The sequence below is a fragment of the Rufibacter soli genome, from assembly GCF_054781795.1.
The window spans coordinates 1,775,324-1,832,994 of record NZ_BAAGTS010000002.1; the positions used below are offsets into that span (position 1 = coordinate 1,775,324).

51 protein-coding genes and 1 tRNA gene are annotated in these 57,671 nt (G+C 49.7%); 25 read left to right on the forward strand and 27 right to left on the reverse strand.

What is annotated here, in order from left to right:
- Window positions 1-84: 84 nt before the first annotated feature.
- The 3 genes from ACYVJQ_RS09310 to ACYVJQ_RS09320 all read right to left on the reverse strand — a co-directional run bounded on the left by ACYVJQ_RS09310 (window position 85) and on the right by ACYVJQ_RS09320 (window position 3,435).
- Entirely contained in the window at window positions 85-444 is a 360-nt protein-coding gene (locus tag ACYVJQ_RS09310; RefSeq protein WP_460892800.1) for a CoA-binding protein, read from the reverse strand.
- A gap of 71 nt (window positions 445-515) precedes the next feature.
- On the reverse strand, window positions 516-2,096 hold the full coding sequence (locus tag ACYVJQ_RS09315; protein ID WP_460892801.1) for an NAD(P)/FAD-dependent oxidoreductase: 1,581 nt from the start codon (window positions 2,094-2,096) through the stop codon (window positions 516-518).
- 370 nt (window positions 2,097-2,466) lie between these two features.
- A complete protein-coding gene (locus tag ACYVJQ_RS09320; RefSeq protein ID WP_460892802.1) occupies window positions 2,467-3,435 on the reverse strand; it encodes a tryptophan 2,3-dioxygenase family protein in 969 nt (322 codons plus the stop codon).
- 221 nt (window positions 3,436-3,656) lie between these two features.
- Between ACYVJQ_RS09320 and sdaAB the strand changes: the two genes are divergently transcribed.
- The 4 genes from sdaAB to ACYVJQ_RS09340 are packed head-to-tail and all read left to right on the forward strand — an operon-like array spanning window position 3,657 to window position 8,204.
- Window positions 3,657-4,337: an L-serine ammonia-lyase, iron-sulfur-dependent subunit beta gene (sdaAB, locus tag ACYVJQ_RS09325; RefSeq protein WP_460892803.1), complete on the forward strand. Its 681-nt coding sequence runs from the start codon at window positions 3,657-3,659 to the stop codon at window positions 4,335-4,337.
- On the forward strand, window positions 4,338-5,804 hold the full coding sequence (locus ACYVJQ_RS09330) for a TolC family protein (RefSeq protein WP_460892804.1): 1,467 nt from the start codon (window positions 4,338-4,340) through the stop codon (window positions 5,802-5,804).
- A gap of 6 nt (window positions 5,805-5,810) precedes the next feature.
- Window positions 5,811-7,202 (forward strand): efflux RND transporter periplasmic adaptor subunit, encoded by a 1,392-nt coding sequence (locus tag ACYVJQ_RS09335; protein WP_460892805.1) that lies wholly within the window; start codon window positions 5,811-5,813, stop codon window positions 7,200-7,202.
- 3 nt (window positions 7,203-7,205) lie between these two features.
- Window positions 7,206-8,204 carry an NAD(P)H-dependent glycerol-3-phosphate dehydrogenase gene (locus tag ACYVJQ_RS09340; protein ID WP_460892806.1) on the forward strand — a complete coding sequence of 333 codons (999 nt, stop codon included), beginning with the start codon at window positions 7,206-7,208 and terminating at the stop codon, window positions 8,202-8,204.
- Between the two features lie 153 nt (window positions 8,205-8,357).
- On the opposite strand, the gene ACYVJQ_RS09345 is transcribed toward ACYVJQ_RS09340, so the two are convergent.
- Genes ACYVJQ_RS09345 through pdxH form a run of 3 tightly spaced genes read right to left on the reverse strand, consistent with a single transcriptional unit; the run spans window position 8,358 to window position 10,891 of the window.
- A complete protein-coding gene (locus tag ACYVJQ_RS09345; protein WP_460892807.1) occupies window positions 8,358-8,930 on the reverse strand; it encodes a Maf family nucleotide pyrophosphatase in 573 nt (190 codons plus the stop codon).
- Window positions 8,917-10,194 carry a DUF1015 domain-containing protein gene (locus ACYVJQ_RS09350; protein ID WP_460892808.1) on the reverse strand — a complete coding sequence of 426 codons (1,278 nt, stop codon included), beginning with the start codon at window positions 10,192-10,194 and terminating at the stop codon, window positions 8,917-8,919. The genes ACYVJQ_RS09345 and ACYVJQ_RS09350 overlap by 14 nt, the downstream gene beginning before the upstream one ends.
- Window positions 10,195-10,237: 43 nt before the next feature.
- Window positions 10,238-10,891 (reverse strand): pyridoxamine 5'-phosphate oxidase, encoded by a 654-nt coding sequence (gene pdxH / locus ACYVJQ_RS09355; protein WP_460892809.1) that lies wholly within the window; start codon window positions 10,889-10,891, stop codon window positions 10,238-10,240.
- Window positions 10,892-11,108: 217 nt separating this feature from the next.
- Here pdxH and ACYVJQ_RS09360 point away from each other — a divergent pair, with 217 nt between their 5' ends.
- From ACYVJQ_RS09360 to ACYVJQ_RS09375, 4 genes are all read left to right on the forward strand, one after another.
- On the forward strand, window positions 11,109-11,663 hold the full coding sequence (locus ACYVJQ_RS09360) for a YqgE/AlgH family protein (RefSeq protein ID WP_460892810.1): 555 nt from the start codon (window positions 11,109-11,111) through the stop codon (window positions 11,661-11,663).
- Between the two features lie 25 nt (window positions 11,664-11,688).
- Entirely contained in the window at window positions 11,689-13,938 is a 2,250-nt protein-coding gene (locus tag ACYVJQ_RS09365; protein ID WP_460892811.1) for a DUF349 domain-containing protein, read from the forward strand.
- 129 nt (window positions 13,939-14,067) lie between these two features.
- A tRNA-Thr gene (locus tag ACYVJQ_RS09370) sits at window positions 14,068-14,140 on the forward strand.
- A gap of 253 nt (window positions 14,141-14,393) precedes the next feature.
- On the forward strand, window positions 14,394-15,944 hold the full coding sequence (locus tag ACYVJQ_RS09375) for a family 43 glycosylhydrolase (RefSeq protein ID WP_460892812.1): 1,551 nt from the start codon (window positions 14,394-14,396) through the stop codon (window positions 15,942-15,944).
- A gap of 363 nt (window positions 15,945-16,307) precedes the next feature.
- Here the strand turns inward: ACYVJQ_RS09375 and ACYVJQ_RS09380 are convergent, their stop codons facing one another.
- The 16 genes from ACYVJQ_RS09380 to ACYVJQ_RS09455 all read right to left on the reverse strand — a co-directional run bounded on the left by ACYVJQ_RS09380 (window position 16,308) and on the right by ACYVJQ_RS09455 (window position 30,703).
- On the reverse strand, window positions 16,308-17,258 hold the full coding sequence (locus tag ACYVJQ_RS09380; protein WP_460892813.1) for a sterol desaturase family protein: 951 nt from the start codon (window positions 17,256-17,258) through the stop codon (window positions 16,308-16,310).
- Window positions 17,259-17,465: 207 nt separating this feature from the next.
- Complete coding sequence (locus tag ACYVJQ_RS09385; protein WP_460892814.1) at window positions 17,466-17,906, reverse strand: rhodanese-like domain-containing protein; 441 nt, start codon at window positions 17,904-17,906, stop codon at window positions 17,466-17,468.
- Window positions 17,907-17,980: 74 nt separating this feature from the next.
- On the reverse strand, window positions 17,981-18,613 hold the full coding sequence (locus tag ACYVJQ_RS09390; RefSeq protein ID WP_460892815.1) for a TlpA family protein disulfide reductase: 633 nt from the start codon (window positions 18,611-18,613) through the stop codon (window positions 17,981-17,983).
- 942 nt (window positions 18,614-19,555) lie between these two features.
- Window positions 19,556-19,969 (reverse strand): DUF6691 family protein, encoded by a 414-nt coding sequence (locus tag ACYVJQ_RS09395; protein WP_460892816.1) that lies wholly within the window; start codon window positions 19,967-19,969, stop codon window positions 19,556-19,558.
- Window positions 19,970-20,014: 45 nt separating this feature from the next.
- Window positions 20,015-20,572, reverse strand: coding sequence for a YeeE/YedE family protein (locus ACYVJQ_RS09400; RefSeq protein WP_460892817.1), 558 nt, complete (start codon window positions 20,570-20,572; stop codon window positions 20,015-20,017).
- Window positions 20,573-20,694: 122 nt separating this feature from the next.
- Window positions 20,695-21,189, reverse strand: a complete 495-nt coding sequence (locus ACYVJQ_RS09405; RefSeq protein ID WP_460892818.1) for a rhodanese-like domain-containing protein — start codon at window positions 21,187-21,189, stop codon at window positions 20,695-20,697.
- Window positions 21,168-22,580, reverse strand: a complete 1,413-nt coding sequence (locus tag ACYVJQ_RS09410; protein ID WP_460892819.1) for an MBL fold metallo-hydrolase — start codon at window positions 22,578-22,580, stop codon at window positions 21,168-21,170. The genes ACYVJQ_RS09405 and ACYVJQ_RS09410 overlap by 22 nt, the downstream gene beginning before the upstream one ends.
- A gap of 98 nt (window positions 22,581-22,678) precedes the next feature.
- Window positions 22,679-23,476 (reverse strand): sulfite exporter TauE/SafE family protein, encoded by a 798-nt coding sequence (locus tag ACYVJQ_RS09415; RefSeq protein ID WP_460892820.1) that lies wholly within the window; start codon window positions 23,474-23,476, stop codon window positions 22,679-22,681.
- A 291-nt stretch (window positions 23,477-23,767) separates the two neighbouring features.
- A complete protein-coding gene (locus ACYVJQ_RS09420) occupies window positions 23,768-24,415 on the reverse strand; it encodes a Crp/Fnr family transcriptional regulator (RefSeq protein WP_460892821.1) in 648 nt (215 codons plus the stop codon).
- A 92-nt stretch (window positions 24,416-24,507) separates the two neighbouring features.
- Window positions 24,508-24,975 (reverse strand): hypothetical protein, encoded by a 468-nt coding sequence (locus ACYVJQ_RS09425; RefSeq protein ID WP_460892822.1) that lies wholly within the window; start codon window positions 24,973-24,975, stop codon window positions 24,508-24,510.
- Window positions 24,976-25,090: 115 nt separating this feature from the next.
- On the reverse strand, window positions 25,091-26,428 hold the full coding sequence (locus tag ACYVJQ_RS09430; protein ID WP_460892823.1) for an MBL fold metallo-hydrolase: 1,338 nt from the start codon (window positions 26,426-26,428) through the stop codon (window positions 25,091-25,093).
- Window positions 26,429-26,739: 311 nt separating this feature from the next.
- The gene (locus ACYVJQ_RS09435) at window positions 26,740-27,582 is read right to left on the reverse strand and encodes a universal stress protein (RefSeq protein WP_460892824.1); all 843 of its coding nucleotides are present in this window, start codon (window positions 27,580-27,582) and stop codon (window positions 26,740-26,742) included.
- 416 nt (window positions 27,583-27,998) lie between these two features.
- Window positions 27,999-28,226 carry a hypothetical protein gene (locus ACYVJQ_RS09440; RefSeq protein WP_460892825.1) on the reverse strand — a complete coding sequence of 76 codons (228 nt, stop codon included), beginning with the start codon at window positions 28,224-28,226 and terminating at the stop codon, window positions 27,999-28,001.
- 369 nt (window positions 28,227-28,595) lie between these two features.
- Window positions 28,596-28,958 (reverse strand): hypothetical protein, encoded by a 363-nt coding sequence (locus tag ACYVJQ_RS09445; protein ID WP_460892826.1) that lies wholly within the window; start codon window positions 28,956-28,958, stop codon window positions 28,596-28,598.
- A gap of 193 nt (window positions 28,959-29,151) precedes the next feature.
- Window positions 29,152-29,766: a class I SAM-dependent methyltransferase gene (locus ACYVJQ_RS09450; protein WP_460892827.1), complete on the reverse strand. Its 615-nt coding sequence runs from the start codon at window positions 29,764-29,766 to the stop codon at window positions 29,152-29,154.
- Window positions 29,767-29,833: 67 nt separating this feature from the next.
- The gene (locus ACYVJQ_RS09455; protein WP_460892828.1) at window positions 29,834-30,703 is read right to left on the reverse strand and encodes a DNA/RNA non-specific endonuclease; all 870 of its coding nucleotides are present in this window, start codon (window positions 30,701-30,703) and stop codon (window positions 29,834-29,836) included.
- Window positions 30,704-31,080: 377 nt separating this feature from the next.
- Here ACYVJQ_RS09455 and ACYVJQ_RS09460 point away from each other — a divergent pair, with 377 nt between their 5' ends.
- From ACYVJQ_RS09460 to ACYVJQ_RS09475, 4 genes are all read left to right on the forward strand, one after another.
- Entirely contained in the window at window positions 31,081-32,439 is a 1,359-nt protein-coding gene (locus ACYVJQ_RS09460) for a hypothetical protein (RefSeq protein ID WP_460892829.1), read from the forward strand.
- 2 nt (window positions 32,440-32,441) lie between these two features.
- The gene (locus tag ACYVJQ_RS09465) at window positions 32,442-32,855 is read left to right on the forward strand and encodes a hypothetical protein (protein WP_460892830.1); all 414 of its coding nucleotides are present in this window, start codon (window positions 32,442-32,444) and stop codon (window positions 32,853-32,855) included.
- Between the two features lie 3 nt (window positions 32,856-32,858).
- Complete coding sequence (locus ACYVJQ_RS09470; RefSeq protein WP_460892831.1) at window positions 32,859-34,310, forward strand: hypothetical protein; 1,452 nt, start codon at window positions 32,859-32,861, stop codon at window positions 34,308-34,310.
- 160 nt (window positions 34,311-34,470) lie between these two features.
- On the forward strand, window positions 34,471-37,926 hold the full coding sequence (locus ACYVJQ_RS09475) for a hypothetical protein (protein WP_460892832.1): 3,456 nt from the start codon (window positions 34,471-34,473) through the stop codon (window positions 37,924-37,926).
- A gap of 231 nt (window positions 37,927-38,157) precedes the next feature.
- Here the strand turns inward: ACYVJQ_RS09475 and ACYVJQ_RS09480 are convergent, their stop codons facing one another.
- Window positions 38,158-38,478 carry a hypothetical protein gene (locus ACYVJQ_RS09480; protein WP_460892833.1) on the reverse strand — a complete coding sequence of 107 codons (321 nt, stop codon included), beginning with the start codon at window positions 38,476-38,478 and terminating at the stop codon, window positions 38,158-38,160.
- A 141-nt stretch (window positions 38,479-38,619) separates the two neighbouring features.
- On the opposite strand from ACYVJQ_RS09480, the gene ACYVJQ_RS09485 reads away from it, so the two are divergent.
- The 3 genes from ACYVJQ_RS09485 (at window position 38,620) to ACYVJQ_RS09495 (ending at window position 41,700) form a co-directional block, all read left to right on the forward strand.
- Window positions 38,620-39,087, forward strand: coding sequence for a hypothetical protein (locus ACYVJQ_RS09485; protein WP_460892834.1), 468 nt, complete (start codon window positions 38,620-38,622; stop codon window positions 39,085-39,087).
- Window positions 39,088-39,294: 207 nt separating this feature from the next.
- Window positions 39,295-41,025 (forward strand): BAR domain-containing protein, encoded by a 1,731-nt coding sequence (locus tag ACYVJQ_RS09490; RefSeq protein WP_460892835.1) that lies wholly within the window; start codon window positions 39,295-39,297, stop codon window positions 41,023-41,025.
- A gap of 12 nt (window positions 41,026-41,037) precedes the next feature.
- The gene (locus tag ACYVJQ_RS09495) at window positions 41,038-41,700 is read left to right on the forward strand and encodes a hypothetical protein (protein ID WP_460892836.1); all 663 of its coding nucleotides are present in this window, start codon (window positions 41,038-41,040) and stop codon (window positions 41,698-41,700) included.
- 208 nt (window positions 41,701-41,908) lie between these two features.
- Here ACYVJQ_RS09495 and ACYVJQ_RS09500 read toward each other — a convergent pair whose 3' ends face one another.
- Entirely contained in the window at window positions 41,909-43,081 is a 1,173-nt protein-coding gene (locus tag ACYVJQ_RS09500; RefSeq protein WP_460892837.1) for a BamA/TamA family outer membrane protein, read from the reverse strand.
- Between the two features lie 310 nt (window positions 43,082-43,391).
- Between ACYVJQ_RS09500 and ACYVJQ_RS09505 the strand changes: the two genes are divergently transcribed.
- The 4 genes from ACYVJQ_RS09505 to ACYVJQ_RS09520 all read left to right on the forward strand — a co-directional run bounded on the left by ACYVJQ_RS09505 (window position 43,392) and on the right by ACYVJQ_RS09520 (window position 48,397).
- On the forward strand, window positions 43,392-44,150 hold the full coding sequence (locus ACYVJQ_RS09505) for a DUF547 domain-containing protein (protein ID WP_460892838.1): 759 nt from the start codon (window positions 43,392-43,394) through the stop codon (window positions 44,148-44,150).
- A gap of 99 nt (window positions 44,151-44,249) precedes the next feature.
- Window positions 44,250-44,963, forward strand: a complete 714-nt coding sequence (locus ACYVJQ_RS09510) for an HD domain-containing protein (RefSeq protein ID WP_460892839.1) — start codon at window positions 44,250-44,252, stop codon at window positions 44,961-44,963.
- An 11-nt stretch (window positions 44,964-44,974) separates the two neighbouring features.
- Entirely contained in the window at window positions 44,975-46,642 is a 1,668-nt protein-coding gene (locus ACYVJQ_RS09515) for a M14 family metallopeptidase (RefSeq protein WP_460892840.1), read from the forward strand.
- Window positions 46,643-46,651: 9 nt separating this feature from the next.
- Window positions 46,652-48,397, forward strand: coding sequence for a M14 family metallopeptidase (locus tag ACYVJQ_RS09520; protein ID WP_460892841.1), 1,746 nt, complete (start codon window positions 46,652-46,654; stop codon window positions 48,395-48,397).
- Between the two features lie 197 nt (window positions 48,398-48,594).
- Here the strand turns inward: ACYVJQ_RS09520 and ACYVJQ_RS09525 are convergent, their stop codons facing one another.
- Window positions 48,595-49,365 carry a hypothetical protein gene (locus ACYVJQ_RS09525; protein ID WP_460892842.1) on the reverse strand — a complete coding sequence of 257 codons (771 nt, stop codon included), beginning with the start codon at window positions 49,363-49,365 and terminating at the stop codon, window positions 48,595-48,597.
- Window positions 49,366-49,494: 129 nt separating this feature from the next.
- Here ACYVJQ_RS09525 and ACYVJQ_RS09530 point away from each other — a divergent pair, with 129 nt between their 5' ends.
- From ACYVJQ_RS09530 to ACYVJQ_RS09550, 5 genes are all read left to right on the forward strand, one after another.
- Window positions 49,495-49,752 (forward strand): hypothetical protein, encoded by a 258-nt coding sequence (locus ACYVJQ_RS09530; RefSeq protein WP_460892843.1) that lies wholly within the window; start codon window positions 49,495-49,497, stop codon window positions 49,750-49,752.
- 70 nt (window positions 49,753-49,822) lie between these two features.
- Complete coding sequence (gene gyrA / locus ACYVJQ_RS09535) at window positions 49,823-52,390, forward strand: DNA gyrase subunit A (protein WP_460892844.1); 2,568 nt, start codon at window positions 49,823-49,825, stop codon at window positions 52,388-52,390.
- Between the two features lie 63 nt (window positions 52,391-52,453).
- The gene (locus ACYVJQ_RS09540; RefSeq protein ID WP_460892845.1) at window positions 52,454-53,611 is read left to right on the forward strand and encodes a tetratricopeptide repeat protein; all 1,158 of its coding nucleotides are present in this window, start codon (window positions 52,454-52,456) and stop codon (window positions 53,609-53,611) included.
- A 197-nt stretch (window positions 53,612-53,808) separates the two neighbouring features.
- Window positions 53,809-54,198, forward strand: coding sequence for a methylglyoxal synthase (locus tag ACYVJQ_RS09545; RefSeq protein WP_460892846.1), 390 nt, complete (start codon window positions 53,809-53,811; stop codon window positions 54,196-54,198).
- Between the two features lie 86 nt (window positions 54,199-54,284).
- Window positions 54,285-54,830 (forward strand): DUF4136 domain-containing protein, encoded by a 546-nt coding sequence (locus ACYVJQ_RS09550; RefSeq protein WP_460892847.1) that lies wholly within the window; start codon window positions 54,285-54,287, stop codon window positions 54,828-54,830.
- 124 nt (window positions 54,831-54,954) lie between these two features.
- Here ACYVJQ_RS09550 and ACYVJQ_RS09555 read toward each other — a convergent pair whose 3' ends face one another.
- On the reverse strand, window positions 54,955-56,079 hold the full coding sequence (locus tag ACYVJQ_RS09555; protein WP_460892848.1) for a VIT1/CCC1 transporter family protein: 1,125 nt from the start codon (window positions 56,077-56,079) through the stop codon (window positions 54,955-54,957).
- A 163-nt stretch (window positions 56,080-56,242) separates the two neighbouring features.
- Here ACYVJQ_RS09555 and ACYVJQ_RS09560 point away from each other — a divergent pair, with 163 nt between their 5' ends.
- The gene (locus ACYVJQ_RS09560) at window positions 56,243-57,097 is read left to right on the forward strand and encodes a cyanophycinase (RefSeq protein ID WP_460892849.1); all 855 of its coding nucleotides are present in this window, start codon (window positions 56,243-56,245) and stop codon (window positions 57,095-57,097) included.
- 203 nt (window positions 57,098-57,300) lie between these two features.
- Here ACYVJQ_RS09560 and ACYVJQ_RS09565 read toward each other — a convergent pair whose 3' ends face one another.
- Window positions 57,301-57,651: a hypothetical protein gene (locus ACYVJQ_RS09565; RefSeq protein ID WP_460892850.1), complete on the reverse strand. Its 351-nt coding sequence runs from the start codon at window positions 57,649-57,651 to the stop codon at window positions 57,301-57,303.
- Between the last annotated feature and the right edge of the window lie 20 nt (window positions 57,652-57,671).

Genomic DNA, 57,671 nt, shown 5'->3' on the forward strand with positions numbered 1-57,671 from the left:
GCCGTTTTTATAAAAACGGCCCCAAAACGCCCTCTGCTTTTTTATGGTCTGCCCGGTGTTTGTAAATCCTGGCCAGACCTTATTTTAATAATTACCAATTGACAGCATCACCAGGGTGCAGGCATGTAAGGTCTCAATATTGTTTTCCTTGGCTTTATTTTCCAGTTCAGAATTCTCGGTGCCCGGGTTGAAGATAATGCGCTTTGGGTGCAGGGAAATAATGTAGTCATACCAACTGGGTTGGTTCTGCGGACCCACATATAAAGTCACCGTATCTACTCCCTCTACAGTTGGCTTTTCGGTTTCAATGGGGAGCCCGGCGACTTCGCCCCGCTTAATCCCTACTGGTACCACCTCATGGCCCGAGCGTTTGAGTTGGTGCACGGCTTTATAACTATATCTGCTTGGGTTATCTGAGGCTCCTATTACAACGGTCTTTTTCATCGTTTTGGCTTGTTTTTCTAAAAAGAGGCTTGAAACGCCTTTTATCATTATACTCCTAAAAACGCTGAGGGTTAAGGGCGAACAAGTAAGGCTACCTGTTCAGCGCAGCGTTCTCCGTCCATGGCAGCAGAGACAATCCCACCGGCATAACCGGCACCTTCGGCACAAGGGAACAGGTTAGAGATTTGCGGGTGGCGCAGGGTTTCCTTGTCTCTGGGGATGCGCACCGGTGAGGAGGTTCTGCTTTCCACGCCTACAATCTGGGCCTCATTGGTCAGGTAACCGCGCATCTTATAGCCAAACTCCTGAAAACCGCCGCGCAGCCTTTCGCCAATCATGGGGGGCAATACCTGGCGCATGTCTACGCTGGCCAGGCCGGGTTGATAAGAAGTTTCTAATAAAGAAGAAGAGGTGACGCCTTTCACAAAATCATGCAGGCGCTGGGCCGGGGCCACCTGGGTACCACCGGCGGCGGAGCAGGCTTTCTGCTCTAAGGCCTGCTGCAACCTTAAACCTGCCAGGGCACCGTGTTGCTTCAAATCCATGTCCTCCAGGTTAATAGCCACCACAATTCCGGAGTTAGCGAATTTGGAATCCCGGCGGCTAGGCGACATACCGTTCACGACCACTTCACCAGGGGCGGTGGCCGCTGGCACAATAAAGCCGCCCGGGCACATGCAGAAAGAGAAAACACCGCGCTCCTGGCCTTTGTAGGCCACCTGCTGCACCAGCGCATACGAAGCAGCCGGCAGATGGAGCCCGCGGTCGCCGTTGGGCACATGGTATTGAATACCGTCAATTAAACTCTGTTGGTGCTCTACCCGCACGCCCATGGCGAAGGGCTTGGCCTCAATAAGGATGTTATTGGCGTGCAGTAACTCGTAAATGTCGCGGGCGGAATGGCCGGTAGCCAGAATGACGGCTTCGCCTTCAAAGGTGGTGTTGTTGGCCGTCTGGACGCCCCGCATTTGCTGGCCTTCTACTATAAAATCAGTGACCCGGGTATCAAAATGAATCTCGCCCCCCGCATTGAGAATAGTCTCCCTGAGCTGGGCAATCAAGACAGGCAGTTTATTGGTGCCAATGTGTGGGTGGGCGTCAAACAGAATATCCTGGGTGGCCCCGTGTTGCACAAAAATCTGCAGGACGCGTTGCACATCGCCACGTTTTTTAGAGCGGGTGTACAGTTTTCCGTCAGAATACGTTCCGGCGCCGCCTTCGCCAAAGCAATAGTTAGAGTCTGGGTTGACTACGTGGTCTTTGTTGATGGCCGCCAAATCTCGCCGACGGGCGCGCACGTCTTTACCGCGCTCCAAAACCACCGGCTTTAAGCCTAACTGGATGCACCGCAGAGCCGCAAACAACCCTGCCGGACCGGCGCCCACAATAAGCACGCGTTTGGCATCTTGCTTTAATTCTGGATACTGGTGCCTGGGAATGAGTTGGGAGACATCCGGGAGCTGCGCGTAGACATCTGCCCTGATTTTTACCTGCACCTGGCGGCCTCGGGCATCAATGGAACGCTTGATTTTGTGGATGTAGGCGGTTTCTGGTGTAGAGGCTAGACCGGCAAGTTGCAAAAGTTCGCGGTCCAGTAAATTTTGGTCATAGGCCACCTCTGGGGCCAACACCACATCAAGTTCTTTTTTCATAAATAGGCAGTAAGGTAGTTAACCTTAAAAGTTCTGGTAAAAGCCTAGGCCGAGGCCTGGGAAATAGGGATGCAAAGATAGCTATGATTGGTAAACCAAAGCCACCTGCGTAAAATTCGTTTTGAGCCCGTTTTTTGAAAAACAGGCTCAAAACGGAAACAAGACGAAATAGGGGATATGGTTTGACTTGGGTGTGTTAGTAAAGGCTGGAGATGATCTAATAGCCCTTGCGTTGTTCTCCAGCAAGCTAATAAGCCCAATGAATCTAATTTATTGGTGAGAACACTAATAAAGGCACCATTTAGCACCTCAGCACATTAAACTATTAGCACATCTTCAAATTTCCTCATCTTCAAATTTTCAAATCCACCTAATCTACCTGGCCAATAATATCATTGACCCAACCTTTACCCCAGTTTTCTCTTTCCTCCTGGGTCCAGATTTCTGGGTAGAAGATACGCTTCTGAAATTTGGGAGGCAGGTACCTTTGCCAGTTGGTGCCGCCGGTGGCAGTGATCACGTCTGGGTTACGCTGCAGGTACCGCACCGCAGACTTGTAGTGCATGAGCGGCCAGTTCACGTTCACGTTGCTGTCCAGTTCTTTTAAGTGCTTGAGCAGCTTTGGGTTTTGCTGATCTGGTTCAGGCAGCTGTTTAAATTTGGCCCAAATGTTTTTGTGCTGGTATTCGCGGGCTAGTTGGATCAGCTCTTCTGAGTATTTCTCCTCAAACTGCAGCAGGGTAAGCGTTTTGGCACCGGTGGCTTCTTCGGTGGCGCCTTCTTTCCAGTAAATGCAGCCGTACATTTCTTCCTGGGTACTTTGCTGGCCCAGGGCCTCGCGCTTGGCTTTGTCGGTGAGGTTGCGCAGGTCTGTGGAGCAGATCTCTATTTTACGGTACTGCACGCTCTGGAACCCGCTGGCGGGCATGAGCGCCATCCTGAACTTAAGGAATTCCTTCTGGTCCATTCCATCTACCATCACCTCAAAAGAATTGATCAGGTTTTCAAAGTACCGGTTTATGCGGCCAATGCGCAGGAGCAGGTTGTCAAGGGTAGGTACTTGCTCTTCGCCAATCTGCCGGTACTCATGCAGGCAGAGCTTGAAATAGAGCTCTGTGATCTGGTGGTACATGATGAAGATTTCCTCATCTGGTATTTTGGTGCGGGGCGTTTGCAGGCTCAGAAGCGTGTCTAAATGGATGTAATCCCAGTAGTTAAGAAAGTCTGAGTAAAGAAGTCCTTCCAGGTAAGCAGCTAAGTCCTGCCCCAGGGGACGGTACTTTTGCTGCAGCCGGTCCAGTAATTCCAGCACCTGGGGAGAGAAGGTAGGGTCTGCCATTATATTATTTTCTTAATATTGTAATTATCTATCTTTACCTGCGACAAAGAAAGTGAAAGTATTTGTAGTTGGCGTGTTCCCTGGCAAAGAAAGGCCAGGCCTTAAAGGCAAATTGCGCTACAAAACCCTTTCCATTTGTCCCCAGGGTTCTATTTATTACGGCAAACCGGCGCACCCGGAAACAAAATGATACCTTTGGTGCGGTAAAATGCACAGAGACCATGGCAGAGAAAAGCAGTATTTTTGATATGATTGGCCCCGTCATGATTGGCCCTTCAAGTTCGCACACCGCCGGGGTGGTGAGAATTGCCCGGGCGGCCATCAGAATTCTGGGCGCCGCACCCACTGAGGCTGTTATTACCTTTTACAATTCCTTCGCCCGCACCTATGAAGGGCACGGAAGTGACCGCGCTATTATTGCCGGTCTGCTTGATTTTAAGACCGATGACCTCCGGATCAAGGAATCTTTTGACCATGCCCGGGAGCGGGGCCTGAAGTACACCTTCAAATCGATAGGAAATGCCTCTACCATGCATCCCAATACCATTAAATTGAACCTGACTTCGGCAGACGGAAGGCAGGCAGAGGTGGTGGGCCAAAGCAGGGGGGGCGGCGTGATCAGCATTGTGGAGGTAGATGGTTTCCCGTCTAACTTCTCGGCTAACCTGCATACCCTTATCATTGACGCCGATGACGTGAAAGGCAGTATTGCTTTCATTGCCAACGTGATTGCCCATGATGACTGCAACATCGCCACCATGAACGTGTCCCGGAAAGGCCGGCATGACCTGGCCCGCCAGTTTATTGAGATGGACTCAGGCATGCGCCCCATAACTCTGGAATATCTGCGGCAGTTGAGTTGGGTAAAAAATGTGATTTACATCCCTAACATTGATTTATAAATGCAGCGTTTTACCTCAAAATTTCTGGCTACGCTGGGGCTGGCCGCGGGCTGTTGCTCTTTCTCCCTGGCCCAAACCAATGCCCCGGCAGAAACCGTCTGGACCCTTCAGCAATGCATTGAGCAGGGCCTGAAAAATAACCTGCAGGTAAAACAAGCGGGGCTGCAGGTGGAGCAAGACGCCCTAGACGTGAAACAGGCCAGGTTTAACCAATTGCCTACCCTCAATGGGAGTGCTTCTTATGGGTACAGCTTCGGTTTTTTCAATGACCCGCTTACCTATGAGCAACGCAATGAGCAGAACCGGTCCAGCAACTTCTCCCTGCAAGGCAACGTGCCCTTATTTAGCGGGTTGCAGATTCAGAACACCATCAAGCGCAATAGAATAGATTTGCAGGCCACCGAGCTGGATCAGAAAAGGTCCCAGAACGACTTGATGCTCAACATTGTGACGGCCTACATGCAGATTCTCCTGAACCAGGAAATCCTCAAAACCAACCAGGAGCGCCTGAATCTCACCCAAGTACAGGCAGACCGCACCCAGAAGCTGTTTAAGGCAGGAAGCGTAGCAGAAAGCAACGTACTGGAGCTAAATGCCCAGATTGCCAGCGATGAATTAAACATCATCACGGCCCAAAACAACATTGAGCTGGCCGAGCTGCGGTTGATTCAGTTGTTAAACCTGGAAAGCGCCTCACCCGCTACCTTTGCCATTGAGGTTCCTAACCTGCCAGACCCAGACCAATCTGTGATTGCATTTGAGGCCCAAGAAGTGTACCAGACGGCAGAAAGCATCATGCCTCAGATCAAGAGTTCGCAACTTAGGATTGAAAGCTCCCTCAAAAGCATGGACATTGCCCGGGGCGCTTATTTCCCAACCCTTAGCTTGGGCGGAAGCGTTAGCACCCGCTATTCCAGCGGTACCCCGTTTTTCATAGTGGGCCCACCCCAGACGGTGACCCAAACCATTGGGTTTGTGAAAAATGACCCCGCTATGCCGGTAACCTATACCACCATCAGCAGACCTAGAACGGCCACTTCTTACAGCTATCTGGATCAGTTGTCAGATAACCTGGGGCAATACGTGGGGCTTAACCTGAGTATCCCTATCCTCAACAGTTTCCGGACCCGCAATAACGTGCAGCTATCCCGTATTGGCCTGCGCAACGCTGAACTGAATTCGGCCATTGCCAAGAACCAGTTACGGCAGGATATTGCCCAAGCCTATACGGATGCCCTGGGGGCCCAGAAAAGATTTTCCGCCGCTAAAAAGCAGATGGCCGCGTTTGAGCAGGCGTTCAAAAACGCTGAGATCAGACTTAATAACGGCCTCATTAACAGTGTAGATTTCAACGTGGCCCGCAACAATTACGTGAAGGCCCAGTCTGATATTATTCAAGCCAAATACGATTACATTTTCAGATTAAAATTCCTGGAATTCTACCAGGGTAAAAACATTACTCTATAACAGCTCATGGCAAAACGCAGATCAAACAAACTGATTTACATTCTTGGCGCCTTGGTAGTGCTATTGCTTATTGGCGCCATGGTGGCCAAAAAGCAGGGTTGGATAGGGAAGGAAAAAGGCATTGAGGTAGTGGTCTCCAAAGCGAAACCCACCGATATAGTAGAGAAAGTAAGCGCCTCTGGTAAGGTACAGCCCGAAATTGAGGTAAAGATTAGCCCAGACGTGTCTGGGGAGATTACAGCCCTTTTTGTGAAAGAGGGGGACTCCGTGGTGGCAGGGCAATTGCTGCTGCGCATCCGTCCTGATAACTACCAGGCCATGGTGGAGATGCAATCTGCTTCAGTAAATACCCAGCGCGCAAACCTGGCCCAGGCCAAAGCCCGTCTGGACCAAGCCCTGGCCAACAGCAAAAACGTGCGCCAGTCATTTGAGCGTAACCGCACGCTGTTCCAGCAAAAAGTGATCTCTCAATCTGAGTATGACGCCAGCCGCGCACAATTTGAAGCCAATAAGGCCGAGGTAGACGCAGCTCGCCAGAGCGTAAGGGCGGCAGAATCTACAGTACGTAGCGCCAGCGCCTCCCTGGACGAATCCAGAAGAAACCTGGACAAAACCACCATTTACGCGCCGGTGAGCGGCACTGTCTCCAAACTAAATGTGGAGAAGGGTGAACGCGTAGTAGGAACCTCCCAGATGGCCGGTACTGAGATCATGCGCATTGCCAACCTCAACAACATGGAGATTCGTGTGAACGTGAATGAGAACGACATTGTGCGGGTGCAGCTAAAGGACTCGGTGCTGGTAGAGGTAGACTCTTACACCAAGTCTAACCGCAAGTTCAAAGGTGTTGTCACCTCCATTGCCAACACGGCCAAAGATGCTACTTCCCTTGAGGCGGTAACCGAGTTTGAGGTGCGCATCCGGTTGCTAAACGAATCGTACAAGGACCTGATTCAAGCCAATGGCCGTGCCCCTTTCAGACCCGGCATGACTGCTTCCGTAGACATCATCACTGACCGTAAGGACAATGTCTTATCCGTGCCCTTAGTGGCGGTGACCACGCGCGGCAAAGAAAAACCGGGCGCTAAGGCCGCTGCGCAAAAAGAAAATAACGCGGAGGAGGCAGATAAGCCCGTAAGGCCCGAAGACCGCCCAGACGAAGTGGTGTTTGTGTATGAAAACGGCGCCGTTAAAATGGTAAAAGTGGTAACGGGCATCAGTGACTTTGATAACATTGAAATTCTGTCTGGGTTAAAGCAAGGGCAGGAAGTGGTTTCCGGGCCTTTCAGAGCTATCTCCAAACAACTGAAGGATGGGGATAAGGTGACCGTGACCGATGAAAAAACGTTAAGTAAAAAATTGAAGGAAGACACCTCTGAGGAGGAAGGAGATAAATAAGCTTTGCAGGAATTAGAAAAAATAGCCGTTCTGGGAGGTGGTAGTTGGGCCACGGCCTTGGTGAAGATATTGTCAGAGAACAAGGCAGATGTGCGTTGGTGGCTGCGCAACCCCGAAGATGTGCACCACCTGCGGCAGTATGGCCACAATCCGCGTTATCTAAGCGGAGTGAGGTTTGACCTAAACTTTTTGCACCCATCCAGCCAACTGGAAGAAACCTTACAGGGGGCCAATTGGGTGATTCTGGCGGTTCCGGCGGCTTTTGTGAAAGACGCATTGGCGGGATTACCTAAAGATGTTTTCCAAGGCAAGACTCTTGTTTCGGCGGTGAAGGGGATGATCCCGACGGAGAATTTGCTTATCACAGATTTTCTGGAACAGCACTTCAACGTGCCCGCCGACCGGCAGTGCGTGATTGCCGGGCCCTGCCACGCCGAGGAAGTAGCCCTGGAAAAACAATCCTACCTCACCATTGGATCTCATAACCTGGAACTGGCAGAAAATTTCTGTGACTTATTGCGAAACCGCTATGTGAAGGCGCACCCCCTGGATGACATTGATGGGGTGGAATACTGCGCCGTTATCAAGAACATTATTGCCCTGGCCTGTGGTATTGCCCACGGCCTGAACTACGGCGACAATTTCCAGGCCGTGATGGTATCTAACTCCCTGGAGGAGATAGAGCATTTCCTGGACGCGCTCATGCCCCTGCACCGTGACCTCAAAGGCAGCGCCTATTTAGGAGATTTGCTGGTGACGGCCTATTCCCAATTTAGCCGTAACCGCACCTTCGGGAATATGATAGGAAGAGGCTATACCGTTAAATCAGCCCAGGTGGAAATGAACATGGTAGCTGAGGGTTATTACGCTGTGAAAAGCATCTATGAGCTTAATAAAAAGCTAAAGGTGGAAATGCCCATTACTACCGCCGTCTACAACATCCTGTATGAGCATGTTTCACCGGGTGTAGAGATAGATATCTTAAAGGAGAAATTCAGGTAATCCTGAAATAAAGTAAGTGCTAAGCAAGCGGTAACCCATTAATAGGAAACCGATTAAATAAAACAGAAGGCCCGCTCTTGCAAAAGAACGGGCCTTCTGTTTTGGGCCTGTTTTCATGAAAACAGGCTTAAAACGCAAGATTAATGTAAGCTTTTAAAATACCAGCAGTTCTTCATATAACCGATGCACCGGCAGGCCCATTACGTTAAAGTAAGAGCCTTCAATGCGTTCAATGCCTACCAGCCCCAGCCAGTCTTGGGCGCCGTAGCTACCGGCCTTGTCAAAAGGTTTGTAGGTGTTGATGTAGAAGTCAATCTCATCGCGGGTTAACTCCCTGAAATGGACGGTGGTCACGTCATGGAATACCACGCTTTTCTCCTGGCTAAGCAGGCAAACCCCGGTATAGACCTCATGGCTGCGACCCGACAGATGCGTGAGCATGCGGGTGGCCTCGGCGTGGTCATAGGGCTTGTTCAGGATTTTGTCGTCCAGGCACACAATGGTGTCGGCGGTGATGATCACCTCGTTGGGTTGCAGGTCCTCGCGGTAGAAGCTGGCTTTGTGGGCGGCCAGGTACTCGGCCACTTCGGCGCGGGCCAAATCTCCGGGGAAATCCTCGTGCACCTCTTTCACGCGCACCTCAAAGGGAAGGCCCAGGTTGGTGAGCAGTTCACGCCGCCGTGGCGAATTGGAAGCCAGAATATAGGAATGCTTAGTAAAATTCATTTTCGTCTATTGAGCTGAATAAAAATCCACAGATAACTTTAGGGTAGAAGAAGGTTGATTTTTGCGGCATCACGGCCCCCGAGTGGCACACGCGCTGCACTTCCTCCATGGTCACTTCATTGGTGATGAGGGCTACCTGGGCGATGCCGGAATCTACCTTGGTCAGGCACTCCGCAAAAGACCTCACGTAGGAAAGCCCCGGGTATTGGCGCTGTTCCTCGGCATTGATGCCTAGTACCCGCTCCAGAATAAAGTAGTGCATCACCGTGAGGTCCAAGGCCTTTACTTCCTCGGGGAGGTCCCAGGAAAGTTGGGCATGCACCTCAGGCTTTAGCCGTAATTTATAGGCCTGTCCCTGCAGGTACAGCCCAAAGGCCCATTGCTTGCCCATGATCACCTCATTCAGGTCATAGGCTTCCTCTATGGGCTTAATGGTGAAAAACTCTTCCAGCCTTAAAAGGAAATCTCCCGCAGGAATTGGTAAGTTCTCCAGGAGCCGGTGGGTGGGCAAAATACGCAGATCATCTGAGGCCGTGTTGGTCAGGTACATGAGGTGGAAATGGAAGGGAGCGTCCGGCGAAGCGTCTGGTTGCTCCTTCATCATCTTCTGGCGGTACACCAAAGAGCCTTCGTACCGGTGGTGGCCATCGGCTAATATGATTTGGCGGTCTTTGAGGTGATCTACAAATTTCTGGATGACAACCGCATCATGAATGACAGACAACACATCGCGCACGCCCTGGTAATCCTCAGACTCATAGATAGGGGAGGTGATGCTCTCATCCATGTAGGTTTCCAATTCAAACGCAGGGTCTGTGAAGAGGCCATGGGTGGCGCTGGTGTGCATCTTGGTCTGTTCCAGCAATTCAATGCGGTCATTCACGGCTGCCGGAATGGTGTTCTCGTGCCGGAGAATGACCTGCTCTTCCCAGGCGTAGGCCTTGATGTGGCACATAAACCCTTTGCGACAATAGGTGCGTTCTGACCCCGGTAGCTTGAAATACTGGTAATACACATAGATTCCGGGTAGCGGGTCCTGCTGCAGAATACCAGACCTTTTCCAGTGTTCTGCGGTGCGGCGGGCGCTCTCAGCGGGGTTAGGGCCGGGCGGAACAGATAAATGAATGCTGTTGTACGGGTTGCGGTATAAGGCCTGCCGCTGCTTTACAGACACCACGTCAAACAATGGCGACGTAAGCGCATCTAAGGAGAAGGGAAGCTTTGGGTTATACCTGAACCCTTTAACCGGAAGAATCTCAGCCATAGACTGTTTTAAAGCTGTTTTTTGAAAAATAGACCTAAAACTCTCAAGGCGCCAGACGCTGCAAATGCCAGTTGCCCCCTTCCTGCTGTTTATACAGCAGACGGTCATGGAGGCGGTTCTGCCGGCCTTGCCAGAATTCAACCTTCAGGGGCCTTACCAGATAGCCGCCCCAATGCGGTGGCCTGGGTACTACTTCCTGGTCCGCGAACTTGGCTTCATATTCTTTGGCCAGGATATCCAATACCTGCCGGTCCTGAATGGGCTGGCTCTGAGGAGAGGACCAGGCACCTATCTGGCTGCCCCGCGGGCGGCTGTGGAAATAGTCATCTGAGGCCTGAGCTGAAACCCGTTCTACGGTTCCCTCCACCCGCACCTGCCGTTCTAGCGCGGGCCAGAAAAAGGTAAGGGCAGCAAAGGGATTTTCCAAGAGTTGCTGTCCTTTGCGGCTTTCATAGTTGGTGTAGAACACAAAGCCTTCAGACTCCAGGGCCTTCAACAATACTACCCGTGCCGACGGTTTGCCTTGGGCGCTGCAGGTACTTAGGGTGAAAGCGGTGGGTTCCTCTACCTTGGCGGAAAGGGCTTCCTGCATCCAGGTACCAAACTGTTGGAATGGATCTGGAGAAACGGCTTCTACGGTTAACTCCTTCAGGGAATAGTTGATCCTGATATCGGCAAGAGACAAGGGTGTTTCCATGGGATTAGCCTCTGTTGGTTGATGACCCAAAAGTAGGGGGTTTATGGGTAAATGGTGCCACCTGGTCAAAAAAAGGATTTCGGGCTTACTTTTCCCCCATACCACAATTTAAAAAAACACGTTTATAATAACGTTAATGCCTAAGAACCGGCAAACCAATTTAAGACGGAAAGAGTACGTACTTATATTGAATTCTACAGAACTGAAAAGACAAAAGATGGCCAAAGAGATTCAGAACGGAAGCATATTGATTTCAGAACCTTTTCTAGGAGACCCAAACTTTGAGCGTAGTGTGCTGGTCATCTGCCAGCATGACAAGGAGGGAACCGTAGGGCTGGTGCTGAACAAGCTTTCTGCATTGCACTTATCTGACGTGGTGGACATCAATGAAACTGTCTTTGATATGGCCCTGGCCGTTGGTGGCCCCATGCAACCTAATACGCTGCACTATATCCATAGACTGGCAGAGCTGCCCAATGCCCAACAGATTGCCTCTGGGCTTTACTGGGGCGGGGATTTTGATGAGTTAACCAATTGGTTAAACCAGGGGCTTGTGAACGCAGACCAAATCAGATTTTTCGTGGGTTATTCGGGTTGGAGCCCGGGTCAGTTAGAGGAGGAAATTGAGAAAAATGTTTGGTTTGTTAATAACAATGCTGCAAATAAATTGCTTACTTTGAATATAGATACCTTGTGGCGCGACATCTTAAAAGAGATGGGGGGCAAGTATAAAATGTACGCCAATTACCCCGCAGACCCAAGTTTAAATTAACCCAACGGCGCAAAGCCCCACGTGTATGATGAATCTAGAACCGGAAAATCAGCAAAACGGAAATACAGAGGAACAAGCTGCCCAGGCAAATGCGCAGGAACAACGCAGAATCCTGGAGGAGCGCCTGGCTGAAATAAATTCCCGAGCACCCCAGGGTGCCGATCCCGCGGAGCCTCTTGCCGCTTCATCTGCCGTGGAGGAGCCAACTTCTCCTACAGAAAACAGTTCGCCTACTGCCGGTACAGAAGAAGCCTCGCCAGAGGTAGACCTGGAAAAAGGCCAGTCTGCGGTATTGGCTTCCTCAGAGCCTATTACCCCGGTGGCTGTGTTTATGCCTGACCAAGAAGATTCAGCCAAAGAGGAAGAGCCCGAAGTGCGGACGACTGATGCAGCGGAAGAATCAACTCCGGTAGCGGCCACTGAGCCTGAACCATCAACCCCATCAGCGCCTCCGGTAGCGGTTACTACTGAGGAAGGTGCTTCTGCAACACCAACCTCAGACCAGCCAACGGCCAGCGCTCCCCTCGCCCAGGAAGAACCCCATGAAGAGGATGAACTGCACCAGGAAGAAGACTATACGCATTTACCAGTTGAGGAGCTAAAAACCAGAATCATGGCTTTGGCACAGGAAGGCAATGCCCGGAAATCTGGCCGGCAGCTGAACAACCTGTATAAAGTCTACGACCAGCATTTCCAGGAAGAAAAGCAGGAGGCCCTGAAACGGTTCACGGCAGAAGGCGGCTCTGCCGATGATTTTGACTACAAAGCCTCACCGGCCCACCGCGAAGTGGAGCAGGCCATGCAGAAGTTCAGGGAGGCTCGCCATAAAGAAGCCCGTCAGGACGAAGAACAGAAAGTACAGAATCTGCAACGCAAACGCGAGTTACTGGAAAAACTGCGGGTTTTGATAGAATCTTCTGAGACCCAGACCAGCGTCAACAGCATAAAAGAACTGCAGGCCGAATGGAAATCCATTGGCCAGGTACCTACCGCCGAGACCCAGCAATTGTGGAATTCTTACCACGCCCTGCTGGACATGTACTACAACAACCGCAGTATCTTCTTTGAACTGAAGGAACTGGACCGTAAACGCAACCTGGACGCTAAAGCGGCCCTTTGCGAGCGGGCGGAAGCCCTGGCTCAGGAAACCAACGTAAACAAGGCCCTGCAGGAATTGCGCCATCTGCATGATGAATGGAAGCACATTGGACCCGTGCCCAATGAGGCCCGGGACGTCATCTGGAACCGCTTCATACAGGCTTCTGAACAAGTACACGAGCGCAAGAAAGCTTTCTTTGAAAGCCGCCGTGCCGAGGAAATGGCCAACCTGGAAACCAAGCGTGCCCTGTTGGCCGAGATTGAGCAATTCCAACACATCACTTCTGACCGCATCAATGACTGGCGCGACAAAACCGACCAGATCCAGCTTCTGAAAGAGCGTTGGGATGCCGCCGGGTTGGTGCCTAAAGAATTTGCCGAGGAAGTGAACAAGGCTTTCTGGAGCAGCTACAAAGCCTTCTTCCACCACAAGAATACCTTCTTCAAAGCCCTGGACGAGGAGAAGATGAATAACTACCGCCAAAAGGTAGCCCTTTGCGAAGAGGCCGAAAGCGTGCAAGCCAGCGAAGAATGGGACAGCACCAAAGAGAAGCTCATTCAGCTCCAGAAAAAGTGGAAGACCATTGGCCGGGTGCCAGACAAATACTCAGACAAAATCTGGAACCGGTTCCGTACAGCCTGTAATACTTTCTTTGACCGTCTGCACCAGGAGGCACAGAACAAAGAAACGCAGCTGAACCAGCTTTCAGCCCAAAAATTGGCTTATTGTGAGGAACTGGCCACCAAAGTGGCTGACCCCACCTTGGTAGGTTCTGAGGAAGAGTTCACCCGCATTCAGCAGGAATGGCAGGGCATAGCCACTGAAGGCAAAAGAAACCCGAAACTGGAGGATAGGTTCCAGCAGTTGCTGGCCCGTTACTTAGATAAGGTTCCTGACCTGAGCACCGATCAAAAGGAGCAGACGTTGTTCAAACTGCAGTTGAGCCAGATGAAAGCCAGCCCAGACGGTGATCAGAAACTCTACCAGAAAGAGCAGCACCTGCGCCGGGACATCACTTCCCTGGAAAACGATATCTCCACGCTTAGAACCAATATTGAGTTTTTTGCCCGTTCTAAGAACGCCGAGAAACTGCGCGAAGAATACCAGGCTAAAATTGATGAGGCCCAGAACCGCATTCAACACCTGAAGCGTCAGTTAAAGGCCCTGCGCTCTTAAATTTTTCAAATTGAGTGTCAGGAGGTTGTAAAAAACCTTTGAAAAAAGTGAGAGAGGGCTTTGCAAATATAAATTAGACCCCTACTTTTGTATCGCTTTCAGCAAGGAACTAGTTCTGAGAAAGCAAAAGCCTCCTTAGCTCAGCTGGTAGAGCAACTGACTTGTAATCAGTAGGTCGCTGGTTCGATCCCGGCAGGAGGCTCTTCACCATCAAGCCCTTATCTCCAAAAAGAGGTAAGGGCTTTTTGCTTTCCCTCCCTTTAAATCTTCAACTTCCTTTTCTTATCAGCCTATTTCCTTTTGGCCAAAAAGGCTATCTATTTTAATTGTTAAACTTACACTAAAGTTTGAGATATTGGGGTTTGCTTTCCTTAGGTAACCTTTACAAATAGATTCTCATGCGCGCTTCCCCCTTGTATTGTCTCTTTTCCTTAACGCTGACTCTCCTCTGGAGTGTGGGTACCATAAGCTTTGGCTATTCTCAGGCCCACAGCATTAAAAATGATGTGTTCTGGAACACAACTACCGGGCAACCTATTTATAGCCAAGGAGGAGGCATTTTCCGGTTTCCAGACCCGGTAACGGGCGTTAAAAAATACTACTGGTATGGGGTCCAATATGAAGAAGCCAGCCTGTACCGAAACGATCCTTCTGTCACCCATAAAACCAGCACCTTTGCGGCAGTCACCTGCTATAGTTCTACTGACCTGGTAAACTGGACAGCGGAACCAGATGTGCTGACCAAAAACAATTTGTCTGATCCTTACAGGAAAACCTGGGTGGGCCGTTTAGGGGTGGCTTACATTCAGGAATGGAACAAATACGCGCTGTTGGTGCAATATGGCAACCAGGTACTGGTAACGGTGGCAGATTCGCCCTTAGGACCTTTTAAACGGCACCAGGAAATCAACATGGAGCCCATTATAGGCACACCCAATACAGGCGACCAGACCGTGTTCAATGATGAGGATACGGGCAAGTCTTACCTGGTTTATTCTTACGGCAGGGGCCGCAATAAAATCTACGTCTCTGAGATAGGGGTGAAGGACGGTAAAATTGGCTTGCTGGACTGCACCAAGATTTTCCAGGGGGAAGGACGTGAAGGAAACTGTATGTTCAAGTATAAAGGCAAGTATTACATGGCCGCCTCAGACCTTTACGGCTGGGATTCCTCCTATGCCTATTACCTGGTGGCAGATGATATTAGAGGTCCTTACCAGCCCACCAATAAAATGCTGGTGATGGACGGGGTAAAGGAAGATTTCTCGCATGTGACCCAAACCGGCTTTTTTGTGACCGTAAAAGGCAGCAAACAGGAAACGGTAGTGTACTGCGGTGATAGATGGGCCAACTTTGCCGGCAACGGTTTGGGCTACAACCAATGGATGCCTCTTTCCTTTAAAGACTCTGTACCTTATTTCAATTCACTGAGCGCCTGGAACCTAAATGCCCAAACCGGTGAGTGGACTGTAGGTAAGGACAATAACTTTGTGAAGAATGGCAGTTTTGAAGCCGACCGCAATGCTATTCCCAGTGCCGTGAAGCCTGTGCAGGAACAACTAACCGGTTGGAGAACTGAAGTGCTGGAAGGAAACAAAATAGAAGTAGGCAGCCCCAGTTCCCCGGTCTTAAACCACATGAACACGCAAAGCGAACGGCAAGTAGTAATTGGCGAAAAAAGCCTAAATATTAGTGACAAGGTGTCCTTCAACCGGAAAACCTTCCAAGTAATTACTTCTTCTTCATTCGTTCCCCTCAAGGATGGCCGCTATACCCTTACCGCCAAAATAAAAAACAGTGCAGGTTTTTCTACCCTTGAGATGTACGCCATTAGTGCCGGGAAAACGGTTCAAACTAAAGTGACAAGAGAGAACCCTGAGTGGGTAACCATCCAGGTAAGAAATATAAAAGTTAAAGGCGGAAAAGTAGAGATAGGATTTCTGGCGCAAGGCAATGCCAACGCCTTCTGTTTCATAGATGACGTCGCTCTAGTAAGTGCGCCATAGCCAACCAAGTTTTGTTTGGTACCAGATTATTCAGGTATTTCTCTCAATATGAAAATCTGTTTTGAAGGTGTTTTTAGAAAAATTGCCCCAAAACAGCCCAAGACAAAAAACATGAGTAAGGATTTGATAAGGCAATGAACGAATGAATGAGGTTGCTGGTAGTATCTGTATTTATATCCTGACTTCACTTAACCACATAGAGCAGGAAGGGTCCGGTAGTACAGGATAACCTATTGTTCTTTCAAAGTAAAAAACCCAGTCTGTTTTGAGGCCGTTTTCCCGAAAACGGCCTCAAAACAGACTGGGTTTTTATTACCTTTTATTATAGCATTTCCTTAGGGCCGAATCGCTAAGAAGTAAGTTTCAGAAAGCTTTGTCTAAAGGTACTTGGTGCTGATCTTCTATTGGTTGGTGCACCGTTGGCAAAGGGGCTGAAGGATTTTGGGGGGCTGTTTCTTTGAAGGGGTGCCACATCTGTTCCTGGAATGTTTTCGGGTAATGCTCCACTTCGTCAAAACCGAGGGCAATGTCACGGCCATCTGAAGGAACATACGCCGTCCCAAATAGGTAATCCCAAATACTCAAACTAATGCCGTAATTGGCACCATACCGGTTTGGTAAATGCTTGGCGTGGTGCCAGATATGCATTTGGGGGTTATTGAACAGAAACCGGAAAGGGCCCAAGGGAACGTGAATATTGGAGTGATTAAAATGCCCAATAGCGGTAGCGAAAATGTGTACCAGGAAGAAATCCTGAATCCCGAAACCGATCATGGCCAGCGGAATATATTCCAGGGTACGGTACACCACCGTTTCACCCCAGTGGAACCGCAGGTGGGCGGCAAAACCCATTTGCTGCACGGAGTGGTGTACCTTATGGAATCGCCAGAGAAACTCAGAACGATGCAAAAGCCGGTGCACGTTCCACTGAATGAAATCCCGCACCACAAATAAGGTAAGCAGCTGCGCCCACACCGGCCAGGATTTTATTTCAAAGGCCACCAGGTTCCGGATACCAAACAGGGCCAGAAAATCATTGAACGCCTCCACCCCAATGTTGGAAATGGCATTGAACCCTACCAGCGAAAATAAAAAGAAGTTAAAAAACATGTAAAAACCGTCCAGCCAGAAGTCCTGCCTGATCTTCGCCTGGTGTTGCCGCCAGGGAGCTACTACCTCCAAAAGCCAGAAGAACAGAGAAAGCCCAAGCAGCCAGTAGAAATAGTTTCCCCACCGGGGGTAGAGGATCTCACTAAGGAGATACCCACCGTAATCGGCGAAAGAATTCAAAAATATGCTCCAGTATTTCTCCATGGTCAATGGTAATGGTCTTGGCCGGTGAGTAGGTGAGAAAGCTTCTGCCTTGCAATTGTTTCCTGAAGGTTTCGCTCAATGGCAGAACAATTACTTCGTCTAATAGTTGGGCGTTAGTTGCGTTTCCGGCCCGAAAAACGAAAAAGAGGCCTAAACCAATAAAGCTGCCAGAAGTATAGCCTTTTTATTCAAAGTGATGAGTAGGGCTTATTCTAAGGCGATTCCCATTTCCTTAAGGGAAGAAAAACCTTCCCGGGCATCATAAATCTGTTTGAAACCCAATTGTTTCATGCGCTCAGATGCCTGACTGCTGCGTCCACCCACTGCACAGTAAACAAGATAGGTCTTCTCAGGGTTCAGCGCCTTCAGGCGTCCCTGAAAATCGGGGCTGTAAATGTCCAGCAACTGGGCATTCTTCAAGTGGCCTGCCTTAAATTCACTAGGAGTTCTCACATCTAAAACCACCACCTCAGATTCACCGGCCAGCAGGTCTTTTACTTCCTGGCTGCTCAAGGGTTTAACCTGATGGGTTTGCTGAGGGACAGAGGCATGTTCAGTCCCTACATCAGGGGTAGTACCCTTGGTTGGTTGGGTGTTGCAAGAAGTCAGCAAAGCGGTGGCAGCCAGTGAGAAAACTATTCTTTTCATGTGATGGGGAATTTTAAATAAGATTAAAGATAGGCCGGCCGGAAAAACTTCCAGCCGGCATTTATTGGTATTGATTATTTAGCGAGGTTCTGCAAATACTCGCGCACCTCTTTGGTATCATACTCGGCCATGCCCATTTGCTTGGCGACAATCCTGCCTTCGCGTGAAATCACAAACGTGGTAGGGATAGAAGGGCTTTCAAACTCCTGGGGCATTTGGCTGGCTGGCATATACACCGGAAACGTGAAGCCTTTTTTTGCGATGAACTTCTTGACCTTTTCCATGCCGCCGGCATCTACAGACAACATTACAAAGGCAATTCTATCTGAGCCAACTTTTTCATACAGACTCTGAATGTTAGGCATCTCGGCTATGCACGGTGGGCACCAGGTCGCCCAAATATTCATAAACACAACTTTACCTTTCAGGCTGCTGAAGGGTACCACCTTACCGGTCAGGTCCACCAATTGGAAATCAGCGCCCACCATTTCGGTGGAGGCCGAAGGGCTGCTCACCGCTACTGCGGGGGCCGAAGGATTGGGTGTGGCGTCAGGCATATCGGCGTTCTTGATGCCGGTGGCCAGCAAAAGGCGCTGTACTTGCCCCAGGGCTTCTGTATGCAGTCCAGTTAGATACAATACTCCAAAAATGGCCAGCATCACAGCCCAGCCGGGGATATCTTTCCAGGAAAATTTTCGCTTATTCATGATCTTCTATAAGTTGGGTTGAAGAAGTATAAAATTAAAAAAAGGAGGGGTATACAGTTCCACCGTTAAATAGCCCTGCTATTTGGCCAAACATAGAATTGAGGTCGCTGGGGACAAACTCTACGGCTTCCGCTTGCCTTTTGGGATCAATGTTAAACAGTTGAAGAGCCAGGCTACATAGGGAGTGCCTGACTATCAAAAAAAACAAGAGTTACCAACCAATGGCCAACTCTCCTTGTCCATCTGTTTTAAGGTTATTTTGGCTAGAACAGGCTTAAAACGGCTTGCCTAGGCAGACCACGGGACCAGGCGGCTAATTCAACTAAAATAGAAACTGCGGAGGGGCATGCCCAGGGTCCAGAAAGGGCGCGACCGTGGGCAAGGTAAGCGCCAACACGCTCTCCCTCTGACCTGTAACAGAAAAAAGGTTTAATTCCTGGCTTTGCTCTATGAGGGCATAAACTGGAGGGCTACATTCCACCAGGGAGGAGCTGGTACTTTGGCTATCAGAGGAAGGCAGGAATTTACGGCAGTTGTGGGCGCATTTCCGCTTGAGCGGATGGTGGCTTTTAGCACAGCTTTTTCTGATCTCACCCTTGTTAGAAGAATCAAAAGCACCTGATCCCTGGCTGCTCTTCGGCAGGGCGAAAAGCAGGAACAAGATGCTGATGAATAAAAGCAGGTAACTCTTCACAAAGGGTAAATCAATAAAAAAGCCTTGTCCGCTAAGGGCAGGTGCTACAAAGGTAAAGATTTTAAATGAGTCTGGGTGTCGCCTACATTTCAGCCCAATTAAAGCCAGTGCTTTAAGGGGCAGGTTTCGTCCAGCGAGGCTATATCCAAGCGTAGTTACGTCCAGATAGCCTTGGTGGGAGAGGTAATGGTTTAGAGGTGTTTTATGTGGTTTGGGGTTGTTTTATGAAAAACGGGCTTAAAACGGTATTAATGGGGTAATCTGTCTCGCACCACTCCATACAGGAACGTGCCCAGCAAGGCTCCTAGAATGGCCACTAAAATAGCCCAATACTGGAAACCTATGTTCACGAACATAGGGCCCGGGCAGGCGCCGGTCAGGGCCCAGCCTAAACCGAAGATGGTTCCGCCAAGCAGGTAGCGTGGCACAGATTTCTCTTTGGGCGTGAAGACAATCGGGTTGCCCTGGTAATCTCTCCATTTAAATTTCTTGATCAGGAAAGTAGCCAGCGTGCCCAGTACTACCGCCGTACCAATGATGCCGTACATGTGGAAAGACTGAAACCGGAACATCTCCTGGATTCTGAACCACGATATGGCCTCTGACTTGCTCATGACAATCCCGAACAAGATACCGGCCAGAATAAACTTAAGACTTTTCATATTTTAACGTGTTGGAGGGGAAGACCTTATTTGTAGATGGTGGCGCTAATAAAGGAGGGGCAACAGGATAAAGGTGGTGATAAGCCCTCCCAGGAAGAAACCTACCACGGCAATGAGCGAAGGCCACTGCAGGTTAGACAACCCACTAATGGCATGCCCAGAGGTACAACCCCCGGCGTACCGTGAGCCAAACCCTACCATAAAACCACCCAGCAGAAGCACCAGAAAACCCTTAACGGTGAAAAGCGCTTCCAGGCTGAAAATTTCTGTTGGTTGAATGCCCTTCGGCTGGGAGATGCCCAGTTGCTGCAGGTCCTGGATGGTAGCCTGCGAAATCTGGACCGCTTCTCCGGTAGACAAGAATTCAGCGGAAATAAAGCCTCCTATAATGGCACCCACCAGAAAAAGCAGGTTCCAGACCTGGGACTTCCAGTTGAAATCAAAAAACTTCACATGCTTACCTGCCCCGCAGGCAGTGCAGATAATGCGTAGGTTGGAGGAGAACCCAAACGATTTCCCGAAAAATAGCAGTAGCACCATCACAAAGGCGATCACAGCCCCCGACGTGTACCATGGCCATGGTTGCCTTATTAATTCCACCATATTTTATTCCTTTTTGATTAGTAGTGGTTAGAACGTATTATCGGCAGACGTCTGGTGCACGGCCAGTAATACTTTGAGGTGTAGGTTATATAACGTCTCGTAATCTTATCTGGGCCAGTCGCTTATGCCGCGCCAGAAAGGCTGTGGGCCTTAAATCCTTTAGAAGCCATCAAATCACAGGCGCTTCCGCTGCGGTTGCCGCTCGGGCAAAACAAAAAATACTCTTTGTTCTTGTCCAGTTTATCTACTTGAGCAGCAAACTGAGTAGACATGGCATCCAGGTTTTTAGCGCCGGGAAGGCTTCCTGAGGCAAATTCTCCTGGGGTCCTAACATCCAGTAACTCGGCTTTGCCGGCTTGCTGGAATCTGGTTTTGAATGTTGACCCATCCAGGTTTTCGTAATTCTTTGGGGTTGATTTAAATATGTTGAACATGGCTATTATCTGTTTGATTGAAATAATAACACAAAGATCGGGGGTTTGTAAACCAGGTTCAGTGACTTTGGTCACGCAACAAAAACCATCTGTCAACATTAATGAAAGGAAGAAAAAAGCTGGCCTGGGCTTTTCTAAATAAACAATCCCAGGCCCCTTCTTTATTTTAGGGTGGATGGACAAACGTAGGCCGTCTTGGGAATGTCTGTCTCTGCAATGGCCTTGAAGCCACCTTCTACGTTAATCACGTTCTCAAAGCCTCTGGCCTTTAAGATAGAGGCGGCAATCATAGAGCGGTATCCTCCGGCGCAATGCAGGTACATGTCTTGTTCTTTGGGCAGTTCGGCCAGGTGGTCATTCAGGTAGTCCAGCGGATAATTGAGGGCCGTCTGCACGTGCTCAGCCTGGAACTCACCGGGTTTGCGCACGTCTACCACTTTTATTTCCTTATTCTGGGCGTAGCGGTTGGCAAACTCCTGGACTGAGATAGAGGTGATGGTATCTACTTCCTTGCCGGCCTGTTGCCAACTGTTGAACCCACCTTTCAGATAGCCTAACGCAAAGTCATAGCCAACACGGGCCAAACGGGTTACCACTTCTTCCTCCCGGCCTTCCTCGGCTACAAACAAGATGGGTTGCTGAATATCCGGGATTAGGGCGCCCACCCACGGGGCAAAGTTTCCGTCAATGCCTATATTGATGGAGTTTGGGATAAATCCTTTCGCGAAGACATCTGGATGGCGGGTGTCCAGCAGGAGGGCGCCAGTTTCATTGGCGGCCGCTTCAAATGCCTCAGGTGACAATGCCTGCAAGCCCTGGCTCATAACCTGGGCGATATCCATAGATCCTTCCCGGTTCATCTGCACGTTTTTAGGGAAATAGCTGGGCGGCGGGGTGAGCCCATCTGTCACTTCCTTCACAAATTCCTCTTTGCTCATGTCTGGTCGCAGGGCGTAGTTGGTTTTCTTCTGGTTGCCTAGCAGATCTGTGGTTTCCTTGCTCATGTTCTTACCGCAGGCAGAACCAGCGCCGTGGGCGGGGTATACGATAATGTCATCGGCGAGGGGCATGATTTTATTCCGGAGGGAGTCATACAGGTGACCGGCCAGTTGCTCCTCGGTCAGGTCTGACTTCACCGCCAGGTCGGGTCTTCCAACGTCTCCAATGAATAGGGTGTCTCCAGAAAAGATGCCGTAATCCTTGCCGTTTTCGTCTTTAAGCAGATAGGTGGTGGATTCCATGGTGTGGCCGGGGGTATGCAGCACCTTGATGGTCACATCACCCAGCTTGATTTCCTCATTATCTATAGCAATGTGGGCGGCAAAGGTTGGTTTGGCATTGGGCCCAAAAACAATCTGTGCGCCCGTAGCCCGGGCCAGGTCCACGTGGCCAGACACGAAATCGGCGTGGAAGTGGGTTTCCAGCACGTATTTGATTTTTACCCCGTTTTTCTCCGCCCTTTCCAAATAAGGGGTAATTTCCCGAAGCGGATCAATGATGGCGGCTTCGCCGTTGCTTTCTATGTAGTAAGCGCCTTGGGCCAGGCAGCCGGTATAAATCTGTTCTACTTTCATGATGTAAAGTGGTTAAGACTAAAATTTTTAATTCTTTTTTTTAATACAAAGCTGAGCCTAATGGGCAAGCCCTACAGTGACTTTGGTTACCCTCCAGCTTAAGGGAGAAATATTTCCCTGATAAGAATGTACACTCCCATAGCCAGCACAAACCAGCCAAACCCTTTCTTTAATTTTTCCCCCTGGATTTTGGAGGCCATCGCGGTGCCAATAAAAATGCCCGCAATAGAAAGGGCAGAAAAACTAAGCAGAAATACCCAATCTATGTCATAATGGAAAAGGTCTCCCAGGAAACCAATCAATGAATTTGCGGCGATGATGAAAAGAGAGGTCCCAACGGCCAATTTCATATCCAGGCCGGTTAATAGGACCAGCGCTGGGATGATGAGAAAACCGCCGCCTGCGCCAACCAAACCAGATACCAGCCCAACCAAAATACCCTGGCCCACTACGGCAGCATACGGGGTATTTTGTTGGCCATTCTCCAAATTAGGTTTGAGTCTTCTTTTCTTTATCATGCTGAAAGAGGCCATTACCATAAGCAGGGCAAACAGCACCATGAGCAGGAGGTCTTTTGTAATGTCAAAACCAGCTATTGTAAGAATATACTCAGGAATGGCCGGAACAATAAACGTGCGGGTCAGAAAAACAGTAGTGAGAGAAGGTACGCCAAAAATTAGGGCTGTTCTGAAACTTACCAAGCCCTTCCGGTAAAACTTTACGCTGCCCACCAGGCTGGTACTACCTACCACAAACAAGGAGTAAGCCGTAGCGATTACCGGGCTCAGGTGCATAAGGTAGACCAAAATTGGCACCGTAAGAATGGAGCCCCCGCTACCGGTGAGCCCCAGCGAAAGTCCTATAACCAGAGCGGCAACGTACCCTAAAATTTCCATTTCGTCCTTTAAGTTGATTTCTGATACAAAGGTAGAGGCCCTACCATAGGGACACAGTGACTATTATCACAGAAGGAAACCAGCACCAAAATTGGAAAAAAAAAGCAGATAAACCCTAACGTTAGTTAAGGGATGCTTAGCGGCAATTAGGATAAAGAAAAATTAACCTGACTTTGCAGGATGGTTTCCCTTGGCGTTTTGAGGACGTTTTTGCTAAAACGGCCTCAAAACGGAAATAGCTGAATGCACCAATAAAAAAGGAAAGTAGATTTTACTTTCCTTTTTTTAACTCTAGGTTTTAGCCAGATTGTGGACTTCTATATAGTTGCGGTGCAAGGTGATAGCCCCGGTCTGTTCCAGCTTTTTAAGTAACCTGGAGATCACCTCCCTTGAGCTGTTCAATTCGTCTGCAATCTGTTGGTGAGAGAGCCTGATCTCTTTGCCGGTTACCTGCACCTGCCGTTTTAGGTAAAAAAGGAGGCGTTCATCCAAGCCTTTAAAGGCCACACTGTCCAGGGTCTGGAGCAATTCTTCAAAACGGGTCCGGTAAGAGGCAATCACAAAGTTGTGCCAGGTCTTGTATTTGCCCAGCCATTGCTCTGAAAGGTGTGATGGAATTAAAATGACCTCTGAGGGAGAGACGGCCTTGGCCATAATCTGGCTTTTCTCATCACGGGCGGTGCACATCATAGAAAGGGCACAGGCATTGCCTGGCTCCAGAAAATACATCAGATACTCATTCCCCTCGTCATCTTCCCTGTAGACTTTTAAAAGGCCGCTGAGCAGTAAAACCGTGGACCGGATGTATTGGCCGGTGCGCATTACCTCTTCGCCTTCAGCAACCTGCCGGATGGTGCTGTGCGCCAGGATATCATCCAGAAGAAACTGTTCAAATTGGGGGAATTGCTGCTGAATGAGGTCTTTTTGCGTGGTTTCCATAGAGCGGGTTAAGGTCAGAAAGGCGCTTGCGCTGTTCCTCTTTAGATGGAGAGAAACAGTTAGTTGATGAGGTAAACTAAGAGTAAGTATTTTTAAAGGCTTCCGTAGGCTCTCACAATGTCCAGAACGGTTTCAGCGGTAGTATTTTTATGGATGGATTTGAAATCTCCCCGAAGGGCCTTCAACGAGTTACGTTCCTCGTCTATTTCCTTTCTGGTGCGGTAGTTCAACTTCCGGAATATGGCCAGCGGTGGGCACCAGCCCTGCAAGCCATGTTGCATAAGAAAAGACAAAACGATACCGGGCATAATAAGCCAGCGCTTGTCTTTGGTGGCACCCAGCACCAGGCCTGTTAATGCCAGTGTAGAAGCATTCACTTCCAGCACGCGCTCAATGGCCCATTCCTTGTCCAACTGCTTTAACCTCTTTTTGATGGCTTTCTCACTTTTTCGGCCATAATAAGCAATGTTAGACAGCATTTCGTTGTCAATTTGCTGATTTATTGCAGTGGGGGTGCTTTCCCTGACCCGGTCTTGCTCTGGTTTGCTTGTTGGTGCCATCGTTTTTCCTTTTTATTTTTTATACGGACAGTTGCCGCAAGGGATAGATACAAAAGCATTTACATAGAAATAGCCGGTGCACTTGCATGCACCGGCTACGCCTGCAATTGTCACCTTATTTAAAGTCGTTAACGGCTTCGCTCAGGTCCAATACCTTGGTGTCTGGTAGGGCAGCCTCTACAATGCTGCTGCCCGCCGCAGAGCGATACCCCCCGGCGCAATGCACCACCACCGATTTATCCGTGGGGATTTCACCAGCACGCTCCCGCAACTCAGGCAATGGAATATTAAGGGCCTGGGCAAAGAACTTACCGGTCTTCACCTCAGAGGCATTCCTGATGTCTACAATGGTATAATTGTCTGGGTTCTCGCGTAGATCCGCCACATTTAATGCTGGGGTGGTACTGTCTTTGGCCTCATCCAGCACGAAGGCTCCTTTGATAAGGAGTTCATATCCAATTTTGGCAGCTTTGGAGATCAGGTCATTTAGTTCAGCCTCACTTTCTGCGGCCAGGTAGAAGGTTTCCTGAGGGCCTGCAATGCTGCCCAGCCAAGTCTCAAACTTACCCCCGTTCTGGATGTTTATAGCCCCTTTGTAATGTCCCTTTTTAAAGGTTTTTTCTGGGCGGGCATCAATTACCAAGGCACCTTGCTCGGGTTTGAAGTTCTTGTCCAGGCGTGGCACCTTATCCAGGCTGGCCTGGTACCCAGGGGCGCCTTTTTTGTTGAGCGCTACGTCATACCCAAAATATTTAGGGATGAAGGGTTGGTCTTCGGTGAGCACTTTCACAAACTGCTCTTCAGACATGGGTTGTAGGGCATAGTTGCCTATTTTTTCCGCGCCTATGGTGCTGCTGTTGGCTTCAGAAAGGCCTTTTCCGCAGAGAGTACCAGCGCCGTGGGCCGGATACACCAGAACGTCATAGTTCAGCTTCATCAGTTTCTCCCGGGTGCTGTGGTACATCTGTTTGGCCAGTTCCTCGCGCTTGGCGGTTATGTTTCCAGCCCTTTCCCGCAAGTCAGGGCGGCCTACATCGCCAATAAACAGGGTATCTCCGGTGAAGACAGCTTTATCTTTTCCGTCCTGTTCCAGCACAATACTGATACTGTCCGGCGAGTGGCCCGGTGTGTGCAGTGATTTCAGTTTTACTTCTCCTAGCTCCAGAATAGCTCCTTCATCAAAAGCCGTGAACGGATAATCAGCCCCTACCAGGCTATGCGCGTAAAGGGTAGCCCCGGTTTTCTGGTGAATCTCCAGGTGTGAGCTCACAAAGTCAGCGTGGGGGTGCGTTTCAATGACTCTTACAATCTTGGCGTTGTTAGCCGCTGCATAGTCATAATAGGGCTGCGGATTACGGGCCGGGTCTATCAACACCATTTCTCTGGTGGTTTCACTTAAAACAGCGTAGGCATAATGCGCCAGGCCTTTGTCTTCAAACTGTTCTATCTTCATCTTTTTACCTTTTTGTCTGCGTTAATTTGTAGTCTCTGAAGGCTTGTTCGCTATTCAGATTTCCATACAAAGGTACGGCCCCCCATTACTACATTCAGTGACGTTTGTCACACAGCATTTATTCTTGGAAGCCTTCCCGTTTTACTTAGTAGTAGGAGGGTGCTCTCATTTTTTATGCCCGGGTTATTCGCTTGTAAAGTCATCCAGATTGGGGCATCCTAATGATTTTCCTACCTGCCTTTATCATTTATTTGAATGGTTATTCATCAAGAGTACTTGCCCTAGGCTGATATAGGTAAACCCTTATGGCTTTATTTAAGGTGATAGGTAAGCAGCGGCCGAATGCAATGTTTGACCAGCGTCTCAGCTATGCTGCCGTAGAAGAGGTGACTAACCCCTTTTCGGGCGTGGGTGCCAATGACCACCAGGTCCATCTCAGATTCCTGGTTGAAGTTTCTGACTCCGGCGGGTACTTTGAAATCACGGTGGAAGTGAAGTTCATAGTTTTGAAGTTGCAGATTGTCTGCGAAGTGCTGCATGTCTTCCTTTAAACTTTCTTCTTGCTGGGCATTTTCTTTCTGAAGAATCTGGAGCAGATGAATTTTAGCGCCAAATATTATTTGCAGCACTTTAAGGAGCGAAACAGAGCGCTTGGGTTGTTTCTCCTGGGCAAAATCTGCCACCCACAATATGTTATGGATAGGGGTGATGCTGGCGTTTTGGTGGATGGTGATTACCGGGACTTCTGTATACCTTACCACATGTTGCGCCTCTGACCCAGAAAGTTTCTCATGCCAGCCGTCTGCGCCCTGGGTACCCATAATCACCAGATCTACCTGTTGTAGGTTGGCGAAATTGGCTAGCGTGGTAGTAAGGCCGCCGTACAGCACATGTGGTGTGAATTTAAAGTCCACCTGTTGCCTGAGTTGGGCAAAACGGTCCTCGGCGGTTTGTTCCAGGGTTCGCATCTGGGCGTGATCCAGCGTTTCAGATGCCTCGTTGTTGCCTGCCCAATCTGCCTGATTCACCTGAATCACATGTATCAAGTGCGTTTCAATTGGCATCTGGTCCATTAAAAAACCCAAAAATTCCAGAGCCTTCAAAGAAACAGGTGAAAAATCTACCGGCACCATTACCCTTAGTTGCTTTTCCATTTTAGTTTGATTTTCGGCCTATTTCAAAGCCTGTTTTTCCTAAATATTTATTTTTTTGTAGCTACCAGCCGGGTCACAAATCCGGGGCCCTGGTGAAACTCTCCTTCTGAAAGGGGTATTGCCAATTCTTCCAACAACTGAATCTGTAGACCTTTAAAATCTTGTGCTAATTGGTCCGCGGAATAGAGCATTTCTGGGTCTTTCGGGCCGTCCGAGGCGTACTCCAACTGCCTGGGGTGGAAGGCTTCAAGAATAAGGGTGCCGCCAGGTTTTAGCCAAACCACTGTTTTGAGGTGAAATGATTGGCGCAGCACCGGAGGGAAATGCGCGTAAATGAGCGTTATGGCCTCAAAGCTCTCCGGCTCTGCTTCAAATTCTTTTGCCTCCTTTATCAGATAGTCAATGGTTACCTTTTCCTAGGAGGCCAATTGAAGAGCCTTAGCCTTTCCGGTGGTGCTAAAGTCAAAGGCGGATACTTTCCAGCCCTGGTGCGCGGCATATACGGCATTACGGCCTTCGCCTTCGGCGGCCAGAAGGAGGGCCCCTGGCTTAAGACCAGCCAGCTGAGCCTTAAAAAATTCATTCGGCTTAGCCCCGTATACCGATTTATGCCTATGGTATCGGTTATTCCAGAAATCCTGCATGGCTTTAAAGGTTTGTCTAAAGAAGTGGGCTCTTTCCTTTCCAGGTTTGTTTAAGGCATGATGACACCTGAAAGCTGGAAATGACAGAACTAACTTTAAACAAAGGTGGCAGAAGACCAGACCACGTTCAGTGACATTGGTTACATAAGGAGGAAAAGAGTAAAAAGATGGGCCTTTGGGAAAAGGTGAATCAGGTCCCTTGGGAAGAAATGGCCTGTATTCGCCAAAAAGGAGTGAAAAGGTGGGTTGGATTACCCTAAAAGGAAACGCTGTTTTGAGCCTATTTTCCGGAAAGCAGGCTCAAAACAGGAAGCAAGTAATTCTTCTTTTGAAAATTATTAACGCATTATCTCTCAATCGGTAAAAGTTCTAAAACTTTTGCTGGGTAAAGTTGATTTCTACGTCCTGGTCAAATACCACGTAGGCTCGTTTCCAAGGTTGGTCGCCTAGCATTTTCCATTTATGGCCGCGGCCGGTAGTATCCATGGCAAGCAGAACATCTCCTGGCAAGAGGGTAAACTGTTTACCTAGGCTGGTAGTGAATTCCAGGGTGCCGGTTAAGGTCAAGACATATTGGGTCCTGGGCGCCGGGTGCCAGTCGTAGGCGCTGTGCGGTGGCGTTTCTTTGAAATGGAGGGAAATGGCTTGGGTTAGCTGTTGCGGAGTTATGGTTCCTAATTCAAACCGGGAATGTCCTTCTGCATCTGTGTAAAGCTTATAGACCCTTATCATCTGGCTGGTGGTTGGTTCTCCCCGTATACTTTTAACCCGGAAGAGAGTTGCCCCGAATCAAATGATCCTTTCTGGATTTCTGAAAGCCCCACCTTTCCTTAAATCCATCTAAGGTTTTCTGTTTCAGGCCTGTTTTACCAAAAACGGCCCTAAAACAGAAAATGGTTTTTTGCCTAATAAACAAGGATTAAAATTAGCCCAGCTTTTGGAGGACCCAGGTGGTCATGCACCGGAGGTTCTGAACATTGGTGGTTTTGAGAGGCTCTATTAATCTTCCCCGTAAGGCTTCCGTGTATTCCAACAATCTCTTTTCATCTACCAGAAAACGCTCCGAACCGTCGGGTAAAAGGTATCGGCTTTGGCCGAGGGCAGTTACGCGGTTTTCAAGGCCAATAGAGGAAGCCAGCCGGGCAAAGAAAAAGCCGCCCGGCTTCAGCTTTTGCCACATGCCCTGTAGCATAAGATCAAAGTGCCCTGGGTTTCGGGCAAAATGCAGGACCGCACTACTGATAATCAAATCGAAGGAGGCATCTGAGAAAGGTAAAGCCTCGGCAGTGGTCACCTGGAAATTGGAAGCGGGCAGCGTAGGGGCCAGCCGGGCGGCCAGGCTTTTGGTTTGAGCCAAGGCTTCTGGGTTAGGGTCTACGGCATAAACCTGAAAGCCCTGCTGCAGAAAATACCACAGGTTCCGGCCAGTTCCACAGCCTACGTCCAACACCCGTTGGCAATCCTGAAAACGGTTTTTCAAGAGCTGGTCAAACAAGTAAATATCAATATCACCAAAGGTTTCTTGCAAGGATGGACCCATACAGACCAGTTAAAAAGAAAAGAATACGAACGTCAATAAAAGGAACAGATACTTTAACTGGTTTACCTTAATTTGTTGGCCCGTTGTCTACTTTTGATTCCAACACGGCCTGCAGTTGTTTGGGGAGTACCGACAAGAGGTCATAGCCGGTGCTGGCCTCAAGGGCATCAACGGTAGTCCGGTAAGTGCTCCAGTCTGATCTTACCGTATTTTGGTTGGGCGTATTCACGGCAATCACGCGGGTAGTGGTGGTAATGCGTTCCAGGTCCTTGTCGCCGTTTGGCAGTACCACCAGAACCTTCCAAATATTGGAGGGCACGGTGACCCGGCCATTGGCGATGGTGTTGGCTGGACCGTTACTGCCGGTTCCGCCGGTGCCGTAGCTGCCCATAATCACGTATACTTCCTGCCCTGCATTCACCAGTTGCCGGGTGTATTCCTCCAAATTAGACCAAAGTTCGCGGTTATGGGTGGGAGCCTGCGGAAGGATGTTGGTCATGAGAAAGGTAGCCGAGTTGGCCTCCTGGGTATTGGTACGGTCCCCGGACGGAATGTTGTGGCCCCGGTCAAAACCCGTACCGGTATAGGCGGAAGAAGAAACCCTGTACCAATCTGCAGGCAAGGCCGCGTCTATCCTGAAATCATCTTGCCGGGGGGCATCGCCTAGCCAATCTTTGCTCACGTGCCAGCTTACCCAGTTGGCAATGCCCCGGTCACGGCTATAGGAGAGGGCATATTCCTTTTTCACTATCAGGTAATTATTGGGGACAGAAACAGAAGCCTCGGCCTGACTGGGATTTCCCAGCACCAGGTGCTCGCTCACGGGCAACTGGGAGGTGGTGGGGGTTACCTGGGTTTCTTTACAACCAAAGATAAAAAGCGCCAGGCTTAGCAGAGAGGCGTATTTCTTGAGGGAGGAGAGACTTCTTTTCTTCATACTTGTATGCATTGGGGCTATTAGGCAGGCAAAATACGGAAAGCGGCTTGGTAATTAAGAAAGTTAAGGGCAAAAGAGTAAAACCAAGGGCGCGAGGGCATTTCCTGTTTTACGCCCGTTTTTCTAAAAACAGGGCAAAAACAAAAGTTAATCGGCTTTAATTAATACCAAATTCATTCACCCAGCGTTGTTTCTTCTGGTTGGCCTTATCCTTAAAACGGACAGGCCAGCGTTTGAAAACCAGGATGCGGGTGGTAACGACGATTTTTAGCGGAATATTATCTGATTTCCTTTCTAACCAAAGATAACCTTTTCGCTATATTCTTAGTAAGTTGCCAATAATACTCAACCCAAAGGGCATGGATAAAACCAGGTGTATGCGCAGTAGTAAGGTACTTTTGCTTTCAATAGCATTGGTCTTTACCGGATGCTACAAAAAGGAAACAAAACTTGAAGAATCAACCTCCCAGGTAGCACAGGAACAAGCTAAGCCGGCGGCTAAACCCAATGCCTCCGCGGCAAAAGTACCGGTAGAATCTCCCCCCGCTACTGCTTCTACGGTAGACGTGAACCTCTACCTGGAAATCTCCAATGGCATGAAAGGGTTTATTCCGCCCCCCGCGCCAGACAAACCACCTACGGCTTTCCAAACCCGCCTGAACCAGTTGATCTCTGAAATTCAGGATGGCCGTTATGTGAAATCCAAGCGCTTTTACCTGGCCAAAGAGAACAATCAGGGCAAGCCGGTGCTGGATAGTGTCTCTTATTCTACCTTGAAAAACACCATCTCTAGCGGGATTAAGGCTGATGTGCGGGGTACTCCGCTCCCCGATATGCTGCAGGCAGCTCTGGCCAAGTCAATGGAGCGGAAGGCAGTTAGTATTATCATTTCTGATTTTATCCATGGACCAGATCCCCGGAACCCCGGTCAGTTCCTTTCCCTGGATTCAGATATCAGGAGCAGCCTGAAGGCCGCCGAGCAGCATAACCAGGTAGTGGCAGTATTGGGTGCTACTTCACCTTTCTATGGTACGTACCACCCGGCCGTGAAAAAACCAGCCGTAAGCCGCGTGTTGCAAGGGGAGGAGATTCCGTATTACATCTGGATTGTTGGCCCTCAACAGGAAGTGCAGGTGGTCATGAACAAGATTCTCCGGAACCTACCCGCCCAGCAGGCGTACTTTGGTTTCCAGTACCCGAATGTGCCTTTTTCAGCAGTGTTGAAGGCCTCGCAATTCAAACCCATGGGGCTGGTATATTGCACCAACCGTACGGCTCAGGCCTGTACCTCGGTGAATTTACGGCCAGAACCTAAAGAGCCCGTGCAATTTACCATAGGCTTGGATTTGAGTCAGTTACCGGCTTCTATGAAAGACGCGGGGTATCTGAAGCAATATTTAAAGCTTACCACTACCGGCGCGAAGGCTTCTCTTGGCACTGTAATTGCGGCAACTGATGAAACCAGGGCCGTTCCCGAGTTAAGCCAGTTTACCCATTTCGTGAAAGTAAACGTGCCCGCTTTGACGGCCTCCACCGGAACGCTGACCCTAACCCTTCCGCAGGTAAGCCCGGCCTGGGTTGGCAACTGGTCTACTGAAAACGACAATAATCCTGCGGCGGCCCCTAAAAAGACGTACCAATTCTCTAAAATCATTCAGGGGGTGCAGGCCCTCTATAGAGATCAAAACGAAAATGTCCTAAGTGTAACTATGAAATTTAACAAAGAAAACAACTAAGAATGATACAGAACTTTTTCTCAGGATTGTACGAATTGTTCCTGGGCCGTCCGCTGCCAGCCAACTACACCAATGACTACCGCGAGGTAGTTTTCCCAAACACCGGTCTGACTTTGTTCCTGATCACGCTGGGCATGGTGCTCTTGTATTATTATGTTTTTAACCGCCTGATGAGCACCGGCTTTTACAAAACCCAACACTGGACCATCATGCTGGTGCTGAATGCCGTCATCGCATTTTTCATCCCCATCATGCAGGTGAACAGCAATGGCATTGAAACCCATTCGTATACCTACACCTTCGCTTTTGTGAACGCGGTATTGAGCGTGATTCTGTTTTTTCTTTTTTCCCTCCTTTTCAAAAAAGGGTCGGTTCAAGCCTGGACTACCCCTATGAAATGGCCTCACACTAAATAACCTATGGCAAAATTATTTGTATTCGGGATTGGGGGCACGGGCTCCCGGGTAATCCGCTCGCTGGTCATGCTCATGGCCGCCGGCGTGAAAATCAAGAACTGTGATAAGATTGTCCCTATCATCATTGACCCAGACACCCAGAACGGTGACATGAACCGCACCGTGGAATTGCTGAAGACCTACAAACACCTGCACTCCAAGCTGGGCCGCCGGGATGAAGGCTTCTTCCATACCGATATCAGTACCCTTTCCAGCATTGCCAATGACGGCAGCGCCAAGATCAGAGATAGCTTCGTGTATGACTTCGGGGGCATTAACAAGCCGTTCAAAGACCACGTGGGCTACAATCAGCTGGACATTGACTCCCAGGCGCTGGTAGACTTGCTCTTCACCTCAGAGAACCTCAACAATAGCCTGGATGTAGGCTTCCGAGGCAGTCCCAACGTGGGCTCCGTGGTATTGAATGAAATTATTGATTCCCCAGAGATGCGCTTCTTTGCCTCCAACTTCCAGGCCGGGGATAGGATCTTCTTTGTGAGCTCCATCTTTGGCGGAACCGGTGCAGCCGGCTTCCCGCTACTTCTTAAAAACTTCAAAGATGCGCATTCTACGCTCCCTAATGCGGCCAGCCTGAACAACGCCCTCACCGGCGCTATGGTGGTATTACCGTATTTCTCTTTGGAGCAACCGGCCGCCGGGCAACAAACCGATTATATTGACTCCAACGCCTTCACCACCAAAGCTAAGGACGCGCTTTCTTACTACCAGAACCACTTGAACGGCCTGAACGCCACCTATTACATGGGGGACACCCCAGACAAGCCACTGGAGAATAACCCGGGCCGCGCCAGCCAGAAAAACGATGCCCACCTGGTGGAGTTGTTGAGCGCCCTGGCCATTGTGGACTTCATGGATTACTCAGACAATGAGCTGCAAGGCAACGCCTTGTTCCATGAGTACGGCCTGCGCGAAGACGTAGATCATATCCAGTTCTCGCACCTGGACAATGAGACCCGTGACCGGATTGCCAAGCAACTCATCAGGTTCCATTACTTTGAGCGTTACTATGCCCAGCACCTGCCAGAGGATGCCCAGGCCGCTTATGCCAAAGGGGTAGACCTGCAAGGCGCCATCCGGAATGAGCCTATCTTCAAGGACCTGAATAAATTCCTTTCCAACCCAGAGTTTGGTTACCAGTCCTGGCTGAAGGAGTTGAGCCGGCAGGAGCGGACCTTCGCGGCCCTCAACCTCAATGAGACCGACTTCAACCGAATGGTTTCTGACAAGCAAGTGGAGACCGGTTTCCTGAACAAAGGCATTCACCAGGGCTCCTTTGTGAAAGAGCTCAACCGCGCTTCTGAGAGCATCTCTGACCGTGATGCGTTTGTGGCCACCATCAAGGCCTTTGAAGCCGCCACCAACAACCTGGTGGACGATAAACTGAAATATTCTTAACAAGGTAATTTACCTGAGTGAAAGATATGCGGGAAGCCTTTTGATTTAGAAAGTCTTCCCGCTTTCACCCGCTGTGAAAGATTAACCACAAGAAAAGCCCCCGGAAAGCGGATTCTGTTTTCAGCATCTTTTCTTAAAAACGCCTTTAAAACACGTAAACATGCCTAAAGTACTTCGTCTTCATAAAACCGGCTCAAACGTAGAGGGCTGGGCACAGACCAGCCAGATTACCAGCACCGAGATCAAAGACATGGTGGATGGCGCCGGTGGCAGGGCCCAGAAGATCAACGCGTCTATTCCTACGCCTTTTGCCCGCATGCACCTTTTTGAAACCGCTTTTGATTTTGTAAAGCAGGGCGTAGGCGGCAACAACAATACCATTTACCACCAGTTTGTGACCCACTTCTGGGATTTGTGGGAGCTCCTATACCACCACCAAAGCTACGCCCAGGGCGGCAACAAGATTGTGGTGCGCCGCTGGAACAAGCAGCAGCAATTGGCCAACATGCAAGCCAACCCCGGTACTCGCCTGCTAGGCAAGACCCTGGAGTTGTTCATGAATGACAATAGGTTCAGAAACGTAGATGAGCTGTTCCTTTTCTATCTGGAAACCACTAACGGTCAGGGCCAGCAGCGCATGCAATTGTTAGGCGGTACTTCTCCGCTGACCTTCCTGTTTGTGTCGCCCCACGTGCAGCCGCTAGGCATTAACCGTACGCACAACGCCGGTGTCTATTTTGACAACCATTACGTGCCCTTGCAGGACCGCGAGCAGGATTTCAAGGAGTATGTGCACAAGCTGTTCATGTCTAACCCGGCGTTTGTGCAGGCGTTCCCGGCCATCTATAACTCCTTAGATGAGCACCTGCTTAAGAGCATCAACATGTCTGGGGTGGTAGGGCAGAATGCCATCGCGGCAGACTATATTCCGTTGGTTGACCAGCAGCAGAACCCGGTGCACGTAGGCCACCTGAACTTCCTGGTGAAGAAGAATCAAACCGCCGTGAACAGCAGTGACCTGTTCCTGCGGCCAACCAATAACCGCTTCGCTGGGGACCGTCCTATTGTCCTCAAACCAGACCTGCGGTTGGCCCCGCACGTGAAATACGTGAACAACCTGGCCTGGCCAACCTCTACCCAGGTAGGGTACTCAGATGTCAAAGCCATTCCGGCGCGGTCTCTACCTGGCGTTGGGTTCAACTACCCGTACCTGACCATAAATGACCTGCTCCAGGAAACCATTGTGCAGGTACCCTATGAGGTGAACACCGAGCGCTTTTTCTCCGGCACGGTGCTTTTCCAGCCGGGGGTGACAGATAAGACCTTTAATTACCTGCTGCCTATCACCAGCCTGTACTTTGAGTACTTCACCCCTGAGGACCTGGCCAATCACCTTACCTTCCATATTGACGTGAACCACGTGCGGGTAACCCTGCAGGTTCCCACTGAGAGCGGAAATGTGGTGTATGAGCGCAGCTACTATGACAACCCGTTGAATTCAAAAGATGCCACCGGACAGGTGATCCCGGAAAAAGGCCATATCCTGAAGTCAAAAGTGGGCGTAGGCGTGTTCCCGTTCTATAAGTTTGTAGACGCTCCCACCTACAATGACTTCTACAAAGTGATGCTGGTAGACGAGGACATTGATCCGTTGCTGGTAAACAAAAACCACACGCTATCTTTCTACGCCGGCGGCAACCAGCTGGGCGAAGGCGGCGGCATCATTTCGGCTACCGGCACGCGCCGCACCAAGAAAAGCAACGCCAGCGCGGGCAGTACCTACTATGAAATCAGGGGGACCCACTTTGATTTTGCGGAGTTCACCCACCAGGGCGTGGACGTGGTAGGCAAGGCGCTGATCGTGCCAAGGTTTAGAGAGGTGCAGCAAGGCATCCATAACTTCACCTTCGCCATTGACTTCGGGACCTCTAACACTCACATTGCGTTTACCGCTGGCGCCAACCAGCCGCCCAAGGAGTTCTCCATCACGGCCAATGACTTGCAGCTGGTGATGCTGAACAAGCCTTCAGAAGATTCGGCGCTCACAGATTACCAGCGGTTCCACAAGCGGGGCTTCGGGCGTCTGTTCGCTGTAGAGACGTTGTTGAAGCGCGAGTTCATTCCGTTGATCATTGGGTCGGGTGGGTCTTTGTATTCGTTCCCGACTAGAACCGCCACCTGTGAGTCTATTGACTTTGAGAACCAGATTCCTAACCTGTTTGGGAACATCAACATCGGGTTCTCCATCAACACCGAGGGCACCCACCAGGACCAGTACAAGCAGACGTACCATACAGACCTGAAGTGGAGCGAGACGCTTACCAATACCGGCAAGCGCCGCATTGAGGCCTTCTTCACGGAGATCATGTACCTGATCAAAAACAAGGTGGTGCTTAACAACGGCAACGTGGCTAACACCAAGGTGGTGTGGTTCGCACCGCTGAGCTTTGATGACTACAGCCGCAATATGTTCCAGAACGTTTGGGACACGGTGTACCAGAATGTCTTCAAAAATGGTCGCAACACCGCCTGTATCACTGAGTCCGTGGCGCCGTTCTACTTCCTATCCAGAACAGGGGCCGTGGTGCCTAGCCAGGATGAGAACCTGATCAACGTAGACATAGGCGGTGGTACTACTGATATTCTGTTGTTTACCAACCGCAAGCCTTCGCACAGCTCCTCGTTCCGGTTTGCCGGAAATGACCTGTGGGGCGATGGCTTTGCCACGGTGAAAACCAGTAAGGACAACGGCCTCCTGCGCTACGGGGTGGACCACGTGCTACAGATCCCGCTCACTGATGAAGGCAAGGAATACAAGAAGTTCCTGGAGACGTCTCTGGACAATCCAGACTTTAACTCCGCGGACATCACCAGCTTGCTCTTCAGCTATGACAAAGAACTGCACTTCAGTTCTCAGTTGTTGCAGGCACGTCAGCTTCGCCTGATGTTCTACCTGCATTTCGGGGCCATGATGTATCACCTGGCGCAGCTCACCAAGCAGCTGGACACCAAAGTGCCGCGGTATATCTGCTTTAGCGGTCAGGGAAGTTTGTACATCAAGCTACTGAGCGCGGGTAATAACCTGTCTAACGTGGAGCGCTACGCTAAAACCATCTTCCAGAAAGTGACGGGCCAAGAGGCGCCAGGTAACTTCAAGCTGGTACTGGTAGACAACCCTAAGCAGGTAACGGCCAACGGCGGGGCTCTGGCCCTGGACGGCGCCAATCTGTCTGACCTGACGGATATTCCGATCATGCGCCCAACTGGTTCAGCCAATAGCGCGGATGCCTTGCTTCCGGTGAACAAAAGCCAGATTTCTTCTACCATTCGGCAGGAAGTATTGGAGAACGTGATGGAATGCCTGCAGCTGTTGTTAGATGATGCAGATGTGGCCCCTTTGATGCGGTCCATGGGCGTGGAGGTAGATCCGCACTGGGTGTTGAATTTCATGCGCAATAACATTCAGGACAGCTACACCATGGTGTTGGAGGAAACCCTACGTGGGCTTTCTGACCGGGAATTGTTGCCAGAGACTATGTTCTTCATGCCTCTGAAGCAGTCGCTGTACCTGTTGTCTAAAGAGCTATACCACCAACAGGTGGGAGCCATTGTCTAAGCGAATCCAGAGTCCGTGCTTCTGCTGTAAAACAGGGGCGCGGACTTTTACTATGAAAACCTTATAACAGAAAAGTACCTTATGGAGTACATTGCAATCATTTTAGGGGTATTAGGAGTGGCAATTGCCATCTTCGCCCTAACCAGAATAGGTACCCTATCCAACCGGGTAAGCCGTCTGAACGAGAAAATCAACAACCTGGACCAGAAACACCAGGAGGCGAAAAGCCAGTTAGCCCGGGCCAATAGGAACCAACCGCAACAGGCTTCGGCCAAAGTCCCCCAAGACAGACCAACCCGTCAACCCCAGACGCCTGCGCAGGAGCCCCGCCAAAGACAACAGCAACCACAGCAGCAATCCGGAAGAAGCCAGCAGGCTCAAGAAGGAAGAGGGAACGCCCCACAACAGGAACCCCGGCAGGGACAAGGTCAACCGCAGCAACAACGGCAGCCCCAGAACCCGCGTCAGCCCCAGCAGGGCCAACCGGGACAGGCCGCTCAGCAACCACAGCAGCCTCGCCAAGCGCAGCAGCAGCAGCAGCAGCAGCAGCAAGGCCAACCTCGTCAAGGCCAACCAAGGCAAGGAGCAGGCAACCCTGGGGAACAACCTGTCCAACAACAACAACAACAACAACAACAACAACAACAACAACAACAACAAAAGAAAAGGAGAGAAAACCCACCAAGAGATGCTATGAATACTTCAGAAGGGCAACCAAACCAAAACAGACCCCAGCAGAACCCACAGGCTTCGCTGGGGTCAGACCTTGTAGGAGGCGATCTGCTTTCTGAACTCACCAACCAACAAACCCCTGAGCCAGTGCAGCCGCAGGAGCCGCAGAGCAAAACGGCGTTTGCCATTATTCCGGAAGACGGGGTGATCAAGCAGCACCAACTGCAGCAGAGACCAGATTCTGACAGCTACCTGGAAATTGACAACCCGGCTGCGAGCAACAGCAATAGCACCGCTTACCGATTTAACTTATCGGGAAACCAGGCCTTCGTGATCTCACAGGGCATGGACCGTTTAGAGAACGCTTTCTCTTTTGAGAAACCAACCAACCGCCAGGTAAGCCAGATTGTGCAGCAGGGCGATGGCCTGTTGACCAAGGTAGGCAACGGCTGGAAGATTGAACGCAAAGCCCGGATTGATTTCCGCTAGGAATCCCTTTTCTTAACAAAAGCAGGCCGGGCGAAATGCCTGGCCTGCTTTTGTTGCGTTTTACCGTTTTAAGCCCGTTTTTTGTAAAACAGGCTTAAAACAGAAAGCTAACTTTAGGCGGCGCTTCTTTAAAGCATAATCCATTGCCTTAGTGCTAGATAACACCAGGCTCTTATTCTTTTTCTTCCATTTACTCACCCCAACCCCATGCAAGGTATTTTCTTTTTAGAGGCATTCCTGATTTTGATAATCCTGGGCTACCAGCTGTTTATCTACCGGGCCAATAAAAGAAAGATTGCGGCCGTAGAAGAGCTCTTCCCACCAGAAGGTCACTTGTCGGTACAGGAGCACATGCTGGAGACAGCCCATGCCTCGGGCCGTAATCCCATGCCTCCTGAACAGGTGTGGGCCAGCATCATCAAGGCACAGCCTTTCCGGGAATATTCGCCCACCAACCCGGTCTTGAAACGGGTGCTGGCCGTAGGCGAAGACCAGTTACAGATAGAGGTAAAAGGCGGCACCGTTCCGCTGTATTCCATCAGCAAAGAACGCTTTCAGCAGTTGCTGGCCAAAGGCAATATCTACCTGGAGGAAGGTGGGCAAGAGGCCTGGGACGAGCCCCGGGTACTTTCCGGGGAGATGATGACCATTGACCTCCTGGAGGCCCGCAAACCGTCGCCTACCTTTCAGAAAATCCTGCATAACACCAATGAGTACCTGCGCCTGAACAAAGGAGCTGCCGCCGATTTTGAGATCCTCAAAGACGTGGCAGAGCGCTACGCCGATGCCCAGGATGATGAAGTGCAGTCCACTATTGCCACGCCGTTGTACGTGGGTCTACTGGGTACTTTCTCGGGTGTAATTATAGGCTTGTCTAGTTTAATCTGGTCGGGGAGTCAGTCAGAAGGGTCTGCGTTTATCACCGATGAGAACATTCCTTCGTTCCTGTTTGGGGTTTTGATTGCCATGACCGGCAGTTTTCTGGGGCTCTTGCTCACCTTGATTGGTAATAATGCCCTTAAGAACGCCCGGAGCACCCGTGACCGTCTCAAAAATGAGTACTACACGTTTCTGCAGACCCACCTTCTGCCTAAGCTCAACTCAGACATGGCGGCCAGTTTGGGTAACCTCAAATCAGTGCTGGACTCTTTTAACCGTGATTTCCTGGACAAGATCCTGGGCTTCCGGCCTATTGTGGAGACGCTCACGGAGAACATCAGCATACAGAAAGACTTTATTAAGAAGCTGGATGAGATTGGCTTTACTCAGATGGCCAATGCCAACCTGCAGGTGTTTGACAAGATCAAGGAAAGCGAGCGCCTATTCATGAATTTCCTGCAGTACCAAGAGGCCTTGAACGAATCAGTTCGGCAGGGTGGGGAACTTACGCAAAACATTTCGCAGGTGCTGAGCCGGCTTACTTCTTTACAGGAAGGGTTTGACAAGGTGCCGGGCTACCTGCAGCAGCATGATGAGAATATTCAGCGCCAGATCCATTTCTTTGACCGTCATGAGGAAGACCTGGACAGCATTGCGCAGCGCACCGAGCAGTATTTTGATAAGGCTGCCCTTCGGCTTACCGACCTTATGGAAGCCCGTCTGCAACACCAGGAACGCGATGCCCAGAATGCCTATGAGAAGTGGCAGGAACACTTCAGGAGGCTCAATGAGGACAACATTTACCAGCGTATTCTGGATTACATGCGGCCCTTTGAGAACCTGCAACAGCAACAGGAACGGCTGGGCACCCAACAACAGCTTTTGGCCGGCCAGGTGAACCAAACCAATGACCGGCTGCTCCAGAAAATAGAGGAAGACGCCCAGATCCAGCAACAATTGCTCAAGCAACTGGCAATCTTGAACGCCAACTTGGAAAAGAGCATGGAGCCAGGGCCTATCAAGGCAGCCATGGGCAAGATTTTCGGGACTAAACGGTAAGCGGCTATTACCATGAACAAGGAAAACCGAGATTTCTTCTGGCCCAGTTATGTAGACCTCATGACGGTGCTCTTTCTGGTGATGCTGGTGCTTTTTATTTTGAGCTTCAAAATGTTTAGGGACAAGGCCGCTGAAAATGAGCGAAACATTGCCCAATTGCAGGTAGAGGTGCAGGAGAAAAGAAAGCTGGACGAGATTAAAGCCGCCCTTTCACGGCTGGAAGGGAAGTACTTTACTTACAACCAGAAATACAAACGCCATGAGCTTTTGGTGGATGTGATCTTCCCGCAAAGTAGCGCCGAAATTCCGGCTCGGGCATTGCAACCGTTGCGACAGGCGGGCATAGAATTGAGCAAGGTAGTCAACTCCATCAGTGACCAGGAAGTAAAGTACCTGATTGTGATTGACGGCCGGGCCGCCAGTTTCCCAAGAGGAGATCAACGTAACATCACGCAGCGCGAATACGCCCTGGAGCTCAGCTACAAACGGGCCTTGGCGCTGCTTCAGTTCTGGCAAAATGCTGGCATTAAATTCCCTAAAAACCGCATAGAGCTCATTGCCTCTGGCAGTGGGTTTGAAGGGGCCGGCCGTACTGGAGATACCCGTGACCGCCGCTTCGTGATCCAGATTCTGCCCAAGGTGGGCGCGCTGGAAACACGCCGCATCACCAGGTAAAGCAAGACTTTTTGGTTGATTAATCGTCCAAGTTCTTACACCAGAGAGGCGTATAATGTAAAAGCGTTTCGGGCCTGTTTTTCCAAAAACAGGCCCGAAACGCTTTTTTTCTTCTTCCTCAAATAAACTTGATACCTTAAGGTTTAAGAAGTAATCCTATTCATTAATTATAGATTCTTGGTTTAGGCCTGTTTTTAGAAAAACGGGCTTAAAACGCCTCAGCGAAGGAGAAGTAAATGTACATACCCTGGTTAGAGAAGGCTACATCGCCACGCACCACCATGCCTTCATTGTTCAGTTTGTAGCGTACCCCGCCGCCGCCGGTTAGGTGGAATCGGTCAAAGGAAAAATCATTGGTGCCTTTGGCTACCTGGCCAGCTCCGCCAAACACGGCGCCACCAAATCGCCAGAAAAGTGGGAAGCGGTAATCTGCCTGGGCCACCAGTGCATTCTCATCTCTGAAACGTCCTTCCAGTAAGCCCCGCATCACGTACACGCCGCCAATTGGCGACAGAAACTGGAAAGGTGTATTACCGGTGGTGAAGGTATATAGGCCCTGTACGGCTAGTACACCTGGGCCAATGCCTGATTTGTATTTCCGGAGGTCAATTTTATAGCGGGCAAAATTGTGGTCGCTGCCCATGAATTTCTGGAAAATCACCGCCGATACCTGGTGGTAGGATCCTTTAGTGGGGGTAAACAGATTGTCGCGGCTGTCATAGATCAGGACCGGGCCCAGGCCCGAGGCGATGGTACCGGTGCTACCTATAATGTCACCGGCGGCCAGTTGCCCGTTTTCTACCATCACTGGTATGTCTTCTTTCTTAAATTCATACCTTCCGCCCAGATACAGTTTGTTGGTGATCTTTTGCTCATACTGGCCAGTGGCGTTAAACGTGCGGCTGGTGTACGCTTCTTCGTTATCATCTGGGGTGTCATTGCCAATCCCGAAGAAAAAGTATGGGTAGTCATTATATTCCAGCAGCCCATTAAAATGCCGGGCGTTCTGCGGGCTCCACACATCAGCGGTGAAGGCGGTAAGAATCTGTTTACGGGTGGTATAAATGAGCGTAGGCGAATAGGAGGTAGGCCGGTCTGAAGGTAAATGGCCCTTATGCTTGCGCACGTGTATCAACTTTATTCCAAACCCGAACTGTGTTTCTGGGGTGTAATAAGCCACCGGAAAGAAATTCCACTTTTGGGTGGCAGGGGCAATAGAGTCTTGTGCCGCCGGTGGTTCTTTTTCCAAGGCAGCCGAATCTACAGACAGCATGGGTACAGGAGTAATGGGCTTTACCTGCGAAGTGTCCTGCGTGACTTGCCCCAAAGCCAATTGGCTGGAGGCTAAAATAGCAATGCCTATAAGTAAGTTTGTTTTCAACGAAAGGTTCTTTTGTAGTTTGGGTCTCTATACGTACGCTACTGAATTTATATATAATAATTGTTATTTACTATTTAAAAAATGCGCGAAGGCTCCTAAAATCCTAAACATAAGCTGCGTTTCGGCAGTTTGGCTTTGGTATTGGAATGATTTTTAAAAGAATCGGTAGCTATTCTGAATCATAGCATAGAATTTGCATCTAACTGGCAACCTTAAAAAAACCAGGCATTGCTTTTAGGAAATGGGTAAGGTAATAACCCTTCTTTGGGTTAATAGTTTTTATAGTCGTTTTACACAAGGAGTTAACAACATGAAAAAAATAATAGGTCTGTGGCTGGTGCTGGTAGCGCTGTCTTTTACTGTAAAGGAGTTTGACTCTCCGGTTTTCGCTCAGTCAAAACCCATAAGCCATGCAGCATTTAACCAGCAGCTTAAGAAATTTGTCTCGCCTAACGGTACCGTCAATTACAAGGCCTGGCGGCAAGAACGGCCGGCGCTGCAAGCCTACCTTAAGTTATTGAGCGACAACGCGCCCAGCAACAAATGGACCCAGCAAGAGCAGTTGGCCTACTGGATCAATGCCTACAATGCCTTTACCATTGAGCGTATTTTAATGGATTACCCGGTCAAAAGCATCAAAGACCTGGGCGGAAAAATTACGTTCGTCAATACAGTCTGGGACCAGAAGTTCTTTAAAATAGGCGGCAAGCCTATGGATTTGAACTACATTGAGCACAGCGTCCTCCGGAAGAATTTTGAAGAACCCCGCATCCATTTCGCTATTGTCTGCGCCTCGGTTTCCTGCCCTAAACTCCGGAACGAAGCCTATACTGCTGCCAACCTGGAGAAGCAACTGGAAGACCAGACCATTCAGTTTATCAACGACCCGTCCAAAAACAAGATAACCGCTAACAAGGCCGAGCTGTCAGAGATCTTCAACTGGTTCTCAGGTGATTTTAAAAAGAACGGAACAGTAGTGCAGTTTGTGAACCGTTACAGCAAGACCAAAGCCAACCCTAATGCCAAGATCAGTTACAAAGACTATAACTGGGGCCTGAACGGAATCTGATTTGACCCTGTTTTTGAAAAACCGGGCTCTAAACGCCCTAATGCCTAACCAAAGCCCTGTATCTGCGGGGCTTTGGTTTTTTTTGGGTAATTTTCGGCGATGAACGCGGAAGAATTGGTGGCAGTGACTGCCCAACACCTAGAAAGCTTATTTGCCGGCGAAGGCTCCGGCCATGATTGGTGGCATATCAAAAGGGTCTGGCAGAACGCCATCCAGATAGGAAAAAAAGAACAAGCCGACTTGACGGTGGTGCAACTGGGTGCCCTGCTTCATGACATTGCCGACTGGAAATTCCACCACGGGGATGAAGAGGCTGGACCAAAGGCGGCTCAGGCATGGCTGCAGCGCCACCAGGCCCCGCAGGAGTTGATTGATAAGGTTTGCCAGATAGTGCGTGAAGTCACCTTCAAAGGCGCCGGGGTAGATACCACACCTTCCACCCTGGAAGGAAAAGTGGTGCAGGATGCTGACCGTCTGGATGCTATTGGCGCCATTGGCATTGGTCGGGCATTTGCCTACGGGGGCCATAAAGGAAGGGAAATGTATCACCCTCACCAGGAGCCGCAGCTACACGCCTCTTTTGAGGAGTACAAGAAAAACCAGGCCCCCACGTTAAACCATTTCTATGAAAAGCTTTTCCTGCTCAAAGAACGCATCAACACGGCGGCAGGTAAGGAAATGGCTCTGGAACGCCATCAATACATGCAGCAGTTTGTGCACCAATTCTTACAGGAATGGCACGGTCTAGAGGAGGTGCCTTCGGCCTTTCAACTGGACATAAACCACCCGCAGGCAGGGGTAGAGAAAGCTTGATTTTCCCTTACATGAGTACTTTCCTTAAAGCGTCTTTTCTGGGTTTGGCCACTTTGGCAGCCGTTGGCACCTCCAGCCTGGCCCAGCAACGCGATTACCAAAGTTATGACCAGCTCACGGCCCGCCTGAAGCATTTAACCAATAAGTACAGCAAGTTAAGTTCGCTTACCACTATTGGGAAAACCGCCACGGGCAAGGAAGTCTGGCTGTTGACTTTGGGCCGGGATAATGCGGTCAACAAACCGGCCATCGTTATTGCTGCCGGCGTGGAGGGTACCCAACTGGCTACCACCGAACTTACCATGCAAATGGCCGAGCAAATGCTGGAGGCCGCCATGATCCAAGATTCGGTGCGGGAGTTACTGCAGAAAAAGACCTTTTACATATTTCCTAACCTTTCTCCCGACGCCTCTGAGCAATACCATGAACCGTTGCGCTGGGAACGGTCCGCCAATGCCCAGCCCACGGATGATGACCGTGACGGGCGCATGTTTGAAGACGCCTTTGAAGACCTGAACAAGGATGGGCTGATTACTATGATGCGGGTAAAATCTCCAAAGGGGCTTTATCGTCCGTCCTTTGAAGACCCAAGGGTGATGGTCAAAGCAGATACCACCAAAGGAGAAAAGGGAGGCTATTTGCTGCTCACCGAAGGCATTGACAATGACAAAGACGGCAAATGGAACGAAGATGCCGAAGGGGGCGTGGTGTTCAACCGTAATTTTTCCTATGACTTTCCTTATTTCCAGGTTGGGGCGGGCGAGCACCCTATGTCAGAGCGGGAAACCAAAGCCTTCGCCGATTTCATGTTTGAGGCGAAAAATGTGTTCGCTGTTTTTGTCTTCGGTCCGGCCAATACCTTATCCTATCCTTTTGCCTTCGGGGCAGCCAAATCTTCCCCGGTAACCTATCCCGGCCCATTGTCTAAAGATGCCGTGGTGCAGGAAAAAATTTCAGCGCTTTACAACCAAAAAATCTCTCCCCAAAATGCTCCTAAAGAGCTACCTGTAGGTGGTGACGTGGTGCAATGGGCTTATCATCATTACGGAAGGTTCAGTTATAGCACGCCCGGCTGGTGGATACCAGAAGTGGCCCCAGCAGATTCCACCTTCATGCAGGGCGTAACAGCCTCTGAGTCTAGCCAGGAGGACCTCAATTTTTTACGCTGGGCCAAGGTGAATGATGTTGCTGGCGTCTTTGTGAACTGGCAGCCCGTACCACACCCAGACTTTCCCGGCGAATTGGTGGAAGTGGGAGGGTTGGCCCCTTATGTGAAGCAAACGCCACCCCTGCGTTTTTTAGCACCGGTAGCCCAGCAGCATTTCCAATTTTTCTCGGCGTATGCCAACTGGATGCCCATGCTGCAAATAGAGAAAATTATTACCGAAAAGCTTGCCGGCGGAAACACCCGCGTGACGGTGGTGGTTTTCAATGCGGGTGCACTCCCTACCCATTCTGAAGTGGGAGAGAAATCTAAATGGGTCCAGAAAGTAAAAGCTTCCCTGAAACTCCCCGAAGGACATTCCCTTATTTCCGGGAATCTGGTACAGGCTTGTCCTACCCTTGCCCCCGGGCAAAAAGCCAGTTTTAGCTGGGTGGTAACAGGCAAAGGATACATTACCCTTACGGTGGGTAGTCCAGCCATTGGGCAAAAAACAAAGGAAGTATTCATTAATTAGGGCCATCCAATGAAGAGAAAATTTCTGCCCGCATTTGTGTTGCTCCTTGGTCTGCAATTGCCTGTATTGCTGCCGGCAACTGCGCAATCTAAATTACCCCTTCTCCAGAAAGGGGCAGCTCCTGCAACTCCAAAGGTATCTATAGACTGGAACCAACGGTTGGACTACGCAGCCCTGACGGATATTTGCCGGCAATTGGCCAAAGCTTACCCCAATTTGGTGCAGCTGGAAACCATTGGCAATTCTTATGAGGGCCGGCGCATTTGGGCCTTAACCCTTTCTGATAACAGGACCGGCGACCCTGAGCGCAAACCAGCGTATTACCTGGACGGCTCCATATTCTCCCACGCAGACCAGACCCCGGAAAATGCCCTGTACACAGCCTGGTATCTTCTGGAGAATTATTCCCAGGAGCCATTTATCCAAGAGCTTCTCCTTCAGAAAACCCTTTATATTCTGCCCTCTGTCTTTCCAGATGCCCTGGAAAAGCAAAATGGTAGTCAAAAGGCTGTCAACGCGTCAAGGTTAGGGCTTTCCTTTTTTGATGATGATAACGATGGCCTGGTAGATGAGGACCAACCGGAAGATATAAACCAGGACGGTTTTATCACCTACATGCGGCGCAAGTCCCCACTAGGCCATTATGTAGTGGACCCGAAAAATTCGCTTAGGTTGATCCCAGTCAAGCCGGGGCAGAAAGGGGAGTATGAACTACTTGGCCTGGAAGGATTTGATGCTGACGGGGATGGTGCCGTAAACGAAGACCCACCCGGCTACCAGGATGCCAACAGTGACTGGGCCTGGAACTGGCAACCCGAGCACCTGAAGGGCCACGCCTCCAGGTACCCATTTTCCCTGCCAGAAAACCGCGTGGTGAAAGATTTCATTCTCAAGCACCCCAACATTGCCGCGGCCCAGAATTATTATCACCATGCTTCGCTTTCAACCGGCCAGCATATAGGACAGACGGAGGACCTTTACCAAAATGAAGAAAACCAACTTAAAGCAAATTTAGCAGAACTCACCCAGGTCTTACTGCCGGATTACCCCAAAGCTGCTGGCCATCTGCAAGCATATAATGCTTTTGGTGGTCAAATGGAATGGCTGCGCGCGGCGCGTGGCATTGTCACCTTCAGGAATGAATTGGGGCCTGGATCTATAAACCAGGAGTATGCTTTGGCCCCCAACCAAGACCAGGAACAAAGGCAAGGGGGCAGTCAGCCTCTAGGTCAGGATGCCTATCTAGAATGGATTCCTTTTAATCACTCCACGTTAGGCGCTATTGAAATAGGAGGACCTAGGTACCACTATAGCCAAGAAAATGCAGATGGAAACCTCCAGGAAGTAGTGGCACACCGGAACTTGCTTTTCACCCTGCTGCAGGTCTACCACACCCCTCAAATAGAAATAAAAGACGTAGAAGTTAAACCTCTTGCCAATGGGTTTTCAGAAGTGAGGGCTACGGTTGTAAACACCAGATTAATGCCCACCCACTCAGCCCATGATGTGAGAAATAAAATTGAGCGGCCAGACTATATTACCTTGAAAGATTCAACAGTAGTGGCAGGCAGTTTTAAGGTGTCTGAAGGGGAAGGCGCTTTTGTTGAGCAAACCTATATTCCGGCCCGGCTGGAGGTGCCTACCATTCCGGGCAAGGGAGCCGTTCAGGTGAGATGGGTCGTAAAGGCCGCGCAGCCAATCCTGGAGATTGAAGTAGATAGCCGGAAGGGGGGAACTGTTTGCCAGCGTTTCTAGCCCGTTTTTCAGAAAACAGGCCTAAACCAGCTTGCGCTTTCTAGAAATCTTACCAAACTTCTCTTCCAGTTTTTTAAGCTTTGCAAAGTAAATTCTGCTATAAAAAAAGCTTTCCTGTTTTAAGGCTGTTTTTACAAAAACGGCCTTAAAACAGGAAAGCTTTTTATTTGAATCTCCTCCTGAAAAGAAGGCAGAAATTATAAAGATTGGTAATAGGAAACCACCTTCACTAAATCGGCTTCAGAAGCCATGGCCAATTTCTGGCTGGCAATGTAAGCTTTCAGTTTTTCAGATTGGTTGGGCAGCGCCTCTACAATAGATTTCTTGTTGAGCTTCACCTTTTGCATGGAGCCGTTGGCCACCACATAGTATTGCACTTCGTCAATGATCTCATCAAAGGTCTGGCCAGAGCTGTAGGGGCCTTTAAAGTTAGCGTCAATCTTCTTCTTGCCTATCCGTTTCACTAAAGCCACCTTTCCGTCCTGGCTTTGCTGCAGGACCGCAAAAAAGGCTTCCCGCAGATTTTGGTCTAAGGCCTTGGCCTCCTGAAACCGTTTAAAAACAAGGGCATTGCCTGTAGTGGGTACCTCCAGGGAAAATGTTATAACCGGGGTGGTACTAAACACCACTGTATCTTTCGTAGAGGGCATAACCGCCTGCAGGGAATTGGAGAAGGCATCATATTTCAACCTCACTCCTTGGAAAACCTCAGATTTACCCGCATTTCCCGTCTTAATTTCTACCGTGCCCGGCACGAAGGCATCCAGGAAATAGGGGCTTCCTTTCATTCCCTGGTACCGGTTATCAAAGATTTGCACGTTGGCGTCTGCACCCTTAGAGGTCAGTGCCTGAAGGTTAGCCTGCCCAGCTATTCCCTGCGGCGGGGTACCAGTCTGAGAGAAAGCGGCCAAAGGACCTGAAAGGCCTAGAACCAACAGAAAAACGGGTTTAGAAGTAAAAAAAGACATAAGGCTGGGTATACTATTTTATAGAATTAAGCTTTACTAATGTAGGGTTATTTAATGATTCCTCAAAACATAAGTGGTTCAGCCCAGAAATAGTTTATTTTGCAGAGTAAATGATGAAAATTCCTGGTTATGGTGCAAAGAATTAGTAAACGCGTAGTTCCGGTTTTAGTCCTTTTTGTGGGTAGTCTGGCTTTTTCCTGCCGGCCGTCTTGCCCCATTCCATCTTGCCAGACCCGCATGGTGCACCGGCACGGTGAAGGCGAATACAGGGGCAGTCCGTGGTACAAAAAACAGAACCCCAGAATAGGCGAAAACCTGGACAAACCCTCTAAGGAAATGAAGCAGCAAATGGAAGGAAAGAGTAGCCAGAAGAAGCGCAAAAATTAGCTTTTCACTATCTTTATTCGTAAATTGCAAGCTTACAAAAAGTACAAATTTTAAGCTCTATTGAAGTAAAATGGCAGAAAACGAGCGGATAATTCCCATTAACATAGAAGACGAGATGCGCGGCGCGTACATTGACTATTCAATGTCCGTAATCATCTCTCGCGCCCTTCCAGATGTGCGTGATGGCCTCAAGCCTGTGCACCGCCGCGTGTTGTATGGAATGTCTGAATTGGGAGTATCCTATAACAAAGCATACAAGAAATCGGCCAGGATTGTAGGGGAGGTGCTAGGGAAATATCACCCCCACGGTGACTCCTCTGTTTATGACACCATGGTGCGTATGGCCCAGCCCTGGTCTTTGCGCTATCCCCTGGTAGACGGCCAGGGTAACTTCGGTTCTATTGACGGTGACTCCCCAGCTGCCATGCGTTACACAGAGGCCCGCCTGAAGCGGATAGCCGATGAACTGCTGGCCGACCTGGAGAAGAACACCGTAGACTTTGTCCCTAACTTTGATGACTCCCTCAAGGAGCCCAGCGTGTTTCCGGCCAAGTTCCCTAACCTGCTGGTGAACGGTACTTCTGGTATTGCGGTAGGAATGGCCACTAACATGGCACCCCATAACCTGACCGAGGTAGTAAACGGAACCATTGCCTTTATTGAAGACCCTGAGATCAGCATAGCGGATCTTATGAAATACATCACGGCCCCAGATTTCCCTACGGGTGGTATTATCTATGGGTATGATGGGGTGAAGAATGCCTTTGAAACCGGCCGTGGCCGCGTAATTGTTCGGGCCAGGGCGGTTATTGAAACCTCCAGCACCGGCAAAGACCAAATCATTGTCACGGAGATTCCTTACATGGTGAACAAAGCCGCCATGATTGAGAAAACCGCGGCCCTGATCAACGAGAAAAAAATTGAAGGCATCTCTGACCTGAGAGATGAGTCTGACCGTGAAGGCCTTCGTATTGTTTATGATCTTAAGCGTGACGCGGTGGCCAACGTGGTACTGAACAATCTGTTCAAGTACACGCAGCTGCAGTCTTCTTTTGGCGTGAACAACGTGGCCTTGGTGGGGGGCAGACCAATGACCCTCAACCTCAAAGACCTGATCAAGCACTTTGTAGATCACCGCCATGAGGTAGTTATCAGAAGAACCCAGTATGAACTGGAGGAAGCCCGGAAGCGGGCGCATATCTTAGAAGGCTTACTGATTGCCCTGGACAACCTGGATGAAGTGATAAACCTCATCAGGGCTTCCAGAGATCCAGAGGTGGCGCGCACTGGCTTAATTGAGCGTTTCCAGCTATCTGACATTCAGGCCCGGGCTATTCTGGAAATGCGTCTGCAACGCCTGACCGGTCTGGAGCGTGATAAGATCCAGAAAGAGTATGAAGAGCTGATGAAGCTGATTGATTACCTGACGGAGGTACTAGCTGATGAAGGCCTGCGCATGAGCATCATTAAGCAGGAACTGATTGACATCAGGGAACGCTACGGTGATGAGCGCCGCACGGCAATTGAAATGGTATCCAGTGATATCTCCCTGGAAGACATGATCCCAGATGAGAACATGGTGATCACTATCTCGCATGAAGGCTACGTGAAGCGTACCGCCCTGACCGAGTACCGCAGCCAAAGCCGCGGGGGCGTAGGTTCCCGCGGGGCAGCCGCTGGTAAGCAAGATGACTTTACTGAGCACTTGTTCATTGCCAGCACCCACAACTATCTGCTTATCTTCACTGAGTCTGGCCGTGTGTTCTGGCTTAAGGTGTACGAAGTGCCGGAAGGCGGAAAAACCACTAAAGGCCGGGCCATCCAGAACCTGATCAATATTGAGAAGGAAGACAAGGTGCGGGCGGTGATTAACGTTCATGGTTTGAAAAACCCAGACTATGTGCTCAACAATTACCTGGTATTCTGTACTGAACAAGGCACTATCAAAAAGACGCCGCTAGAGGCTTACTCAAGACCAAGAGCCACCGGTATCCAGGCCATCACTATCAATGAAGGTGACCGTTTACTGGATGTGCAATTGACCAATGGCGCCAATGATATCATCATCGCCCTGAAGTCGGGCAGAGCCGTTAGGTTCCCTGAGGAGAAAGTGCGTACTATGGGCCGTACGGCCGCCGGGGTACGCGGCATAACCCTGGCCAATGAAGAAGACAAGGTAGTTGGTATGGTTTGTGTACATAATCCAGAAACCAATTTACTGGTAGTATCTGAGAAAGGCTTCGGGAAACGTTCATTACTGGAGGAATACCGGATTACCAACCGGGGCGGTAAAGGCGTGAAAACCTTGAACGTAACCGAGAAAACCGGGCATCTGGTAGCCATCATGGGCGTAATTGATACAGATGACCTCATGATCATCAACCGGTCTGGCATAACTATCCGTTTACGGGTGGCAGATCTGCGGGTGATAGGCAGGGTATCACAAGGCGTGCGCTTACTTAGACTCAACGAGGGAGATGAGATCTCTTCCGTGGCTAAGATTGAAGTAGAAGACAAGGCCGAGGTAATCATGAATGAGTCTGAACTTCCCATAGAGGAGGCACTCAATCCGGAGGACCTGGTGGACCCAGAAACTTCTGCAGATTTAACAGATCCTGAAACTATTAGCGAGAACTAAGCCCCGGCTTGGTTCTCCCAATTTTTACAACCAAAACAACTATCCATTAACGTAAAGAAAGCAATGAGAAAGTTTCTTTTAACTGCAGCAGCGGCAATTTCCATGCAAGTGGCCTTCGCCCAGACTTCTGCCATCACCAACGCCGTAATGTACCAGCAGAAAGGTACCCTTGATAAGGCCAAAGCTGAGATTGACAAAGCGGTGGTAAACGAAAAAACGGCCAACAACCCTAAAGCCTGGTATTACAAAGGCGTGATCTACATGGACATGGCGGGTCACCCGGTATACGGCAAGCTCATGGACCAAAGCAAGGCTACCAAAGAGGCCTTTGAGGCCTTCTCTAAAGTTCCTGCCTTGGAAGCCAACTCCAAGAAAAAGGAGTTCACTGAAGACGCTAACAAGCGGAAGGAAATCCTGCAAGGTAATATGTACGCCCTGGCCTTGAACGCAGGGGTAGAGCAGTACAATGCCAAGAACTTTTCTGAAGCGCAGAAGTCTTACCTGGAAGCCATCAGCTATAAGCCTGAAGATACCACCGCCTATATCTACGCGGCTTATGCCGCCGCCGGAAACAAGGACTATGAGGGTGCCAAGAAATTATACACCCAATTGGTAGATAAAAACCTGGCTTCTGCAAATGTTTACGGTCAATTGCTGTATATCTCTGCCAACGTAGACAAGAACGATAAAGAGACCATGGCTATTTTGGAGAAGGCTCGTGCCAAGTACCCAAATAACCGTGATTTCATGTTGCAAGAACTGGATATGTTCATCAAATCTGGCAGAGAGCAGGAAAGCCTTGCCAAATTAGATGCCGCCATTGCCGCTGACCCTTCTAACGCCAACCTGTACACCGTAAAAGGAAACCTACTGGAACGCACCAAAAAGCCGGAAGATGCTTTAGCCGCTTACAAAAAAGCTGCTGAGTTAGACCCTACCAATTTTGATGCCCAGTATAATCTAGGCGTATACTACTTCAACAAAGGCGCTAACCTGAACAACAAAGCCAACAAAATGAGCCTGGCCGAGTACCAGAAAAGCGGGAAAGCCGTGCAAGCCGAAGCCAAGAAATTTTTCGCGCAAGCGTTGCCTTACTTTGAGGCCGCCCTTAAGTCTCAGCCTAAAGACCGTACCACCATTCAGTCACTCCTGAAAGTGTATACCGCTTTAGACAGACCAGCTGACGCCAAAAAAATGGACGCCCTTCTACAGACCTTGTAGTCCGGTTTTCCTATGTTTTGTAAAAAGGGCCTCATTTGAGGCCCTTTTTTTATGCCTGCTCCATTGATACATGGCAAAGACTGGCTCAGTTTTCTGTTTTAAGCCTGTTTTCAATAAAACAGGCTCAAAACAGAAAACCTGTTACCTTTCAATCTTAAATAAAACCTGTAGTTTTAGCCCATCAAGAATCTGATGCTATGTCAAAGACGAAACGAATTGCTGTGATAGCCCATGATGGCATGAAAGCTGAAATGGTGGCCTTTGTAAAAGACCATGCCGCCTTATTTAAAAACTCCAAACTGTTTGCCACCGGTACCACAGGCCAGTACGTGCAACAAGCCGGTCTTACAGTAAAGAAACTGCTTTCTGGTCCTAAAGGCGGTGATGCGCAAATTGCCAGTATGGTAGCTGAGGGCAAACTGGATGCCGTTATTTTTTTTAGAGATGCCTTGGGCAAACACCCTCATGAACCAGACGTGCAAATGTTGCTTCGCCTCTGTGACCTCCATAATGTAGCTCTGGCCACCAACCCTTCCACCGCTAAATTATTGGTACTGGGCCTGGAAACCCAGATGGCCCAGGAGTAGAAAACCTCCAGACTAAGCCTGTTTGCGTGGCAGAACCTTGTGATGATTCTCCGGTATAAAAGAAGAGGACCTTTTATGCGCATTATATGGCTAGATGGAGAGTTGGGGCAGGGCTGGCACTATTGCTCTGGGTGACAAGTTGCAGTACAGTACGGGTAGTAAGGCAGGAGGCCGCAGACTCGTTCGCGCTGGCTGCCTATATAACCTTTGATTTTTATGGTGAAGACCAGGTCTTGTCGGATTCCCTGTCACAGGAAGACCACCGGAACATGGAAGTCCTTAAAAAGGAGGTGGCCCAACAATTGACAAGAAGAGGCTTGACCAGAAACCCGCAGGCGCCCGACTTGCTGGTGAACCTGGGCATGGTGGTAAAAGAGAAGGACCAGACCCGTGAAACCACCTTTGGCCGTGACGCCCCTTATTACATGGGCCAGCGCCGGTATACCTGGAAGAGTCAGGAAGTGAAAGTAGGCGAGTACAAAGAAGGGACCATTTCCCTACATCTGGTGGACCGAAGCAAAAACGAATTAGTTTGGCAGGGGGAGGTAGAGGCAATCCTTCCTAAGAAGCAAACTTCTGCTGAGGAGCGGATCAAGGAAGGAGTCGACGCTTTATTCAAGAAAATAAAGTAACTTTTGTTTTGGGCCTGTTTTTTAGAAAACAGGCCCAAAACAGAAACGGTTTTTGAAATGTATTTTCAGCGTCTTTTTGAGATATCCTTTTCAGAACCGCCTTTTATCCCTGTTTTGTAAAGGCTTATCCAGCCAGGGATATGCCTAACCATTTGCCTATAAAGAAAGTAATGGCCGCCGCCGCCAACCCAAACAGCACCTGACGGAAACCAGAGAACCAGACACTTTTACCGGTAAACAATGTTATGGCTGCGCCAATTATAAACAGCCCCAGCGTGCTGAAGACCAGGCTTTGCATAATGGCGCTACTGCCAGCGGTGTAGAAAAAGGGGATAACTGGTAAGATGGCGCCCACCGCAAACAGCAAGAAAGAGGCAATGGCCGCCTCCCAGGCAGAGCCCTGCAATTCCTCCCGGTTAATGCCCAGCTCTTCTTTTACCAGAATCTCATGGGCGCGTTTGGGGTCAGCCATGGCTTCGCTGGCCATTTGGTGCGCCTGTTCCTCAGGTAAGCCCTTGGCAATATAAATGAGGGCTAGTTCCCGCAATTCTCCTTGGGGGTTGGTTTCAATCTCCACCATTTCCAGCGCCATTTGCCGCTCATACAGTTCCTGCGAACTCTTCACCGAAATCCATTCGCCCAAAGCCATGGACAAGGCCCCGGCTAAAAGGCCTGCTAATCCGGCCAGCAAAACGCCACTGCCTCCGTTGGTGGCGCCGGCCACGCCCATAACCAAACTCATATTGGAGACTAACCCGTCGTTGGCCCCCAACACCGCTGCCCTAAGCGCGTTTCCGCCAATAGACCTATGCTTGCCTTCTATGCGGGAAATATGCTCCCCTGAGACTTTGCTTTTATTGTTGAGCAAGGTCTGCAGAATCCGCACGTGGTTCACCTCATCGCCGGAAGGCGGGATTTTGCTTTTCTCCTTGGCAGACAGCTGCGCCACGGCAATGCTTTTCTCAGTGTCCATGAGCACACCGATCACGTAGCCATACCCCAAAATCTTTCCTAGTTTATCCAGCACCCGGGCCCGCCAGGAGGGAGAAGGCAAGGGAACTTCATGTCCTTCTTGCCGAAGTCTTTGCTGCATTTTGCTAGCGTGCTCCTTTTCTATTTCCCCTAGTTCCTGAAACAATCGGGCAATGGCGGGCACTTCTTCGGCAGCGGCAATACGGCCGTAGAGAAAGGCAGCATCTACTTCGGTCTGCAGGCTGTCTTGGTACTTTTTGCCAGAGGCTGAGTTCATAGTATTTGGTTGGTTCCTTCTAGGCTCTAACTTAAACTTATCTTATTGGGAATACGAATTTGAACAGCAAAAACCTGTATAGAACGTAAGAAATAAATAAGGTAAACTCCTGATTTTAAGTGAAAAGAACCTAAAGAAGAAAGGCCTTATTTACCATACCACCATGCAGGCACCAAAAGGAAAAATAGTAGCCATAGGAGGGAACGAAGACAAAGGAACCGCTGCGGGTCTGGTGAATACCACCACCCGTAAAAAGAAACTCAAGTTCTTTGATTACGGAATCCTAAAGCGAATTCATGATGAACTTCATGGTTTAGGCAGCCGCATAGAAGTAGTCACCACCGCCTCCCATATCCCAGAGGAGATGGGCAAGATCTACACAAAAGCCTTTCTCTTGCTTGGGTGCGACAACGTAGGGGTGCTAGACATTACCTCTGCGCAGGACGCTAATAATCCCCAAATTCTGGAAAGACTTAATGCCGCGCATGGCATCATGTTTACGGGTGGGGATCAAAGCCGTATCTCAGATGTTTTTCTAGGCACTGAAGCGTTGGAGCTTTTTAAGAGGCGATACCAGCAGGAGGATAAGTTTTTGATTTCGGGGACCAGTGCCGGAGCCATGGCCTTGTCACAGATTATGATTAAAGGGTCCTGGGAGCAGAATGTGCTGGTGAAAGGAATGGTTAACCAGGGCAGGGGATTGGGGCTTTTAAATGAGATAATTATAGACACGCATTTTGTAAACCGGCGGCGTATTCCACGTCTTATTGAAGCCATAGCCAGAAACCCAAATCACCTGGGAATAGGCTTAGGGGAAGACACCGGCATTTTGGTGAAGGAAAACCACTGGATTGAAACCATTGGGTCAGGCCTGGTCATTATTATTGATGGGCGCCATCTGGAAGAAAACAACTATAGAAATGCCAAAGAAGGAGAGGCCCTTTGCCTGGAACATCTGGTAATGCACGTCCTGCCCAAAGGAAGACGCTACAACATTGCCACCGGCGAATTTCTATAACATACCAATGGCCTTTTCTGGCACCATTCAGTTTTGATGCTTTCCTTCAATTCGTAAATATTTAAGTCGCTAATTAAATATTGCCTCGAGAGCTTGTTCGGGCTTGGGATTTCTTCCAGCTTTTTATGAATCAATTACTTCGGTAAGTAAGGAGGAAGCAGTACTTATTTCCTTGGTTGCTGCTATTACTACTTTTTAACTTCTCATTGGTTATTCTGGAAGGCAAAAATAAGCAGCAACACAAACCCGGTCACAGCCAGTAGTCCATGACCGATTGCCAATAGTTTGGGGATAGGCTTATTGGTTAAGTCCCGGTACACCATAAAGACACCTCCGGCCGCGGCTAAAATGAAAAGAATAAGGCTTTCTATGGGGTTTGGTCCGTCTTTGAAAATATAGATCAGTAAGAGTACTACGCCAATCACAGCCATAGGGCCGTGGCTGAAAACAATGGCCTTCGGCGTTTCCTTTCCGCGTAACACAAAGGTTAACAGGTACATGCCTAGCAATGCGGCTAAGGCAAAGAACCCAATGGAAGTATAAATAATGGTCATGGTAAGAACGGTTTTGGTAG

Coding starts and splice junctions, on each gene's coding strand:
- ACYVJQ_RS09495 (WP_460892836.1), top strand. CDS start 41,038: ATGAACAAGGAAAACCGAGATTTCTTCTGGCCCAGTTATGTAGACCTC.
- ACYVJQ_RS09460 (WP_460892829.1), top strand. CDS start 31,081: ATGCGCAGTAGTAAGGTACTTTTGCTTTCAATAGCATTGGTCTTTACC.
- ACYVJQ_RS09455 (WP_460892828.1), bottom strand. CDS start 30,703: ATGAAGAAAAGAAGTCTCTCCTCCCTCAAGAAATACGCCTCTCTGCTA.
- ACYVJQ_RS09470 (WP_460892831.1), top strand. CDS start 32,859: ATGGCAAAATTATTTGTATTCGGGATTGGGGGCACGGGCTCCCGGGTA.
- ACYVJQ_RS09360 (WP_460892810.1), top strand. CDS start 11,109: ATGGCCAAAGAGATTCAGAACGGAAGCATATTGATTTCAGAACCTTTT.
- ACYVJQ_RS09395 (WP_460892816.1), bottom strand. CDS start 19,969: ATGAAAAGTCTTAAGTTTATTCTGGCCGGTATCTTGTTCGGGATTGTC.
- ACYVJQ_RS09560 (WP_460892849.1), top strand. CDS start 56,243: ATGCAGGCACCAAAAGGAAAAATAGTAGCCATAGGAGGGAACGAAGAC.
- ACYVJQ_RS09365 (WP_460892811.1), top strand. CDS start 11,689: ATGATGAATCTAGAACCGGAAAATCAGCAAAACGGAAATACAGAGGAA.
- ACYVJQ_RS09550 (WP_460892847.1), top strand. CDS start 54,285: ATGGCTAGATGGAGAGTTGGGGCAGGGCTGGCACTATTGCTCTGGGTG.
- ACYVJQ_RS09430 (WP_460892823.1), bottom strand. CDS start 26,428: ATGAAGATAGAACAGTTTGAAGACAAAGGCCTGGCGCATTATGCCTAC.
- ACYVJQ_RS09420 (WP_460892821.1), bottom strand. CDS start 24,415: ATGGAAACCACGCAAAAAGACCTCATTCAGCAGCAATTCCCCCAATTT.
- ACYVJQ_RS09530 (WP_460892843.1), top strand. CDS start 49,495: ATGGTGCAAAGAATTAGTAAACGCGTAGTTCCGGTTTTAGTCCTTTTT.
- ACYVJQ_RS09330 (WP_460892804.1), top strand. CDS start 4,338: ATGCAGCGTTTTACCTCAAAATTTCTGGCTACGCTGGGGCTGGCCGCG.
- ACYVJQ_RS09510 (WP_460892839.1), top strand. CDS start 44,250: ATGAACGCGGAAGAATTGGTGGCAGTGACTGCCCAACACCTAGAAAGC.
- ACYVJQ_RS09440 (WP_460892825.1), bottom strand. CDS start 28,226: ATGCAGGATTTCTGGAATAACCGATACCATAGGCATAAATCGGTATAC.
- pdxH (WP_460892809.1), bottom strand. CDS start 10,891: ATGGAAACACCCTTGTCTCTTGCCGATATCAGGATCAACTATTCCCTG.
- ACYVJQ_RS09315 (WP_460892801.1), bottom strand. CDS start 2,096: ATGAAAAAAGAACTTGATGTGGTGTTGGCCCCAGAGGTGGCCTATGAC.
- ACYVJQ_RS09520 (WP_460892841.1), top strand. CDS start 46,652: ATGAAGAGAAAATTTCTGCCCGCATTTGTGTTGCTCCTTGGTCTGCAA.
- ACYVJQ_RS09435 (WP_460892824.1), bottom strand. CDS start 27,582: ATGGAAAAGCAACTAAGGGTAATGGTGCCGGTAGATTTTTCACCTGTT.
- ACYVJQ_RS09400 (WP_460892817.1), bottom strand. CDS start 20,572: ATGGTGGAATTAATAAGGCAACCATGGCCATGGTACACGTCGGGGGCT.
- ACYVJQ_RS09485 (WP_460892834.1), top strand. CDS start 38,620: ATGAATACTTCAGAAGGGCAACCAAACCAAAACAGACCCCAGCAGAAC.
- ACYVJQ_RS09385 (WP_460892814.1), bottom strand. CDS start 17,906: ATGAAAAGAATAGTTTTCTCACTGGCTGCCACCGCTTTGCTGACTTCT.
- ACYVJQ_RS09415 (WP_460892820.1), bottom strand. CDS start 23,476: ATGGAAATTTTAGGGTACGTTGCCGCTCTGGTTATAGGACTTTCGCTG.
- ACYVJQ_RS09380 (WP_460892813.1), bottom strand. CDS start 17,258: ATGGAGAAATACTGGAGCATATTTTTGAATTCTTTCGCCGATTACGGT.
- ACYVJQ_RS09350 (WP_460892808.1), bottom strand. CDS start 10,194: ATGGCTGAGATTCTTCCGGTTAAAGGGTTCAGGTATAACCCAAAGCTT.
- ACYVJQ_RS09475 (WP_460892832.1), top strand. CDS start 34,471: ATGCCTAAAGTACTTCGTCTTCATAAAACCGGCTCAAACGTAGAGGGC.
- ACYVJQ_RS09335 (WP_460892805.1), top strand. CDS start 5,811: ATGGCAAAACGCAGATCAAACAAACTGATTTACATTCTTGGCGCCTTG.
- gyrA (WP_460892844.1), top strand. CDS start 49,823: ATGGCAGAAAACGAGCGGATAATTCCCATTAACATAGAAGACGAGATG.
- ACYVJQ_RS09525 (WP_460892842.1), bottom strand. CDS start 49,365: ATGTCTTTTTTTACTTCTAAACCCGTTTTTCTGTTGGTTCTAGGCCTT.
- ACYVJQ_RS09410 (WP_460892819.1), bottom strand. CDS start 22,580: ATGAAAGTAGAACAGATTTATACCGGCTGCCTGGCCCAAGGCGCTTAC.
- ACYVJQ_RS09490 (WP_460892835.1), top strand. CDS start 39,295: ATGCAAGGTATTTTCTTTTTAGAGGCATTCCTGATTTTGATAATCCTG.
- ACYVJQ_RS09445 (WP_460892826.1), bottom strand. CDS start 28,958: ATGATAAGGGTCTATAAGCTTTACACAGATGCAGAAGGACATTCCCGG.
- ACYVJQ_RS09310 (WP_460892800.1), bottom strand. CDS start 444: ATGAAAAAGACCGTTGTAATAGGAGCCTCAGATAACCCAAGCAGATAT.
- ACYVJQ_RS09345 (WP_460892807.1), bottom strand. CDS start 8,930: ATGAATTTTACTAAGCATTCCTATATTCTGGCTTCCAATTCGCCACGG.
- ACYVJQ_RS09515 (WP_460892840.1), top strand. CDS start 44,975: ATGAGTACTTTCCTTAAAGCGTCTTTTCTGGGTTTGGCCACTTTGGCA.
- ACYVJQ_RS09425 (WP_460892822.1), bottom strand. CDS start 24,975: ATGGCACCAACAAGCAAACCAGAGCAAGACCGGGTCAGGGAAAGCACC.
- ACYVJQ_RS09545 (WP_460892846.1), top strand. CDS start 53,809: ATGTCAAAGACGAAACGAATTGCTGTGATAGCCCATGATGGCATGAAA.
- ACYVJQ_RS09540 (WP_460892845.1), top strand. CDS start 52,454: ATGAGAAAGTTTCTTTTAACTGCAGCAGCGGCAATTTCCATGCAAGTG.
- ACYVJQ_RS09390 (WP_460892815.1), bottom strand. CDS start 18,613: ATGAATAAGCGAAAATTTTCCTGGAAAGATATCCCCGGCTGGGCTGTG.
- ACYVJQ_RS09505 (WP_460892838.1), top strand. CDS start 43,392: ATGAAAAAAATAATAGGTCTGTGGCTGGTGCTGGTAGCGCTGTCTTTT.
- ACYVJQ_RS09555 (WP_460892848.1), bottom strand. CDS start 56,079: ATGAACTCAGCCTCTGGCAAAAAGTACCAAGACAGCCTGCAGACCGAA.
- ACYVJQ_RS09320 (WP_460892802.1), bottom strand. CDS start 3,435: ATGGCAGACCCTACCTTCTCTCCCCAGGTGCTGGAATTACTGGACCGG.
- sdaAB (WP_460892803.1), top strand. CDS start 3,657: ATGGCAGAGAAAAGCAGTATTTTTGATATGATTGGCCCCGTCATGATT.
- ACYVJQ_RS09565 (WP_460892850.1), bottom strand. CDS start 57,651: ATGACCATTATTTATACTTCCATTGGGTTCTTTGCCTTAGCCGCATTG.
- ACYVJQ_RS09465 (WP_460892830.1), top strand. CDS start 32,442: ATGATACAGAACTTTTTCTCAGGATTGTACGAATTGTTCCTGGGCCGT.
- ACYVJQ_RS09450 (WP_460892827.1), bottom strand. CDS start 29,766: ATGGGTCCATCCTTGCAAGAAACCTTTGGTGATATTGATATTTACTTG.